At 58.4% G+C, this 57,173-nt stretch carries 49 protein-coding genes and 2 pseudogenes (2 of these 51 running past the window's edge); 29 read left to right on the top strand and 22 right to left on the bottom strand.

Annotated elements, in window-relative coordinates:
- Both hemW and PFU01S_RS01580 read left to right on the top strand, forming a co-directional pair.
- Positions 1-886: the 3' portion of a radical SAM family heme chaperone HemW gene (hemW, locus tag PFU01S_RS01585; RefSeq protein WP_027913495.1), read on the top strand. Its footprint begins 290 nt before the window's first position; 886 of the gene's 1,176 nt are visible here — the last part of the coding sequence; its start codon lies beyond the left edge, outside the window; the stop codon is at positions 884-886.
- 9 nt (positions 887-895) lie between these two features.
- Positions 896-1,222 (top strand): DUF3392 domain-containing protein, encoded by a 327-nt coding sequence (locus PFU01S_RS01580; protein ID WP_023532330.1) that lies wholly within the window; start codon positions 896-898, stop codon positions 1,220-1,222.
- A 128-nt stretch (positions 1,223-1,350) separates the two neighbouring features.
- Here PFU01S_RS01580 and trmB read toward each other — a convergent pair whose 3' ends face one another.
- The 4 genes from trmB to PFU01S_RS01560 all read right to left on the bottom strand — a co-directional run bounded on the left by trmB (position 1,351) and on the right by PFU01S_RS01560 (position 3,605).
- Positions 1,351-2,073, bottom strand: coding sequence for a tRNA (guanosine(46)-N7)-methyltransferase TrmB (gene trmB, locus PFU01S_RS01575; protein WP_028686691.1), 723 nt, complete (start codon positions 2,071-2,073; stop codon positions 1,351-1,353).
- Between the two features lie 9 nt (positions 2,074-2,082).
- Positions 2,083-2,877, bottom strand: coding sequence for a thiazole synthase (locus tag PFU01S_RS01570; protein ID WP_023532295.1), 795 nt, complete (start codon positions 2,875-2,877; stop codon positions 2,083-2,085).
- 53 nt (positions 2,878-2,930) lie between these two features.
- Positions 2,931-3,131 (bottom strand): sulfur carrier protein ThiS, encoded by a 201-nt coding sequence (thiS, locus tag PFU01S_RS01565; protein ID WP_033728350.1) that lies wholly within the window; start codon positions 3,129-3,131, stop codon positions 2,931-2,933.
- Positions 3,132-3,233: 102 nt separating this feature from the next.
- On the bottom strand, positions 3,234-3,605 hold the full coding sequence (locus tag PFU01S_RS01560) for a DUF423 domain-containing protein (protein ID WP_028686692.1): 372 nt from the start codon (positions 3,603-3,605) through the stop codon (positions 3,234-3,236).
- Between the two features lie 63 nt (positions 3,606-3,668).
- Here PFU01S_RS01560 and mtgA point away from each other — a divergent pair, with 63 nt between their 5' ends.
- A complete protein-coding gene (mtgA, locus tag PFU01S_RS01555) occupies positions 3,669-4,379 on the top strand; it encodes a monofunctional biosynthetic peptidoglycan transglycosylase (RefSeq protein WP_028686693.1) in 711 nt (236 codons plus the stop codon).
- Positions 4,380-4,460: 81 nt separating this feature from the next.
- On the opposite strand, the gene rpoH is transcribed toward mtgA, so the two are convergent.
- The 4 genes from rpoH to ftsY form a co-directional block, all read right to left on the bottom strand.
- Positions 4,461-5,315: an RNA polymerase sigma factor RpoH gene (gene rpoH / locus PFU01S_RS01550; protein WP_023532728.1), complete on the bottom strand. Its 855-nt coding sequence runs from the start codon at positions 5,313-5,315 to the stop codon at positions 4,461-4,463.
- Between the two features lie 112 nt (positions 5,316-5,427).
- Positions 5,428-6,456 carry a permease-like cell division protein FtsX gene (gene ftsX, locus PFU01S_RS01545; RefSeq protein ID WP_027913490.1) on the bottom strand — a complete coding sequence of 343 codons (1,029 nt, stop codon included), beginning with the start codon at positions 6,454-6,456 and terminating at the stop codon, positions 5,428-5,430.
- Complete coding sequence (gene ftsE / locus PFU01S_RS01540; protein WP_028686694.1) at positions 6,453-7,124, bottom strand: cell division ATP-binding protein FtsE; 672 nt, start codon at positions 7,122-7,124, stop codon at positions 6,453-6,455. The genes ftsX and ftsE overlap by 4 nt, the downstream gene beginning before the upstream one ends.
- Positions 7,125-7,126: 2 nt before the next feature.
- On the bottom strand, positions 7,127-8,626 hold the full coding sequence (gene ftsY, locus PFU01S_RS01535) for a signal recognition particle-docking protein FtsY (RefSeq protein WP_028686695.1): 1,500 nt from the start codon (positions 8,624-8,626) through the stop codon (positions 7,127-7,129).
- 230 nt (positions 8,627-8,856) lie between these two features.
- Here ftsY and PFU01S_RS01530 point away from each other — a divergent pair, with 230 nt between their 5' ends.
- The 6 genes from PFU01S_RS01530 to PFU01S_RS01505 all read left to right on the top strand — a co-directional run bounded on the left by PFU01S_RS01530 (position 8,857) and on the right by PFU01S_RS01505 (position 16,188).
- The gene (locus tag PFU01S_RS01530; protein WP_027913488.1) at positions 8,857-10,212 is read left to right on the top strand and encodes a M16 family metallopeptidase; all 1,356 of its coding nucleotides are present in this window, start codon (positions 8,857-8,859) and stop codon (positions 10,210-10,212) included.
- Positions 10,205-11,695, top strand: coding sequence for a M16 family metallopeptidase (locus tag PFU01S_RS01525; RefSeq protein WP_027913487.1), 1,491 nt, complete (start codon positions 10,205-10,207; stop codon positions 11,693-11,695). The genes PFU01S_RS01530 and PFU01S_RS01525 overlap by 8 nt, the downstream gene beginning before the upstream one ends.
- Positions 11,695-12,297, top strand: a complete 603-nt coding sequence (gene rsmD / locus PFU01S_RS01520) for a 16S rRNA (guanine(966)-N(2))-methyltransferase RsmD (protein WP_027913486.1) — start codon at positions 11,695-11,697, stop codon at positions 12,295-12,297. The genes PFU01S_RS01525 and rsmD overlap by 1 nt, the downstream gene beginning before the upstream one ends.
- A gap of 70 nt (positions 12,298-12,367) precedes the next feature.
- Positions 12,368-13,711: a M16 family metallopeptidase gene (locus PFU01S_RS01515; RefSeq protein WP_050437982.1), complete on the top strand. Its 1,344-nt coding sequence runs from the start codon at positions 12,368-12,370 to the stop codon at positions 13,709-13,711.
- Positions 13,708-15,108, top strand: coding sequence for a M16 family metallopeptidase (locus PFU01S_RS01510; protein WP_028686697.1), 1,401 nt, complete (start codon positions 13,708-13,710; stop codon positions 15,106-15,108). The genes PFU01S_RS01515 and PFU01S_RS01510 overlap by 4 nt, the downstream gene beginning before the upstream one ends.
- Positions 15,109-15,195: 87 nt before the next feature.
- Complete coding sequence (locus tag PFU01S_RS01505) at positions 15,196-16,188, top strand: hydrolase (protein ID WP_028686698.1); 993 nt, start codon at positions 15,196-15,198, stop codon at positions 16,186-16,188.
- Positions 16,189-16,196: 8 nt separating this feature from the next.
- Here the strand turns inward: PFU01S_RS01505 and PFU01S_RS01500 are convergent, their stop codons facing one another.
- Together PFU01S_RS01500 and PFU01S_RS01495 are read right to left on the bottom strand one after the other, a co-directional pair.
- The gene (locus PFU01S_RS01500) at positions 16,197-17,054 is read right to left on the bottom strand and encodes a sulfurtransferase (protein WP_028686699.1); all 858 of its coding nucleotides are present in this window, start codon (positions 17,052-17,054) and stop codon (positions 16,197-16,199) included.
- Positions 17,055-17,091: 37 nt separating this feature from the next.
- Positions 17,092-17,757, bottom strand: a complete 666-nt coding sequence (locus PFU01S_RS01495; protein ID WP_027913481.1) for a TetR/AcrR family transcriptional regulator — start codon at positions 17,755-17,757, stop codon at positions 17,092-17,094.
- A 199-nt stretch (positions 17,758-17,956) separates the two neighbouring features.
- Between PFU01S_RS01495 and coaD the strand changes: the two genes are divergently transcribed.
- Positions 17,957-18,436, top strand: a complete 480-nt coding sequence (gene coaD, locus PFU01S_RS01490; RefSeq protein WP_023532462.1) for a pantetheine-phosphate adenylyltransferase — start codon at positions 17,957-17,959, stop codon at positions 18,434-18,436.
- Between the two features lie 109 nt (positions 18,437-18,545).
- Positions 18,546-18,797: a YfhL family 4Fe-4S dicluster ferredoxin gene (locus PFU01S_RS01485; RefSeq protein WP_023532594.1), complete on the top strand. Its 252-nt coding sequence runs from the start codon at positions 18,546-18,548 to the stop codon at positions 18,795-18,797.
- 68 nt (positions 18,798-18,865) lie between these two features.
- On the opposite strand, the gene mutM is transcribed toward PFU01S_RS01485, so the two are convergent.
- Complete coding sequence (gene mutM, locus PFU01S_RS01480) at positions 18,866-19,678, bottom strand: bifunctional DNA-formamidopyrimidine glycosylase/DNA-(apurinic or apyrimidinic site) lyase (protein ID WP_028686700.1); 813 nt, start codon at positions 19,676-19,678, stop codon at positions 18,866-18,868.
- 3 nt (positions 19,679-19,681) lie between these two features.
- The gene (locus tag PFU01S_RS01475; RefSeq protein WP_173645904.1) at positions 19,682-20,500 is read right to left on the bottom strand and encodes an HDOD domain-containing protein; all 819 of its coding nucleotides are present in this window, start codon (positions 20,498-20,500) and stop codon (positions 19,682-19,684) included.
- 190 nt (positions 20,501-20,690) lie between these two features.
- Here PFU01S_RS01475 and PFU01S_RS01470 point away from each other — a divergent pair, with 190 nt between their 5' ends.
- The 3 genes from PFU01S_RS01470 (at position 20,691) to PFU01S_RS01460 (ending at position 24,118) form a co-directional block, all read left to right on the top strand.
- Positions 20,691-21,227 (top strand): type 1 glutamine amidotransferase domain-containing protein, encoded by a 537-nt coding sequence (locus PFU01S_RS01470; protein ID WP_027913479.1) that lies wholly within the window; start codon positions 20,691-20,693, stop codon positions 21,225-21,227.
- Between the two features lie 66 nt (positions 21,228-21,293).
- Positions 21,294-22,490 (top strand): class I SAM-dependent rRNA methyltransferase, encoded by a 1,197-nt coding sequence (locus tag PFU01S_RS01465; RefSeq protein WP_028686701.1) that lies wholly within the window; start codon positions 21,294-21,296, stop codon positions 22,488-22,490.
- 413 nt (positions 22,491-22,903) lie between these two features.
- Positions 22,904-24,118 carry an MFS transporter gene (locus tag PFU01S_RS01460; RefSeq protein WP_042138978.1) on the top strand — a complete coding sequence of 405 codons (1,215 nt, stop codon included), beginning with the start codon at positions 22,904-22,906 and terminating at the stop codon, positions 24,116-24,118.
- Between the two features lie 166 nt (positions 24,119-24,284).
- On the opposite strand, the gene PFU01S_RS01455 is transcribed toward PFU01S_RS01460, so the two are convergent.
- Positions 24,285-24,941, bottom strand: a complete 657-nt coding sequence (locus tag PFU01S_RS01455; RefSeq protein ID WP_081728175.1) for a magnesium transporter — start codon at positions 24,939-24,941, stop codon at positions 24,285-24,287.
- A 474-nt stretch (positions 24,942-25,415) separates the two neighbouring features.
- Between PFU01S_RS01455 and ilvD the strand changes: the two genes are divergently transcribed.
- Positions 25,416-27,257: a dihydroxy-acid dehydratase gene (gene ilvD / locus PFU01S_RS01450; protein WP_027913475.1), complete on the top strand. Its 1,842-nt coding sequence runs from the start codon at positions 25,416-25,418 to the stop codon at positions 27,255-27,257.
- A 416-nt stretch (positions 27,258-27,673) separates the two neighbouring features.
- Entirely contained in the window at positions 27,674-29,053 is a 1,380-nt protein-coding gene (locus tag PFU01S_RS01445; protein ID WP_028686702.1) for a cation:dicarboxylate symporter family transporter, read from the top strand.
- A gap of 246 nt (positions 29,054-29,299) precedes the next feature.
- On the opposite strand, the gene PFU01S_RS01440 is transcribed toward PFU01S_RS01445, so the two are convergent.
- Positions 29,300-30,355, bottom strand: coding sequence for an HAD family hydrolase (locus PFU01S_RS01440; RefSeq protein WP_028686703.1), 1,056 nt, complete (start codon positions 30,353-30,355; stop codon positions 29,300-29,302).
- A 241-nt stretch (positions 30,356-30,596) separates the two neighbouring features.
- On the opposite strand from PFU01S_RS01440, the gene PFU01S_RS01435 reads away from it, so the two are divergent.
- On the top strand, positions 30,597-31,988 hold the full coding sequence (locus PFU01S_RS01435) for an L-cystine transporter (RefSeq protein WP_023532302.1): 1,392 nt from the start codon (positions 30,597-30,599) through the stop codon (positions 31,986-31,988).
- Positions 31,989-32,053: 65 nt separating this feature from the next.
- On the opposite strand, the gene PFU01S_RS01430 is transcribed toward PFU01S_RS01435, so the two are convergent.
- Complete coding sequence (locus PFU01S_RS01430; RefSeq protein ID WP_028686704.1) at positions 32,054-32,569, bottom strand: dihydrofolate reductase; 516 nt, start codon at positions 32,567-32,569, stop codon at positions 32,054-32,056.
- A 54-nt stretch (positions 32,570-32,623) separates the two neighbouring features.
- Between PFU01S_RS01430 and PFU01S_RS01425 the strand changes: the two genes are divergently transcribed.
- Both PFU01S_RS01425 and PFU01S_RS01420 read left to right on the top strand, forming a co-directional pair.
- Positions 32,624-34,015, top strand: a complete 1,392-nt coding sequence (locus tag PFU01S_RS01425; protein WP_033736664.1) for a DUF2868 domain-containing protein — start codon at positions 32,624-32,626, stop codon at positions 34,013-34,015.
- On the top strand, positions 34,008-35,372 hold the full coding sequence (locus PFU01S_RS01420; RefSeq protein WP_028686706.1) for a GTPase/DUF3482 domain-containing protein: 1,365 nt from the start codon (positions 34,008-34,010) through the stop codon (positions 35,370-35,372). The genes PFU01S_RS01425 and PFU01S_RS01420 overlap by 8 nt, the downstream gene beginning before the upstream one ends.
- A gap of 21 nt (positions 35,373-35,393) precedes the next feature.
- Here the strand turns inward: PFU01S_RS01420 and PFU01S_RS01415 are convergent, their stop codons facing one another.
- Positions 35,394-37,652, bottom strand: coding sequence for a heavy metal translocating P-type ATPase (locus PFU01S_RS01415; RefSeq protein WP_028686707.1), 2,259 nt, complete (start codon positions 37,650-37,652; stop codon positions 35,394-35,396).
- Positions 37,653-37,732: 80 nt separating this feature from the next.
- Here PFU01S_RS01415 and cadR point away from each other — a divergent pair, with 80 nt between their 5' ends.
- On the top strand, positions 37,733-38,176 hold the full coding sequence (cadR, locus tag PFU01S_RS01410; RefSeq protein WP_027913469.1) for a Cd(II)/Pb(II)-responsive transcriptional regulator: 444 nt from the start codon (positions 37,733-37,735) through the stop codon (positions 38,174-38,176).
- 144 nt (positions 38,177-38,320) lie between these two features.
- Here cadR and PFU01S_RS01405 read toward each other — a convergent pair.
- Positions 38,321-38,638: pseudogene (locus PFU01S_RS01405) on the bottom strand (thymidylate synthase); the annotation flags it as partial.
- Between the two features lie 385 nt (positions 38,639-39,023).
- Between PFU01S_RS01405 and PFU01S_RS01400 the strand changes: the two are divergent.
- A complete protein-coding gene (locus tag PFU01S_RS01400) occupies positions 39,024-39,818 on the top strand; it encodes a Hachiman antiphage defense system protein HamA (protein ID WP_028686709.1) in 795 nt (264 codons plus the stop codon).
- Entirely contained in the window at positions 39,819-42,299 is a 2,481-nt protein-coding gene (locus PFU01S_RS01395; protein ID WP_028686710.1) for a DEAD/DEAH box helicase, read from the top strand.
- A gap of 75 nt (positions 42,300-42,374) precedes the next feature.
- On the opposite strand, the gene PFU01S_RS01390 is transcribed toward PFU01S_RS01395, so the two are convergent.
- Complete coding sequence (locus PFU01S_RS01390) at positions 42,375-43,286, bottom strand: CAAX amino protease (RefSeq protein ID WP_028686711.1); 912 nt, start codon at positions 43,284-43,286, stop codon at positions 42,375-42,377.
- Positions 43,287-44,216: 930 nt separating this feature from the next.
- Between PFU01S_RS01390 and PFU01S_RS01385 the strand changes: the two genes are divergently transcribed.
- Positions 44,217-45,197: an Abi family protein gene (locus PFU01S_RS01385; protein ID WP_161780408.1), complete on the top strand. Its 981-nt coding sequence runs from the start codon at positions 44,217-44,219 to the stop codon at positions 45,195-45,197.
- Between the two features lie 574 nt (positions 45,198-45,771).
- Here the strand turns inward: PFU01S_RS01385 and PFU01S_RS01380 are convergent.
- Positions 45,772-48,999: a hypothetical protein gene (locus PFU01S_RS01380; RefSeq protein ID WP_028686713.1), complete on the bottom strand. Its 3,228-nt coding sequence runs from the start codon at positions 48,997-48,999 to the stop codon at positions 45,772-45,774.
- Between the two features lie 184 nt (positions 49,000-49,183).
- Entirely contained in the window at positions 49,184-49,897 is a 714-nt protein-coding gene (locus PFU01S_RS01375) for a hypothetical protein (RefSeq protein ID WP_028686714.1), read from the bottom strand.
- A 314-nt stretch (positions 49,898-50,211) separates the two neighbouring features.
- Between PFU01S_RS01375 and PFU01S_RS21535 the strand changes: the two are divergent.
- Positions 50,212-50,478, top strand: a pseudogene (locus PFU01S_RS21535) (IS66 family transposase); the annotation flags it as partial.
- A 22-nt stretch (positions 50,479-50,500) separates the two neighbouring features.
- Here the strand turns inward: PFU01S_RS21535 and PFU01S_RS22030 are convergent.
- Complete coding sequence (locus PFU01S_RS22030; RefSeq protein ID WP_033736667.1) at positions 50,501-51,313, bottom strand: hypothetical protein; 813 nt, start codon at positions 51,311-51,313, stop codon at positions 50,501-50,503.
- A 440-nt stretch (positions 51,314-51,753) separates the two neighbouring features.
- Between PFU01S_RS22030 and PFU01S_RS01365 the strand changes: the two genes are divergently transcribed.
- The 3 genes from PFU01S_RS01365 to PFU01S_RS01350 all read left to right on the top strand — a co-directional run bounded on the left by PFU01S_RS01365 (position 51,754) and on the right by PFU01S_RS01350 (position 55,467).
- Entirely contained in the window at positions 51,754-52,500 is a 747-nt protein-coding gene (locus tag PFU01S_RS01365; protein ID WP_028686715.1) for a hypothetical protein, read from the top strand.
- 1,040 nt (positions 52,501-53,540) lie between these two features.
- Entirely contained in the window at positions 53,541-54,356 is an 816-nt protein-coding gene (locus PFU01S_RS01355) for a helix-turn-helix domain-containing protein (RefSeq protein ID WP_174435397.1), read from the top strand.
- Positions 54,357-54,423: 67 nt separating this feature from the next.
- Entirely contained in the window at positions 54,424-55,467 is a 1,044-nt protein-coding gene (locus tag PFU01S_RS01350) for a type II toxin-antitoxin system PemK/MazF family toxin (protein ID WP_050437983.1), read from the top strand.
- 175 nt (positions 55,468-55,642) lie between these two features.
- Here PFU01S_RS01350 and PFU01S_RS01345 read toward each other — a convergent pair whose 3' ends face one another.
- Positions 55,643-56,269, bottom strand: a complete 627-nt coding sequence (locus tag PFU01S_RS01345) for a hypothetical protein (RefSeq protein WP_028686717.1) — start codon at positions 56,267-56,269, stop codon at positions 55,643-55,645.
- A 457-nt stretch (positions 56,270-56,726) separates the two neighbouring features.
- Between PFU01S_RS01345 and PFU01S_RS01340 the strand changes: the two genes are divergently transcribed.
- Positions 56,727-57,026 (top strand): hypothetical protein, encoded by a 300-nt coding sequence (locus tag PFU01S_RS01340; protein WP_028686718.1) that lies wholly within the window; start codon positions 56,727-56,729, stop codon positions 57,024-57,026.
- Between the two features lies 1 nt (position 57,027).
- A protein-coding gene (locus PFU01S_RS01335; protein ID WP_028686719.1) for a hypothetical protein crosses the window boundary here: on the top strand, positions 57,028-57,173 show its 5' portion. The gene runs 1,354 nt beyond the window's last position; the window shows 146 of its 1,500 coding nt (coding positions 1-146); its start codon is at positions 57,028-57,030; the stop codon falls past the right edge of the window.

Genomic DNA, 57,173 nt, shown 5'->3' with positions numbered 1-57,173 from the left:
GCAACGCATCCCATTCGCTTCGGACATCGAGATCACCCTGGAAGCCAACCCGGGAACGTTCGAACAGGACAAGTTCAAGGCCTATCGCCAGACCGGCATCAACCGCCTGTCCATTGGCGTGCAGAGTTTCCAACCGGCCAAGCTGCAAGCACTGGGCCGCATCCACAACGGCGAGGAAGCGATCCGCGCCGCTGGCATGGCAAGGGCCGCAGGCTTCGACAACTTCAACATGGACCTGATGCACGGCTTGCCCGACCAAACGATGGACGACGCCCTGGGCGATCTGCGTCAGGCAATTGAGCTTGGGCCCACACACCTGTCCTGGTATCAGCTGACGGTAGAACCCAACACCGTATTCTGGAACCAGCCGCCCGAGCTGCCCGAGGACGATATCCTCTGGGACATTCAGGAGGCCGGCCAGGGCCTGATGGCGGCCAACGGGTTTGGCCAGTACGAGGTGTCTGCCTACGCCCAGCCCGAGCGCGCTGCTCGCCACAACCTCAACTACTGGCGCTTCGGGGACTTCATCGGTATCGGTGCCGGCGCCCATGGCAAGCTCACCTACGCCGACGGGCGCATCGTACGCACCTGGAAAACCCGGTTGCCCAAGGACTACCTGAACCTGGCCAAGCCGTTCAAGGCCGGCGAAAAACAGTTGCCCGATGACGAATTGCCCTTCGAGTTCCTGATGAACGCGCTGCGCCTGACCCAGGGTGTGGAAGCGCAGCTGTTCACCGAGCGCACGGGATTGCCGCTCGCACGGCTGGCCCAAGCCCGTCGCCTTGCAGAACAAAGAGGGCTTTTGCAGGTCGAACCGGATCGACTGGTGGCAACGCCCAGGGGCCAACTGTTCCTCAATGACTTGCTGCAGTATTTCTTGACCTAAGGATGACCCATGGATTTGGTACTCGACCTGCTCGCGACGATTTCCCGCTGGAGCCGAAGCAACTTGTCGGAAATTTCTCTGGCGTTGGTAGGCTGTCTGCTGGTGCTGTTCGGGACGGACATCAAGGCCTGGGCTGAACAGCGCCTGGGAGGGCTGACAGGGGCCCTGCGGGTACCGCTGATGGCATTGCTGGTGATGATCGGCAGCGGCGCGGCCTTGATCTACGCCACACCTTGGGTCCTGAAGGGGCTGAGCCAGTTCAACAACTACGCGTTGGCGCCTGTGCTGCTGGTGGTCTTGGCGCTGATCGGTGTGGTAGCGGATCGTCGCGGCTGAAGCTGTAGCAGTCCAGGCGCCTTATGCGCAACGCTTCAGCGTAAGGCCGCCTAGCGGCTCAGCAACCAAAAAAAACCGCCCTTTCGAGGCGGTTTTTTGTCTATCAGCACAGCGTACGGTTCATCGCCTCACGCGGTCTTTTCGAATTTCAGGTCCCACACACCATGGCCCAAGCGCTCGCCGCGGCGTTCGAACTTGGTGATCGGCCGCTCGCTTGGGCGCGGCACGTAGGTACCGTCCGCTGCCTGGTTACGATAGCCAGGGGCTGCATTCATCACTTCCAGCATGTACTCGGCATAGGGTTCCCAGTCCGTGGCCATGTGGAACACGCCGCCTGGCTTGAGCTTGCGCCGGACCAACTCGGCGAACTCCAGCTGGACGATGCGACGCTTGTGGTGACGCGCCTTGTGCCAAGGGTCGGGGAAGAACAGCATCAGGCGGTCGAGGCTGTCGTCGGCCACGCAACGATTCAACACTTCGATGGCATCGCAGTCATATACCCGCAGGTTGGTCAGCCCTTGGGTGAGCACGCCGTTGAGCAGTGCTCCTACGCCTGGGCGATGGACCTCGACACCGATGAAGTCCTGCTCAGGTGCAGCGGCCGCCATTTCCAACAGGGAGTGACCCATGCCGAAGCCGATTTCCAGCGTGCGCGGTGCCGAGCGGCCGAAGACCTGGTCATAGTCGACCGGGCTGTCCGCCAGCGGCAGGACGTACAGCGGCCCACCCTGGTCCAGGCCGCGCTGCTGGCCTTCGGTCATGCGCCCGGCACGCATCACGAAGCTCTTGATGCGGCGGTGCGGGCGGGCGTCGCCGTCGGCGGCGTTCGGCAGATCTTGTGAATCAGTCATCAGGGGCTCTTACTTGATCAGACCATCCAGCGGCGAAGAGGCGCTGGCATAGAGTTTCTTGGGCATGCGACCGGCCAGGTATGCCATGCGACCCGCCACGATGGCGTGCTTCATGGCCTCGGCCATCAGTACCGGTTGCTGGGCGTGGGCGATGGCCGAGTTCATCAGTACCGCCTCGCAGCCCATTTCCATGGCGATGGTGGCGTCGGAGGCAGTGCCTACGCCAGCATCCACCAGTACCGGTACCTTGGATTCTTCGAGGATGATCTGCAGGTTGTAAGGATTGCAGATGCCAAGCCCCGTACCGATCAGGCCAGCCAGGGGCATGACGGCGATACAGCCGGCTTCGGCCAGCTGGCGGGCGATGATCGGGTCGTCGCTGGTGTAGACCATCACGTCGAAGCCATCCTTGACGAGCACTTCGGCGGCCTTGAGGGTTTCGATCACGTTGGGGAACAGGGTTTTCTGGTCGGCCAGCACTTCCAGCTTGACCAGGTTGTGCCCATCGAGCAGCTCCCGGGCCAGACGGCAGGTGCGCACCGCCTCGACGGCGTCATAGCAGCCGGCAGTATTGGGCAGAATGGTGTAGCGGTCCGGCGGCAGTACGTCCAGCAGGTTCGGCTCGCCCGGGTTCTGACCAATGTTCGTGCGGCGCACCGCGACAGTCACGATCTCGGCACCCGAGGCCTCGATGGCCTGGCGGGTTTGCTCCATGTCACGGTACTTGCCGGTGCCTACCAGCAGGCGCGACTGGAAGGTGCGCCCGGCCAGGGTGAAGGGCTTGTCGCTGCGAACGTTGCTCATCGTTGTTCCTCGGGAAAAGGTTGCTGGGCCTGCGGTTGGGTTGCCGACAGCGGTCAGCCGCCACCGATGGCGTGCACCACTTCGACCTGGTCGCCATCGCTCAGCGCGGTGGTGTCATGCTGACTGCGCGGCACGATGTCCTGATTCAGCTCAACCGCCACGCGGCGGCCAGCCAGCTCAAGGCGTGCCAGTAGCCCAGCGACGCTTTCGCCAGCAGGCAATTCGTAGGGTTCACCGTTCAGTTGGATACGCATGCTCACGGCCACCATTGTTCTTTGGGGCCCGCATTCTAGCGCCGAAAGGCCGCGCAACCCAAGGCCACCGCACGCCATTAGTCGTTAATGTGGACTGGGCGGTCAGCCCAGTCGCCATGCGGCGAGCCCTAGGCAGACCCACCCTGCCAGGAAGCATAGGCCGCCGATGGGCGTGATCATGCCCAGCTTGCTGATGCCCGTCAGTGTCAGCAGGTACAGGCTGCCGGAGAACAGCACGATACCCAGCACGAACAGATAACCGGCCCAACCCACCAGCCGGCCAGGCAGATGGACCGCCAGCAATGCCACGCCAAACAGCGCCAGCGCGTGAACCAGTTGGTAGGTGACTCCGGTGTGGAAAATAGCCAGGTAGTCAGCGCTGAGTCGATTTTTCAGGCCGTGGGCTGCAAAGGCGCCCAGGGCCACGCCGGTAAAACCGAAAAAAGCGGCAAGCATCAGGAAGCTGCGAAGCATGGGACGACTCCTCGGATCGGGTCTGTATAATGGCCCTTCCCCAACGTCCGGCCAAGCCACCCTATGCTGCGAAACCTTCTCCGACGTCTTCTGCGCGCTCTGCTCTGGTTTGCCGCCGTGAGTATCGTGCTGGTCCTGGTGTTTCGCTGGGTACCTCCGCCCGGCACGGCGTTGATGTTCGAGCGTAAGGTGCAATCGTGGGTAAGCGGCGAACCGATTGACCTGCAGCGCGAATGGGTGAGTTGGGACCATATCTCCGATGACCTCAAGGTGGCTGTCATTGCCGGTGAAGACCAGAAATTCGCCAGCCACTGGGGCTTCGACATACCCGCCATCCAGGCAGCCCTGGCCTTCAACGAGCGTGGCGGTAACGTGCGCGGCGCCAGCACCCTGACCCAACAGGTGGCCAAGAACCTGTTCCTGTGGCCAGGGCGTAGCTGGCTGCGCAAGGGTCTGGAAGCATGGTTCACTGGCTTGATGGAACTGTTCTGGACCAAGCAGCGCATTCTCGAGGTCTACCTCAACAGTGCCGAGTGGGGACAAGGGGTATTCGGTGCCCAGGCAGCCGCTCGCTATCACTTTGGCGTGGAAGCCAGTCAACTCAGCCGGCAGCAAGCCGCACAACTGGCCGCCGTGCTGCCCAGCCCCCTCAAGTGGAATGCTGGCAAGCCAAGCACCTACGTAGCCAGCCGCGCGGGCTGGATTCGCCGCCAGATGAGCCAGCTGGGCGGGCCCAGCTACCTGATGCAACTGGACACATCACGCAGGCCATGAGCCTGTCACCGCATACAGAGCAGGCATGAAAAAGCCGCTATCCCCTTGCAGGGCAGCGGCTTTTTGTCGAACAGAGAACGATCAGGCAGCGATCAAGGCCTTGACCTTGTTCATCGCGTTCTTCTCCAGCTGGCGAATACGCTCGGCCGACACGCTGTATTTCTCGGCCAGCTCATGCAGGGTGGCTTTCTCTTCGGCCAACCAGCGCTGGTACAGAATATCCCGGCTACGGTCATCCAGGCCCTGCAGGGCTTCATGAAGGTTGCTGGTGGAGTTGTCGCTCCAGTCTGCATCTTCAAGTTGTACCGCCGGGTCGTAACGGTGGTCTTCCAGGTAATGCGCTGGCGACTGGAAGGCACTGTCGTCGTCGGCTTCGGCCGCCGGATCGAACGCCATGTCGTGACCGCTCAGACGGCTTTCCATCTCGCGTACTTCACGAGGCTCGACCCCCAGGCTTTCGGCAACCCGATGCACTTCGTCGTTGTTCAACCAGGCCAGACGCTTTTTCTGGCTGCGCAGGTTGAAGAACAGCTTGCGCTGGGCCTTGGTGGTCGCCACCTTGACGATGCGCCAGTTGCGCAGGATGAACTCGTGGATTTCGGCCTTGATCCAGTGCACGGCGAACGACACCAGGCGCACGCCCATTTCCGGGTTGAAGCGCTTGACGGCCTTCATCAGGCCGACGTTGCCTTCCTGGATCAGGTCGGCCTGGGCCAGCCCATAACCGGCATAGCTGCGGGCGATGTGCACGACGAACCGCAGGTGGGCCATTACCATTTGCCGAGCAGCTTCGAGGTCCTGCTCGTAATAGAGACGCTCAGCCAGATCCCGCTCCTGCTCGACAGTCAGCAGCGGGATGCTGTTGACCGTATGCACGTAGGACTCCAGGTTTGCACCGGGTACCAGGGCATACGCAGGTTGCAACGATGTGGTCATTAAAGAACCTCCGACTTACTGAACTCGCGCTTTTCAGGCGCTGCCTACATAGACCTGGGGCCCAGGTACAAGTTCCAACGGGCGCGCCCAGGCCAATGCTGGCAAATAAAAACTATCGCGGCGCCAGCTCGTTCAAGTGGCGGGCGACTGCAATCCATGCACCGATATACCCCAACAGCACCGCTCCGATCAAGAGCGAAAGACCATCGGAGGCCGGTACGCCACCCAAGGCAAAATCGCTGCCATACAGACCAGAAAGGCTCACCACGGCCTCGTTCAGCCACCCTAGGCCAAACGCCAGGATAGCCCAGGCCAACAGGCCCGCACCCAGGCCGTACAAGGCCCCCATGTACAGGAAAGGCCGGCGTACGTAGGCATCGGTGCCCCCCACCAGCTTGATCACCTCGATCTCGACACGGCGGTTCTCGATATGTAGACGAATTGTGTTACCAATTACTAAGAGCAGCGCGGAAATCAGCATGACGGCCAGCCCGAATACGAACCGGTCCCCAAGCTTGAGGATGGCCGCCAGTCGCTCGACCCATACCAGGTCCAGCTGCGCCACATCGACGCGCGGCAACTCGGACAGGCGCTGACGCAGCGCTTCCAGAGCCGGCTTGTCGACTTCGGTCGGGGTCACCACGACCACGCCGGGCAGTGGGTTGTCGGGCAACTCTCGCAGCGCCTCGCCGAGGCCCGATTGCTGCTGGAACTCCTGCAGTGCCTGCTCGCGACTCACATACTGCGCCTCTGCTACGCCCGGCATGCCCTTGATTTCATCGCGCAACGCCTCGCCGTCACGGCTGTTGGCATCGAGCTTGAGGTACAGGGAGATTTGCGCGGCGCGCTGCCAGGACCCGCCCAACTGCTCGACGTTCTTGAGCAGCAATGACAGCCCCATGGGCATGCTCAGCGCCACGGCCATCACCATGCAGGTGAAGAAGCTGCCAATGGGTTGCTTGCCCAGTCGCCGCAAGCTGTCCGCCAGGCTGGCGCGATGGCTTTCAAGCCAGGCGTGCATAAGGGTACGCAGGTCCGGGCCGTCATCGTCGGCGCCTGCACCACGCTTCTTGGCAGGCTGGGGGTCGGCAGGCTTGGGCGCGACGCGCTCGGAAACTTTTGGTGAACGTGTGGTGCTCATTGTCCGGCCTCCCCGTCGCCGATCAAACGGCCGCGCTGCAAGGTCAACATGCGGTGACGCATGCGCGCGATCAGGGCCAGGTCGTGGCTGGCGATCAAGACCGTTGTGCCCAGTCGGTTGATGTCTTCGAAAACACCCATGATCTCTGCGGCCAGGCGCGGGTCGAGGTTGCCGGTTGGCTCGTCGGCCAGCAGCAAGGCTGGCTGGTGCACGATGGCGCGGGCGATACCCACGCGCTGCTGTTGGCCGGTCGACAAGTCGGCAGGGTACAGCTCGCCTTTGTCGACCAGAGACACCCGCTCCAGCGCCGAGTCCACGCGCTTGGCGATCTCGACCTTGGACAAGCCCAGTATCTGCAGGGGCAAGGCAATGTTGTTGAAGACCGTGCGGTCGAACAGCAACTGGTGGTTCTGGAACACCACGCCTATCTGGCGGCGCAGGAACGGGATCTGCGAATTGCTGATCTGACCCAGGTCCTGCCCGGCCAGCATCAGTTTGCCGCTGGTGGGACGCTCCATGGCCAGCAGCAGGCGCAGCAGCGTACTTTTACCTGCACCCGAATGCCCGGTGACGAACAGGAATTCGCCCCGACGCGCCCGGAAACTCAGCTCGTGCAGCCCCACGTGGCCGTTGGGGTAGCGCTTGGCAACCTGTTCGAATCGAATCATGGTCAGTCTCGCTCGGCGAACAGGGCCTTGACGAACGGCTCGGCTTCAAAGGTGCGCAGGTCATCGATCCCCTCACCGACACCGATGAACCGGATAGGCAGCTTGAATTGCTTGGCCAGGGCGAAGATGACACCACCCTTGGCGGTACCGTCGAGCTTGGTGAGCGCAAGACCGGTCAGCTCCACGCTCTGGTGGAAATACTTGGCCTGGCTGATGGCGTTCTGGCCGGTACCGGCGTCGAGCACCAGCAGCACTTCGTGCGGCGCATCGGGATCGAGCTTGCCGATGACGCGGCGGACCTTCTTCAGCTCCTCCATCAGGTTGTCCTTGGTGTGCAGGCGCCCGGCAGTGTCGGCGATCAGCACATCCACGCCCCTGGCCTTGGCTGCCTGCACCGCGTCGAAGATCACCGAGGCGGAGTCGGCGCCAGTGTGCTGCGCGATCACCGGGATGCGGTTACGCTCACCCCACACCTGCAACTGCTCGACCGCTGCGGCCCGGAAGGTATCGCCTGCAGCCAGCATCACTTTCTTGCCTTCCATCTGCAGCTTCTTGGCCAGCTTGCCGATGGTGGTGGTCTTGCCGGCGCCATTGACGCCTACCACCAGGATCACATAAGGCTTGTTCTGCGCCGCCACGACCATCGGCTGCTCGACAGGCCTGAGCAACGCGGCCAGCTCTTCCTGCAAGGACTTGTACAGCGCGTCGGCGTCGGCCAGCTGCTTGCGGGCCACCTTCTGCGTCAGGTTCTGAACGATGGTGGACGTGGCCTCCACGCCGACGTCGGCGGTCAGCAGGCGGGTCTCGATCTCGTCGAGCAAATCGTCATCGATGACTTTCTTGCCCAGGAACAGGCTGGCCATGCCTTCGCCAATGCTGGCGCTGGTCTTGGACAACCCCTGCTTGAGGCGGGCGAAAAAGCCTGCTTTCACAGGCTCGGACTGAGCGGCTTCGACGGACGGGGCAGCCTCGGCCTCGATGTGCAAATCGACCTTGGCCGGCTCTGCAACGGGCTGGACTGCCGGCGCAGGCGCCGGGCGATCCGGAATCACTGGTGGCGCCTTGGCTTGCAGATCGGGCACCAGCGCCACGGGTTCTTCTGCAACCGGCAGCACCAGGTTGCTCACGGGGGCAGGAACTTCCACTTCAGGCACAGCAGCAGGCGTTGGTGCAGGTGCAGGTGCAGGCACGTGTGGTGCAGGGTCGGCGACCGGCGCGGGTGCCACGGGCACAGCGACCTCGGGCAAGGGCGCAGGCGTCACCTGAACTGGGGGTGTCGGCTCCGCAGTCGGCGCTACGGCCGGGGCAGCGTGCTCGGCCAGCGGTGCAGGCCCATCCGTTTGATCGGGTGTCGCTGGCGCGGGCGCTTGGACAGCAGGGAATTTTTCCGTCGGCACGTCCGCTTGCGCAGGTGGCTGCGGCTTCTTGCGGAACCAGCCGAACAGGCCTTTCTTCTCGCCAGCCTCGGCCGGCGCTTTTTTGTCGTCGTTGGAACCAAACATGGAAGACGGCTATCTCAGGGTAGCGATGGCCCGCTAGGGCGCATCAGGAATTCTTTCTACGCAGAACAGACTATCTAGAAGCCGGCTGGTTCATGCGCAACGTTTTGTCTTGATGTCCTGCAGGCCAGAACGGCGACAGGCATGGTCGCCAGGCAACCGGATCAGTATCCTAGCACCTCCTGGCCTGCCGACGCTAAACCCAGCGGGCCGCCGAACAGGTTAAACACCGTATGAATGCTCTAGCCCGCCGCGCCGCTGGCCTGTTGCTCGGCACGCTGTGCCTCCCGCTTGCGGCCTTCGCCGCCGATGTGCAACCCACTCACGAATTCATCCTGGATAACGGCCTCAAAGTGGTCGTGCGCGAAGACCATCGCGCCCCGGTGGTGGTCTCGCAGATCTGGTACAAGGTCGGCTCCAGCTACGAGACGCCTGGCCAGACCGGCCTTTCGCATGCGCTCGAGCACATGATGTTCAAGGGCAGTGCCAAGGTCGGCCCTGGCGAAGCCTCGCGCATCCTGCGGGATCTGGGCGCCGAAGAGAACGCGTTCACCAGCGACGACTACACCGCCTACTATCAGGTGCTGGCGCGCGATCGCTTGCCGGTCGCCTTCGAGCTGGAGGCCGATCGCCTGGCCAGCCTGCGTCTGCCGGCCGACGAGTTCAGCCGTGAAATCGAGGTCATCAAGGAAGAGCGCCGCCTGCGCACCGACGACCAGCCCAATGCCAAGGCGTTCGAGCTGTTTCGTGCCATGGCCTACCCGGCCAGCGGCTACCACACCCCAACCATCGGCTGGATGGCTGACCTGGAGCGCATGAAAGTCGAGGAGCTGCGCCACTGGTACACCTCGTGGTACGCACCCAACAACGCCACGCTCGTGGTGGTGGGCGATGTTACCGCCGACGAAGTCAAGGGCCTGGCCCAGAAGTACTTCGGCGCTATTCCTCGCCGGGACACACCTGCGGCCAAGCTGCCGCTGGAGCTGGCAGAGCCCGGCCAGCGACAGCTGACCCTGCACGTGCGCACCCAGCTGCCGAGCCTGATCTACGGCTTCAACGTACCTGGCCTGCCCACGGCCCAGGACCCTCGCACGGTGCATGCCTTGCGCCTGATCTCGGCCTTGCTCGATGGCGGCTACAGTGCGCGCATGCCCGCACGACTGGAGCGCGGGCAGGAGCTGGTGGCCGGGGCCTCGTCCAGCTACAACGCCTTCACGCGCGGCGACAGCCTGTTCCTGATTTCAGCCACGCCCAACGTGCAGAAACAAAAAACCCTGGCAGACGTGGAAAAGGGCATCTGGCAACTGCTGGATGAACTCAAGACCACACCGCCGACGGCAGAAGAGCTCGAGCGCGTGCGCGCCCAGGTCATCGCCGGGCTGGTGTATGACCGCGACTCGATCAGCAGCCAGGCAACCACCATCGGCCAGCTGGAAACCGTCGGCCTGTCCTGGAAGTTGATCGACAGCGAGCTGGACGAACTCAAGCGCGTTACCCCTCAGGACATCCAGCAAGCTGCCCGTACCTATTTCACCCGCGAACGCCTGAGCGTTGCCCATGTTCTGCCCGAGGAGTCCGCTCATGAGTGACCGTCGCTTGCATCGTCCCCACTGGCTGGCTACGGGTATCTGTACCTGGGCATTGACGGCTGCACTGGCCGTACCGGCACTGGCCGAGGACGCTGCCAAGGCTGGCAATGCACAAGCCCGGCAGGCCAACACATTACAGTCCCTGGCCGAGCTTGACGGCAAGGCGCCCACTACCCGCCAGCTGAACATCCAGCACTGGAACACGGCTGAAGGCGCGCGGGTGCTGTTCGTCGAGGCCCGCGAGCTCCCGATGTTCGACCTGCGCGTGACCTTCGCCGCCGGCAGCAGCCAGGACGGTGACACACCAGGCCTGGCGGCCCTGACCAACGCCATGCTCAACGAAGGCGTAAAGGGCAAGGATGTGACTGCCATCGCCCAAGGCTTCGAGGGCCTTGGGGCGGATTTCGGCAACGGCTCGTACCGCGACATGGCCGTCGCTTCGCTACGTAGCCTCAGTGCCAAGGACAAGCGCGAACCGGCCTTGAAGCTGTTTACCGAGGTCACAGGCAAGCCCACCTTCCCGGACGAGGCGCTCAAACGGCTCAAGAACCAGATGCTGGCCGGCTTCGAGTACGATAAGCAGAACCCCGGCAAGCTTGCAGGCAAGACGCTGTTCACCCACCTGTACGGCGAACACCCTTATGCGCATCCCAGCGATGGGACACCGCAAAGCATCACCGGCATTACCCTTGAGCAGTTGCGTGCGTTTCATGCCAAGGCTTACACACCGGGCAATGCCGTCATTGCACTGGTGGGCGACCTGAACCGCAGCGAAGCCGAGGCAATTGCCGCGCAGGTTTCAGCCGGCCTGCCCAAAGGCCCGGCCTTGCCTGCCCCAGCCCAGCCGACAGCGCCCAAGGCAGGCTTCACCCACATCGAGTTTCCGTCCCAACAGACACACCTGATGCTCGCAGAGCTGGGTATCGATCGCCAGGACAAGGATTGGCCAGCCTTGTCACTGGGCAATCAGATCCTCGGTGGCGGCGCGTTCGGCACGCGGCTGATGAGTGAGGTGCGTGAAAAGCGCGGTCTGACCTACGGTGTCTATTCGGCCTTCAGCCCGATGCAAGTGCGCGGCCCGTTCATGATCAACCTGCAAACCCGCGCCGAACTCAGCGAAGGGACATTGAAGCTGGTTCAGGGTATTCTGGCCGACTATCTGCGCAGCGGCCCTACCCAGCAGGAACTGGACGATGCCAAGCGCGAGCTGGCTGGAAGCTTCCCGCTTTCCAATGCGAGCAATGCCAGCATCGTCGGGCAACTGGGCGCCATCGGCTTCTACAACCTGCCATTGAGCTGGCTGGAAGACTTCATGCAGCAGTCCCAGGCCCTGACCGTCGAACAGGTCAAGGACGCCATGAACAAGCATTTGTCCGCCGACAAGCTGGTCATCGTCACAGTCGGTCCGAAGGTGCCGCAGAAGCCACTGCCAGCCCCTACTGATAAACCCTCCGGGCAACCGCTCGGGGTACCGGAGCACTAATGCCAAGATCCAACCCTCCCGCCCGCCAGCAACCGGGCCAGAGCAAGGGCCAGGGCCACCTGCGCATCATCGCGGGCCAATGGCGCAGCCGTCGTCTGGCCGTGCCCGATGGTGAGGGCTTGCGCCCTACACCTGACCGGGTACGCGAGACGGTTTTCAACTGGCTGGCCCCCTATATCGAGGGCGCGCACGTGCTCGACGCCTTCACCGGCAGCGGGGCGTTGGTACTGGAGGCCCTGTCTCGCGGGGCCGAGGATGCCGTGGCACTGGACAGCAATTCTGCCGCCATCGCCAACCTCAAGCACAACCTCGAGATCCTGCGCTGTCCACGGGGACAGATCCTTCAGACCGATGCCTTGCGCTATCTGCAAGGCCCTGCCAAAAAGCAATTCGACCTGGTATTCCTGGACCCACCTTTTCATCAGCAGTTGCTGGCAGACACCTGCAACCTGCTCGAACAGAACCAGTGGCTGAGCGAGCAAGCGTGGGTATATACCGAGAGCGAAGCGGCTCCGTCGACCTTGCAGCTACCTGCCAACTGGCGACTGCACCGGGAGAAGAAAACCGGACAGGTGCATTACGCACTGTGGCAACGGGGCTAACTATTTAGCGCAGCTGGCGCCCCACGTTGACTGATGCTGCTCGGGTCTCTAGCCATCCGAGCACCTCAGCATGACCGTATCGCTCTCCGCGCCTTCACTGGCCGATGATGTCTCGGCGGCGCTTGCCTCTCTTGCAGGCGCCAGCCCCTCCCCTGTGCAGCATTTCACGCTTGAAAACGGCCTGTCCGTCTACCTGAGACAGCAGAGCCGAAATGCCCTCGCCGCCGTCCAGCTCTGGTACAACGTCGGTACCCGTCACGAGCCAGCAGGGCAGACAAACCTCTCGCACTTGCTCGAACACGTCATCTTCGAAGGCAGCCGCAAGCTTGAGCCTGGGCAGTACGCGAAAGTCGTTGCCCGCCTTGCGGGACAGGCCAATGCCAGTACTCTCCTCGATGCCACCTCTTTCGACATGTTGTTGCCTGCATCGCGCCTGCCCGTTGCGCTCGAACTGTTGGCAGATGCCATGGACACGGCCACATTCGGGTTGCCCGAGTTGACACGAGGCGCCAAGGCGATCGCTGACGAACGACGCCTGAAAGTAGACGCCCAGCCCATCCAGCAAGCCTACGACCGTCACTTGGCCCTGGCTCACGGCAGCAGCCCGTATGCGACCCCAAGCTTCGGTTCGGCGATAGATCTACAGAACATCGACCTGCCAACGCTGCGGCAGTGGTACACCACCCGCTACCGGCCTAACAACGCCACGCTCGTCGTGGTGGGCAACGTGGAACTGGAAACGTTGAAACAGCAGGTCGAAACGTACTTCGCGCACCTGGAGCGCGGTCAGCTGCCAGACTCGCCTTTTCCCCGCTCAGACGCTCCAATGGCGGAACGCAGCCAGGCCGTTAGCTTGCCCGGCCTTAGCCATGGCCTGCTGATGTCCTTCAACGTCCCCAGTTGTGCCACAGCCAACGATGCACTCACGAGCAAAACCCTCGAGCTGATCTGTGAAGTGCTGGCCGAGGGCTCCAGCGCTTGGCTGTATGCCGAACTTGTCAGGGGACGGGGCCTGCTGACAGGCGTTGCCGCAACCTATGACCCCCTTGTACGTGGCGACACCGTAATCACCTTCTCAGCCTACGTGAACACACTGAATGCGACCCTCGAACAAGCTACTGAAGCGACTTATGAGCAGATAGCACGCTTGCAAACCGAAGCCTTGTCGGCTGAACAGTTGCAGCAGATAAAGCTGCGACTGCTCGCCCGCCAGCTTTTCTCTCTCGACAGCGCAACGGCCCAAGCTTCGCAAATCGGCGCCATGGCCGCGACAGGGCAACCAGCAAGCCTGATCGACGAACATGCGCGCCTGATATCGATCATCGACAGTGCTCAGGTGCAGCAGGTAGCGCGCACTTATCTGGGGCGTGAGCGGCTGACCACCACCTCTCTTCTACCAGGAGCGCAAGCATGAACGACGATCAGATACGCCAACCAGCACCTGTGCTGTGCCAAGGGCCTGCCATCGATACGGCGCGGCAAGCGATGGCAAGGCTGAGCTCGACCCAGCGTGTCGAACTCGACCAGCCTCCTGCACTCCTGGCCACGGCTGAGCGGTGGGAGACGGCGCAAGGCACGAAGGTCAGTTTCATGGCTACGCATGATCGCCCCATGATTGATCTGGTGCTGCGATTCCGGGCAGGTAGCGCACTTGATGGCGATCACCCAGGGCTGGCCGCGCTGACGCTCTACAGCCTTGATCAGGGCACGGCAACCCTGAGCGCGGCGCAATTTGCCGAGCAAATGGCTGCAAGGGGCGCCATCGTGGGACGCTCGTTGAGCGAAGAAAAAGCCACGATCACGCTAAGGTGCCTGAGCACACCCGGTTTGCTGCGAGCAGTTTCGCAAACGCTGGCGCAGATGCTGGCTCGCCCTGCGTTTCGCTCAGAGGACGTTACGAAGATACGTGATCGAATAGCGCTCTACCAAGGCCGGCAAAAACTCAATCCGCTGGCACGCCTGATCAATACAACCACCGGTCATGTCTTCAGCGGCCATCCGTACGCGTCGCACGCCGATGCTGGGATCATCGGCCCCTTGACCACTGACCAAGTGCGGGCTTTTCATGCAAAGGCCTACTCGGCCAATAACCTCGACATAGGGCTGGTCGGCGACCTTAGCCGGGACGACGCAGAGCAACTGGTCAATGACCTGACACGTGATTTGCCGCAGCAGTGGGCAGCGCAGCCGCCGTCCATGCTGGCTGAGCAGTCGCCGCTGTCACACCATATCACGCACCCTGGCAGTGCAACTCAGGCAATGCTGACAGTGGCCGTTCCTGTGCTACCCAGCGACCCGGTCTATGCTGCACTGGAGTTGCTGACCGAGATTCTGGGCGGCAACCACGAAGCGCGCTTGCCTCAGGAACTGCGCCATCTGCGAGGGCTGACCTACACGGTCACCACCAAACTCAGGCACTTGGATGCTGGAACACTGCTGCACATACACTGGGACGTCGCCCCCCAATACCGGGAAGCTTCACATGCACTGGTCGCAGGGATGCTGGACTGCCTGCACACACGTGGGCCAACTCAGGTCGAGTGCGACATGGCCGTCAATCAGATCGCTGCCCGGCTGCACCGCCAACTGGCCGACAGCGCACATCTGGCAGCGACATTGGCCACGCACAGCCATCAGGGCTTGCCCGCCGATTACCTGACCACCCATCTGGACAGGCTTGCTTCATTGACCCCTGCATACCTTCGTGAAGTGGCGCAGGTGTGGTGGCGAAAGGCACCTCAGGTATTCGTCACCCTCGGCCCCGACGCTGAGCAGTCCCCCTTGCCTGCGCCGGAGCCAGCCCAGCGATAGGCGAGCACGGGGTAAGGCGAGTCAGTGAAGGCTGATACAAGCGCTGTTTCATGGCACTCTAGCCGGGCACATCACGAGTTGCCCAGCATGCCAAGTTCCAGCGCCCTGTTTCATCCTGCCAAAGGCCTTTCCAACCCTCACCTGCAAACATTGTGGGGACCGCTGTGGCGCAAGACGCCGACGCTGCAACGCGAGCGCGAACGCATCTGGCTGGCGGACGGGGACTTCATCGACCTTGACTGGCATGGCCCGCACCAGCCCCATGCGCCGCTGGTGCTGGTGCTTCACGGGTTGACGGGGTCATCGGGCTCACCCTATGTCAAAGGCTTGCAACAGGCGCTGCACGCACTGGGCTGGGCGAGCGTCGCGGCGAACTGGCGGGGCTGCTCTGGGGAACCGAACCTGCTGCCCCGCAGCTACCATTCCGGCGCCAGTGAGGACCTGGCTGAGATCGTCAGTCACCTGTGTGCCAAAAGGCCGCTGGCGCCCCTGTACGCGGTGGGCTACTCCCTGGGAGGCAATGTCCTGCTCAAATACCTGGGCGAACAGGGTGACAACAGCCGGTTGCAGGCGGCAGTCGCCGTTTCCGTGCCTTTTCGCCTGGATCAGTGTGCCGATCGTATCGGCCTGGGGTTTTCGAAGGTGTACCAGGCGCATTTCATGCGCGAGATGCTGGCCTATGTGCAGGTCAAGCAGCGCCTGTTCAAAGACCATGGTCACCCAGAACGGCTGGCAATCCTGGAGCAGCTCGGTCCACTGCATGGCTTGCGCACGTTCTGGGATTTCGATGCCAAGGTCACTGCACCGCTGAACGGTTTTCAGGATGTGCACGACTATTATCGCCGCGCTTCAAGTGGCTTCTACCTGAGCCATAACCGTACCCGGACCCTGATCATCCAGGCCAGCGACGACCCCTTCGTCTCGCCTCTGAGCGTGCCGACGGCAGATGAGCTGGCCCCAGGGACCGAGCTTGAGCTGCACGCTCAGGGTGGCCATGTCGGGTTCGTCGACGGCAGCCTGCGAAAACCGGGCTATTACCTGGAGCGCCGAATTCCGCAATGGTTACGCGAAGGCCTGTAGTGGAGGGCCTACTGGTCGCCCGTTGCCACTGCATGCTCAGGGCGGGTGATCCACTCACTCCATGAGCCTGCATACAGTTTGCCGAGCGGGTAACCGGCCAATGCCAGCGCGAACAGGTTATGACACGCCGTTACCCCTGAACCGCAGTACGCAACCAGATGCTCAGGCGCGCGTCCCTGCAGCTGCTGCTCGAAACGTTGCCGGAGTTGCTCGGGCGGAAGAAACCGGCCGTCGCTGCCAAGGTTCTCGGTGAAGGCGGCGCAGCGTGCGCCAGGGATGTGTCCTGCCACTGGGTCGATGGGTTCCATGTCGCCACGAAAACGTGGCAATGCGCGCGCATCCAGCAGGGTCAGGTCTGAGCTGCCCAGGCGCTGAACCAGGCTTTCGGCATCGATCAGCATGGCCTCATCGGGCTGGCCGCTGAAGTTGCCTTCGCGCCGGGCCGGGGGATCCAGGCTCAATGGCAGGTGCGCGGCGTGCCAGGCGGTCAGGCCGCCGTCCAGGATTGCAACGCCACTGCGTTTGCCCAGCCAGGCCAGCAGCCACCAGCCTCGCGCCGCATAGGCACCGGTACCGTCGTCGTACAGCACCACGTCGCTCTCGTTATCTACGCCCCATTCGCGCAGGCGCGCTACCAGCTTTTCTGGATCAGGCAGCGGGTGTCGCCCTGTCACACCCTTGCTGACCGGGCCGCTGAAGTCTCGCTCAAGGTCGGCAAAGTGCGCCCCTTCGATGTGACCCAAGGCGTAACTGCGCTGACCGTAATCCACATCCTCAAGGGCGAAACGACAGTCGAGAATGACAAGGCCGGGTGAATCCAGCCGCTCGGCCAACTGCTGCGGGGTGATCAACTGCGCAAGTGACATGACAATCTCCTGATCGATGTAATCCCGGGCCCGGGCGCTAGTGCTCAAGCGCCTGAATGAACGGTACGTGAAACTCGCTGCACAAGGCCTGCACGGCATTGCGCGCAGGCTCGGTGACGAACCCCAGCTCAAGGGCCAGCACCTGATAGACGCCCCGCTTGAACGCTTCTTCACCCAGGTGCGTTGCATGCTCCCGGGTCGTGCTGAGAAAGCGCACCCACGAGGTGAGCACGATCCAGGCATTGATGGTCAGCGACTCCTGCTGCGCGGGGTTCATCGCCAGAATACCCGCCTCGACGAAGCCGCGGTAAATGGCCTTGCCCTGACGCATGCAGCGTGCGGAGAAGCGCCGATAACGGGCTGCCAGCTCAGCATCGCTGCCCAGCAGATGCTCCAGGTCCCGGTGCAGGAAACGGTAGTTCCACATGGCAGCCAGCAGCGCCTGCAAGTAGAACCGCTTGTCCTGCACCGCCAGCGGGCGCCCCTGCGGCGGACGCAGAAAACTGTCTACGTGCGTTTCGTACTGGCTGAACAAAACCGCGATGATCGCCTGCTTGTTGGGGAAATGGTAATAGAGATTGCCTGGCGAGATGCCCAGGTGCGCCGCGATATGGTTGGTGCTGACGCTGCGTTCGCCCGACTGATTGAACAGCTCAAGGCTGCTCTGAACGATTCTCTCGCGGGTCTTGATGGGCCGGGCCATGTCCAGCATCCTGTCTACGGAGCAGTGAAAACCGCCATGGTACGAGGTATTGCCAAGGCGATGCACCGTATCAAAGCGCCGTGCCCTCGCACCATTGGCTGGCCCAAAGTATAGTGCCTTGGCCGGCCGCATGACTTGGCCGGGCGCAGTCGCTGCGCTACCATCCGACTCCCCAACGCACTCCAGCCAGGATGACGCGATGAACCGAGTGTTGTACCCGGGTACTTTCGACCCCATTACCAAAGGCCATGGCGATCTGGTCGAGCGCGCCTCGCGGCTGTTCGACACCGTGATCATTGCAGTGGCCGCCAGCCCCAAGAAAAACCCTTTGTTCCCGCTGGAACAACGCGTGGAGCTGGCCCGTGAGGTCACCAGGCACCTGCCCAATGTCGAAGTCATCGGCTTTTCCTCGTTGCTGGCGCATTTTGCCAAGGAGCAAGGTGCCAATGTGTTCCTTCGGGGTTTGCGTGCAGTGTCGGACTTCGAATACGAGTTCCAGCTGGCGAACATGAACCGTCAACTGGCACCCGACGTCGAGAGCCTGTTTCTCACGCCGTCGGAGCGGTACTCGTTCATCTCGTCGACCCTGGTCCGCGAAATAGCCGCACTGGGGGGCGATATCAGCAAATTCGTGCACCCGGCCGTGGCCGATGCGCTGACTGAACGCTTCAAGAAGTAAAGCCGCTGTTCCAGATCGTCGCGCCTGCGTGCACTGCAGGCGCGAATGCGGCACAATTGTGCCCATTGCGTTGAACATGCCCGGGCGCTGAGCCCCGGCCGGAGCCCCCATGTCCCTGATCATCACCGACGATTGCATCAACTGCGACGTCTGCGAACCCGAGTGCCCCAACGAGGCCATCTCCCAAGGCGAAGAGATCTACGTGATCGACCCCAACCTGTGCACCCAGTGCGTGGGTCATTACGACGAGCCGCAGTGCCAGCAGGTCTGCCCGGTCGACTGCATCCCACTGGATGAGGCGCACCCGGAAAGCGAAGAGCAACTGATGGCCAAGTACCTCAAGATCACTGGCAAGGCCTGACGCTGCCGGCCGTCGGCATCCTCGCGCATCGGCCTCTCCATGGCGATCATCCCGAAGCGCGCACGGCCTCAGCGTTGGCAGCGCGGGCAGAACACACTGGCGCGTTGCCCAAGCTTCACATCCCGCAACTCGGTGCCACACACCTTGCAGGGCAAGCCGCCGCGCCCGTAGGCGAACAGTGTCTGCTGGAAGTACCCTGGCTGGCCATCACCGCCGATGAAATCGCGCAGCGTGGTGCCGCCCAGTTCGATGGCGGCCGCCAGCACGCGTTTGATCTCGATGGCCAGCTTCAGGTATCGCGCCCGCGAGATGCCACCGGCCGCTCGGCGCGGATCGATGCCGGCAGCGAACAGTGCTTCGGTCGCATAGATGTTGCCCACCCCAACGACCACGGCGTTGTCCATGATGAAGGGCTTGACCGCCATCGAACGGCCTCGGGACAGCTGGAACAGTCGCTCACCGTCAAACAGGTCGGTCAGCGGTTCGGGGCCGAGCCGCAGCAGCAATTGATGGTTGAGCGGGTCTTGGCTCCAGAGCATGGCGCCAAAGCGGCGCGGGTCGGTATAGCGCAGCATCAGACCGGATTCGAGCTCGATGTCCACGTGCTCATGCTTGCCAGCCGGCAAGCCCGCCTCCACCAGCCGTAGATTGCCCGACATGCCCAAGTGGCTGATCAGGGTGCCCACTTCGGCATTGATCAGCAGGTACTTGGCCCGGCGTTCGACCGTGACGATGCGCTGCCCGGAGAGCCGCACGTCCAGGTCTTCCGGGATCGGCCAGCGCAAGCGGCGGTCACGCACGACCACGCGGCTGACGCGCTGACCTTCGACGTGCGGTGCAATACCGCGCCGGGTGGTCTCTACCTCGGGTAACTCAGGCATGTATCAGTGCCCACCTAGTTCTCGGATGTTCTGTTTGAGGTTGTCGAAGTCATATTCCGACAAGCCTATGTAATCGAGCACCAGCGGCCCCACTACGTTCCATTCCTGATCCACCGACTGGTTGCCCAATACCCGGTAGGAGGCACAGATATGCTCGGCCATCTTGAGCACCGCCAACAGGTTTTTCATCTGGCTCTGGTTGTTGCGGGCGCTGTCATCGCGAAACACCGCCAGCGCGTTGTGGTGGTTGGCGATGGCCCCGGTCAGGTGTTCGGGCAAGCGCCAGGACTTGGCCGTGAAATAGCCGACGACGGCATGATTGGTGTTGAAGGCGCGGTTCTCCGTGTCCACGACGCGGGTCTGCTCGTCGGTTTTTGCATAGGCTTCTTCGAGCACATCCATGTACGTGGGGAAGCGCTTTAGCATCAGCGGAACGCCGCAGTCGTGGAACAAGCCGAGGGTATAGGCTTCGTCGGCAGGCTGAATACCCGTGCGCTTGGCCAGCGTCAGGCAGGTCATCGCCACATCCTGCGCGGTATCCCAGAACCGGTTGAGCGTGACGATGGTTTCATCGCTCATTTCGCCCTTGATCGACTGCGCGTTGATCAAGTTGATGATCGAACGACTACCCAGCAAGTTCACCGCACGCTGGATCGAGCCTATCTTGTTGGACAGGCCAAAGTGCGCCGAGTTGACCAGCTTGAGCAAGGCGCCCGACAACCCAGGGTCCTGTGCGATCAGTTTGGCGATGGTTTCCAGGTCCGGATCAGGCATGTACTGCTCGAACTGCAAATCGACCATGATCTGCGGCTGCGGCGGGATGGTGATGCCTTGCAAGGCTTGCTGGATCTGTTCGGCGGTGAGTTCTTGGGACATGCGTGCACACTCGTATGGGACTGCCAATTCTACCGCGATGCACCCCACAGAACTAACCGCTGGATCAGTGAACTTGAACTTTCACAAGCGCGGATGGGCCTGTTTATCATATTCATCGAGTAAAGGAGCAAGGCCCATGGGTACTGAATTGAACGGCAAGCGCGTGGCCATCCTGGTGACTGATGGCTTCGAACAGGTGGAATTGACAGGCCCGCGTGACGCCCTGCAGCAGGCAGGTGCGCAGGTGCACGTGCTGAGCGAAAAGCAAGGCACGGTGCGCGGCTGGAACCACGACGAGCCCGCGGACGAGTTCAAGGTCGACGGCACCTTCGACAGCGCCAGCGAGCTTTATGATGCCGTGGTCCTGCCAGGCGGCGTACAGAACTCGGACACCATTCGCCTGGTTGAAGGCGCCCAGAAAATCGTCAAAAGCCATGACGCAGCCGGCAAACCGATTGCCGTGATCTGCCACGGCGGCTGGCTGCTGATTTCGAGCGGCTTGACCCAGGGCAAGCGCATGACCAGCTTCAAGACCCTGAAGGATGACCTGCGCAACGCTGGCGCCGAGTGGGTCGACGAAGAAGTGGTGGTTGACGGGAACCTGATCAGCAGCCGGCAGCCCGATGACATCCCTGCCTTCAACAAGGCACTGATCCAGGCCCTGTCGTCCTGACCGCTGGCGCTCAGCAATAAGGCTGGGTAGGGGTTATACTCCCGCTCTTTTTTCCGGAGCGACGTCATGTCCCTGCCCAGTCTTCGCCTTAAAGCCAATGCCGACCGCCGCCTGCGCGCAGGCCACCTGTGGGTCTACAGCAACGAAGTGGACGTTGCCGCCACCCCGCTTCAAGGCTTGCAGGCCGGTCAGCAGGCCGTGCTCGAAGCCGCCAACGGCAAACCACTGGGCATCGTTGCCCTAAGCCCCAATAACCTGATCTGCGCCCGTCTGCTGTCACGCGACGTTAAACTGCCGCTGGACAAATCGCTGCTGGTGCACCGCCTGAACGTGGCCTTGTCCCTGCGCGAGCGCCTGTTCGACAAGCCGTGCTACCGACTTGTCTATGGCGATTCCGATTGGCTGCCGGGGCTGGTCGTCGATCGCTTCTTCGACATTCTGGTGGTGCAACTGGCATCGGCAACCATGGAAGCGCACAAGGATGAGGTCATCGCGGCGCTGGTCCAGGTGCTCAAGCCGAGCGGCATCCTGTTCAAGAACGATTCGGCAGCCCGCGATGCCGAAGGCCTGCAGCGCTATGTGGAAACCGTCTACGGTGAAGTCCCGGATTGGGTACCGCTGGAAGAAAACGGTGTCCGTTTCGAAGCCCCGGTCCGTGAAGGCCAGAAAACCGGCTGGTTCTATGACCACCGCATGAACCGTGCACGCCTGGCCCCCTATGTTCAGGGCAAGCGCGTACTCGACCTGTTCAGCTACATCGGCGGTTGGGGCGTGCAGGCAGGAGCCTTCGGCGCCAGCGAAGTGTTCTGCGTCGATGCCTCGGGCTTTGCCTTGGATGGCGTTGAACGCAACGCCCAGCTCAACGGTATCGGTGACAAGCTGACCTGCATCGAGGGCGACGTCTTCGAAGTCTTGCGCGAACTCAAGGCAGCCGAGGAACGCTTCGACGTGATCATTGCCGACCCGCCCGCCTTCATCAAGCGCAAGAAAGACCTGAAGAACGGCGAGGCTGCCTACCGCAGGCTCAACGAGCAGGCCATGCGCATGCTGAACAAGGACGGCATTCTGGTCAGTGCTTCCTGCTCGATGCACCTACCCGAAGACGACCTGCACAACATCCTGCTGACCAGTGCCCGTCACCTGGACCGCAACATGCAGTTGCTCGAGCGCGGTGGTCAGGGCCCTGACCATCCGGTGCACCCGGCGATTGGTGAAACCCGCTACATCAAGAGCATTACCTGCCGGTTGCTGCCTAACAGTTAACACTATGAACCTCTAAAAAAAAACCGGCGAAAGCCGGTTTTTTTTGGTGGACTGTTTCAAATGTATAATCCTAAGTAACTTTTCCCACAGCCACATCGGAAGTTTCTCAGCATGAACAAGATTGCACATGTTGACCTAACTGCTAGGCTCGAAAGTGTCGCAACCCCGCGACAAACAGGAGAAAACAACAATGAATGAACCTCAATTGGAATTTAAATAACTGAAAATCTCAATCACGTTGTAGTGCCAAAATAATGCGAGAGACCATGGCACAGCCTATGATCCGAGATTGCTAAAAGTGGCGAATAATCGCTTAATACTGGCTGGATCAGAAACAGTCATCGCCATAAGGAAGGCGGGAATATTAGACATCCCTAAATACAGAGATGCATTAGAAAAAGCAGGCCTTACACATGGGTGAAACTGAAAAAAACGCCATTCAACATTCACCCATAGCGTTAACAGGTTTTTTGTTACTGATCACTATGCTAGGGGTCTTTCCGATTGATGTCATCTTACCTTCGTTCCAACCGATAGCTAAACATCTAGATACGGGTCCTAACAATATCGCGCTATCAGTGGGTTATTTTGTACTGGCCATGGCCTTCTCGCAACTGGTCATCGGCCCACTGTCAGATAAACTTGGAAGGAAACGACTTCTAATTTGGGGACTGTGGGTGGCATCGATCGGTGCTTTAGGATGCCTACTGACCGAACGATACGCGCTGTTCGTCGCCTTCAGAGTAATCCAGGCTTTAGGGTGCGGCTGCTTTGTTCTCACACAACCGCTTGTACAAGATTTTTTTGATAATACGCGGAGAAACGCTGCCAGGATCGTCCAAATTACCGCAAGCGGATTGTTTATCTCCGTGTCACCGTTGATTGGCAGTTGGCTGCAAAGTCATTTTAGCTGGCAAAGCAGCTTTGTAGTATTTATCGCCTTGACGGGAATGACGTTATTTGCCGCCCAATCGCTACTTGAAAAAGACAGTACTGAATCGTCACACAGCCCCTCTATCGTGCAATCTTACGCCAAACTGATGCTGGATAAACTGTTTATTCGCTACTCCATTCTCGCCGCACTGGGCTTCGCCTGCCACTTCTCCTTCATTGTGGCCTCACCGTTATTGTTTATAAAAATCCTGCATTTCACGCCTTATCAGTTCTCAGTGGCATTCATATTTTATGGCATGGCTTATGTTATAGGGGGTGTGGCCGCAACGCTCATCAACCGTCGTGCAAGTTCGTTAGCACAGCTCTTTTTAGGTGTAGGCCTAATTGCTGTAGCTGGCGCCTTCATCTTCGTATGGCATTGGATCAAACAACCATCAGCCCCGTCCCTGCTGCTTCCGATGGTGCTCAGCACAGCCGGCACATGCCTGTGTCGCTGCGCCGCGACTACCTGCGCTTTGGAGTGCCGACCGAACGAAGCGGGCGCATCCTCCGCCTTACTGAGCGCGCTGGTTTTCGCCGTAGGCGCAATCGCCAGCGGCTTCGTAAGTCTCTTGCACGAAAACTTGCCTGTCGGGCTGGGTGCTGTTTTTCTACTTGTCGCTCTCACTTCTCTGTGCCTGATAGGCATGATCCGTAGATTAAGCGATGGAAGCGGGGCTCAGACCTCTTCATGAGCACGCTTAAAGGTAGCGCCTGGAAACTTTATTCCAAATGACAAGTAAGCGTGTTTTGCTTCAAGGCCCACGGCTACGCTTTAAATGGCGTGCCGCTCAACGCAACGCTGAACAGCGTTGGCGGTAAGCTGAGCGGCATCAAGCACGACCTAGTCGGTTGCCTTGTTCAAAGCCCAAGCACCTGGGTCGCGATCCCGAAGTACACCAATACGCCTGCTGCGTCGGCAATCGAGGTGATCAGCGGCCCGCTGGCCGTGGCAGGGTCCAGCTTGAGCCGGCTCAGCAGAAACGGCAGGCTCATGCCGATCAGGCTGCCGACCAGCACGATCACCACCATGCTGCTGGCCACGATCAAGGCGATCTGCGGGCCGCCCCGCAGCAGCCCAAGCGATGCCACGGCCACCGCCATGGTGCAGCCCAGCAGCAGCGCGACGCCAAATTCACGGCCCAGCATTCTTCCCCAGTCGCTCAGCGTGACCTCGCCTGTGGCCAGACCTCTGACCATGAGAGTAGCCGACTGCGAGCCGGCATTGCCGCCGCTGTCCACCAGCAGTGGCAGAAAGAATACCAGCGCGATGTGCGCGGCAATCGTTTCTTCGAAGGCCGCGATGCCGGCCCCTGAGAACAGGTTGCCGAACACCAGCAGCACCAGCCACAGCACACGCTTGCGGTACAGCAACCCGAGGGTCGCATGCCGCAGGTCACCGATGGTGTTGGTGAGGGAGGCGCCTTTGTGAAAGCTTTCGGTGGTTTGCCGCCGTTGCGTATCGAGCGCAGCGTCTACGGCACAAACAGCGGTGTTTTTATCGATAGGGTTTTGCATGAAGTTCTCCAGGCGCCGACCAGGCGCCTGCAGGCTTCAGCCTCGCAGACTCAAGCCCTAGGCAGCCCTGGCGGCGGCGCGCTCAGTGCCAGATTGCAGTTCATGGTGAACCGGTAACTGGGAAGGTCCATTGAGGGTCATCTCGTCAAGCCGCACATGCGGCGGCCGAATGATAATGGCAAGTCAGGTGCAGGTCAGCCTCACACGGATCGTTTCAGACGGTTCCTACAACTTCGGGTTTTGCCCAAAAACGCCACCTGGGCACATCGTCATGCCTTCCCGGCGCCAGCGGTGTAGAATCGGGCTATTCATCGCCAGTCATCCCCCGGCGGGTTTATGAGCTCCGGCCAAGCACGCGGCGATCCCGCGCGGTCTTCGGCCCCATCCGTGCCAGTGGCAACCGGCCTGCGGTACAGAGGACAAGAGAAGCTCACTCCCCTTTCTGTGACCTGATTAAGCCGCCAGGAGTGTTTCATGCCTGATTATCGTTCCAAGACTTCCACCCACGGCCGCAACATGGCAGGTGCACGCGCCCTGTGGCGTGCCACCGGCATGAAGGACGAAGACTTCAAGAAGCCGATCATCGCCATCGCCAACTCCTTCACCCAGTTCGTGCCGGGCCATGTGCACCTCAAGGACCTGGGCCAGCTGGTCGCTCGCGAGATCGAGCGCGCCGGTGGCGTGGCCAAGGAATTCAACACCATCGCGGTCGATGACGGCATCGCCATGGGCCACGACGGCATGCTGTACTCGCTGCCCAGCCGTGAAATCATCGCCGACGCGGTGGAGTACATGGTCAACGCGCATTGTGCCGATGCCATCGTCTGCATCTCCAACTGCGACAAGATCACCCCCGGCATGCTGATGGCCGCCTTGCGCCTGAACATTCCGGTGATCTTCGTCTCCGGCGGCCCGATGGAAGCTGGCAAGACCAAGCTGGCCAGCCATGGCCTGGACCTGGTCGATGCCATGGTCATCGCCGCCGACAGCACGGCCTCCGACGAAAAGGTCGCCGAATACGAGCGTAGCGCCTGTCCTACCTGCGGCTCGTGCTCGGGCATGTTCACCGCCAACTCGATGAACTGCCTGACCGAGGCGTTGGGCCTGGCCCTGCCGGGCAACGGCTCCACCCTGGCTACCCATTCGGACCGCGAGCAGTTGTTCCTGACCGCCGGCCGCACCATCGTCGAGCTGTGCAAACGTTACTACGGCGAGAACGACGCATCGGTCCTGCCGCGCAGCATCGCCAACTTCAAGGCGTTCGAGAACGCCATGATGCTGGACATCGCCATGGGTGGCTCGACCAATACCATCTTGCACCTGCTGGCGGCGGCGCAGGAAGGCGAAGTGGCGTTCGACCTGCGCGACATCGATCGCCTGTCGCGCAAGGTGCCGCAACTGTGCAAGGTGGCGCCCAACATCCAGAAGTACCACATGGAGGACGTGCACCGCGCTGGCGGTATCTTCAGCATCCTGGGTTCGCTGGCCCGTGGCGGCCTGCTGCACACCGACCTGCCTACCGTGCACAGCCGCAGCATGGAAGAAGCCATCGCCAAGTGGGACATCACCCAGACCGACGACGAAGCAGTCCACACCTTCTTCAAGGCGGGCCCGGCCGGCATCCCGACCCAGACCGCGTTCAGCCAGTCGACGCGTTGGGAAACCCTGGATGACGACCGCGAGAACGGCTGCATCCGCAGCTTCGAGCACGCGTATTCACAAGAGGGTGGCCTGGCCGTGCTGTACGGCAACATCGCCCTGGACGGCTGCGTGGTGAAAACCGCCGGTGTCGACGAATCGATCCACGTGTTCGAAGGCACGGCCAAGATCTTCGAAAGCCAGGATAGCGCCGTGCGTGGCATCCTCGCCGACGAAGTAAAAGCCGGCGACATCGTGATCATCCGCTACGAAGGCCCGAAAGGTGGCCCGGGCATGCAGGAAATGCTCTATCCCACGTCGTACCTCAAGTCCAAGGGCCTGGGCAAAGCGTGCGCCCTGCTCACCGACGGCCGCTTCTCGGGAGGCACCTCGGGCCTGTCCATTGGCCATGCCTCACCGGAAGCCGCCGCAGGCGGCGCCATCGGCCTGGTACGCGACGGCGACAAGGTCCTGATCGATATACCCAACCGCTCGATCAACCTGCTGGTCAGCGATGACGAGCTGGCCGAGCGCCGCGCCGAGCAGGACAAGAAGGGCTGGAAACCGGCTGAAGTACGCCCGCGCAAGGTGACGACAGCCTTGAAGGCCTACGCCCTGCTGGCGACCAGTGCCGACAAAGGTGCCGTGCGCAACAAGGCGATGCTCGAAGGGCTGTGATACTCGTCCAGCTGGACAAGAACCGGCGCCTTGAGCGCCGGTTTTTTATTGCCGAAACGGTGACTTGGCTCATACATCATCTTTGACATCGACTGGTCAGCGATCGTGTCCAGGGACGTTGGCGTTTAACCAAAAGCAGGGGTCGCCGGCAGTGGCGGTTTTGAATGCAAGATCGCGTAAGAATGTCCTGAAAGGAACGATAGAAATCAGTCCGACACCCTGTGGTCGCGAACCTCTGCAACGGCCTACACCCCCCAGAAGACGCAGGGTCTAGCGGAATTGACGAATTTCCCTTATTCCCTTTTCAAATATGTAAAGTCCATTTGGATATATAGAACGCCATTTTTTGACTGTTAGCCTTTTCATTTGAAATCGTATTGCACGGCGTTGAGTCCGCCGCCTTTTCCGGAGTTTCAATGAATCTGCCACTGCTGTTTAACCTGCTGGCGTTCCTGGCATTGTTGTTTGGGCTGGCCCAGACTCGTCATACCAATTGGAGCCTGCCCAAGAAAGTGCTCCTGGGCTTAGCCCTGGGGGTGGCCTTCGGCTTGGTCCTTCGCAGGATTTATGGCACGGAAAGCTCCGTGCTCAAGGCCACCAGCCCGTGGCTGAATCTGGTGGGCGACGGGTACGTCGAACTGTTGCAGATGATCACCCTGCCGCTGATATTCGTCTCAATCCTTCACGCCATTGCGCGTCTGCGCACTGCCCGCTCCCTGCCGCTTATCAGCGTCCTGAGCATCGGCACGCTGCTACTGACCACCGCCATCGCTGCCCTGATCGGTATCCTGCTGACCAACTTCGTCAGCTTTGCTATCGAAGCGTGGACGCCAAGCGCTCAGTTATTCGACCCGTTCCAATTCAACGACAAAAGCCAAGCATTCGAGAGCCCCGATCTGAACATCCCAGACACGCTGCTCTCGCTCATCCCCAGCAACCCGGTAGGCGAGCTGCCGGAGGCCAAGTCGTCCTCGATCATTGGCATGATCATCTTTGCCGTCTTTGTTGGCCTGGCCGCCCTACGGTTGGGCAATGAAGATGCAAAAAAGGGACGGCGTGCACTGTGGGCCATCGACACGCTGCAAGGCTGGTTGATACGCCTGGTGGCCGTGATCATTAACCTGGCGCCTTACGGCGTGCTGGCGCTGATGACAAAAGCAGTCGTCAACGCCAACCTGCAAGATCTCATTGGGCTGGGCAGCTATGTGTTCGTGACCTGTCTGGGCCTGATGCTGATGTTCCTGATACACGCCATAATACTGGCGGCAGTCGGCGTTAGCCCTCTGCATTTCTTCCGTAACGTGTGGCCGGTGCTGACTCTCGCTTTCAGCAGCAGTTCGAGTATGGCCAGTATCCCGCTGAACATCGACGTACAAACGCGCCACCTCAGAGTGCCGCACTCGATCGCCAGCTTGAGCGCATCATTCGGAGCCACCCTCGGTCAAAGCGGCTGCTCCGGGCTCTATCCTGCCATTTTGGCGGTACTGGTCGCGCCCTCTATCGGCATCGACACCTTGGATCCGCAGTGGATCGCCGCATTTATAGGTGTCGTCACGCTCACTTCGCTCACAGTTGGCGGCGGCGCACTGATGCCGATAGTCGTGTTGACGGTCATGGGCATGCCGGCGGTATTGGTGGTATTGCTGATTCCGGTAGAGCCACTGCTCGCCATGGGCCGTACGGCGTTGAGCGTGAACGGATCAATGACGGCAGGCGTAGTGACCAGCCAATTGCTCAAGGACACCGACAAGCCAATGCCGGCTGGTGATGAATCAGCAACACTGAGCCATACTTGAGTTCACGTGATGCCACGGCAGGGCGATCCTGGGCCCGAGCGCAAAGGCGTTCAGGCCCTTTCCTACATCTGGAAGTCATACACCTAGACATCTTCTTCGGCATGGGCTTGGCTAAAAGTATGCGTCCACTATTTGTGATCGACATTCAGGATGCCAGGCATTTCACTGCGCCAGCACTCGATCCGCATTCCATAAAAGCTTTTAACGGTGTTCACCGCCTGGCTCACGAGGAAACCGTTGCACGCATCACTGAATCTGTTCAGGCGTCACGATCACCCAGTTCTTGTCTGCCGTCACCGGCAACCCTTCCTTGGCCTGGGCAGCTGCCTGGCTGGCGATCATCCCCTCAAGCTGCTCCATGTACTTGGGCTTGCGGTTTATCCACAGGTGGATACCGCCCTTGCCGACATCCACGCCATGAAACTGCATGTAGCCATCGCTGGTCGGGGTATCGCCGCCCACCAGCACGGGCTTCTTCCATTCATCAATGTAGGTCAGGATCGCCGCTTGCTTGCCCGCCATCCACGTGGCTGGTGTCCACAGGTAAGGGGTCAGTTCAAGCCCTTCGTTAGCCTTGGCATCGTAGTGCCCAGCGCTGATCTGCTTGCGTGCCGTTGTCAATTGTCCCGTGGCGCGATCCTTGAGCAACAGGCTGACTCCAATCACGTTCTGCGGTTTCACGTTGTAGCCGTACTTGGGGTCGGAGGCGACCATGCGCACCAGCTCTTCGGAAGCGGCTGATACCACGTAGACCTCGATGCCGTTCTCCATCAACTTGTTGTACAGCTCGGCCTGGCCCTTGAAGACCTTGGGCGGCTGCACTTCGATGGCCTTGACCTGACCCCCTTCGTAATAGGTGCTGGGCACAGGCTTGCCAGACGCCATGAGTTCATCCACCTGTACTTTCAGTTCCTTGAGGGTGAAGCCGGAAAACACTTGCGCCACCCAGGGGTAGCAGACCATGTCGTCGATCTCGCACAGTCGGTAGTAGTAGCTGAACAGGCTCTCCTTGTGCTCGGCGCTGTCCTTGAAGGGTATGAGTTTCAGCGAAGGGTCCAGCTTGTCGCGGCTCAGCAGCCCTTTGTTCTCCATGAAGGGCAGCAAGGCCTCTTCCAGGTCATAGCGATAGCTGGTGTTGTCCATGTCGAACACCGCGTAGTTACCTTTGTGGGCATTGGCGGTGATCATGCGGTCGAGCTGTTTGGCGGCTTCAGCTGGCCAATGATCAAGCTCGGTAGCGAAGGTTTTCAGGCTCAACAGCAGGGATAGGCCAATGGCAGCGGTTTTGAGCGCAACGTTCATGTACGAATCTCCTGAGACGACTGACAGACGCTAGTCGAGTGAGACCCGTCGGTCACGCTCGATTGCGACCTTTATGCCCCCGTAAACGCCGTGTTCATTGCAATCCGCGACGTCTCGATATTCCATTTACGACTATACAAATTCCATTTGGGTATAAATTCCTTTGTTTTCAGGCTGTTAGCATTTCCACTCGCAATCGCACATAGAGGCGGCGACTCATCCTCTCGTTTCCGGAGCTTTAATGAACCTGCCACTGCTGCTTAACCTGCTGGCGTTCCTGGCCTTGTTGCTGGGGCTGGCGCAGACCCGTCATACCGATTGGAGCCTGGCCAAGAAAGTGCTGCTGGGCCTGGCACTGGGCGTGGGCTTCGGCCTGGTACTGCACACGATCTATGGCGCAGGGCACCCCGTGCTCAAGACCACCATCACCTGGCTGGACCTGGTCGGCAACGGCTACGTAGGCCTGTTGCAGATGATCGTCATGCCGCTGATTTTCGCCTCCATCCTCAGTGCTGTGGCGCGTCTTCACAATGCTTCTTCCCTGGGGCGTATCAGCGTCCTGAGCATCGGCACGCTGCTGCTGACCACGGCGATCGCTGCCCTGATCGGCATCCTGCTGACCAACCTCTTTGGCCTCAGTGCCGAAGGCTTGGTGGCAGGCGCCCAGGAGAGCGCACGCATGCAGGTGATCCACAGCGACTATGCAGGCAAGGTCGCCGACCTCAACATCCCGCAACTGCTGCTCTCGTTCATCCCCAGCAACCCGGTCGGCGACCTCGCGCGGGCCAAGCCGACATCGATCATCAGCGTGGTCATCTTTGCCGTTTTCGTCGGCCTGGCCGCCTTGCAGTTGATCAGGGACGACGCCGAGAAGGGTCAGCGTGCACTGTCGGCCATCGATACCTTGCAAGCCTGGGTAATGCGTCTGGTGCGCGTGGTCATGAAACTCACCCCTTACGGCGTGCTGGCGTTGATGACCAAGGTGGTGGCCAGCTCGAACATGGAAGACATCCTCAAGCTGGGCAGCTTCGTGGTCGTGTCCTACCTGGGCCTGGCGCTGATGTTCGTGGTTCACGCCCTCATCCTGGCGGCAATCGGGGTCAGCCCGCTGCGCTTCTTCCGCAAGGTGTGGCCGGTGCTGACCTTCGCCTTCACCAGCCGTTCGAGCGCTGCCAGTATCCCGCTGAACATCGAGGCCCAGACGCGCCGGCTGGGCGTGCCGCAGTCGATCGCCAGCTTCAGCGCCTCGTTCGGGACCACCATCGGCCAGAATGGCTGTGCCGGGCTCTATCCTGCCATGCTGGCAGTGATGGTCGCGCCAGCGGTTGGCATCGATACCTTCGACCCGCTGTGGATCGCCACCTTGGTGGCCATCGTCACGCTCAGTTCAGCCGGGGTGGCCGGGGTTGGCGGCGGCGCCACCTTCGCCGCGCTGATCGTGCTGCCGGCCATGGGCTTGCCGGTGGAGCTGGTGGCACTGCTGATTTCGGTAGAGCCGTTGATCGACATGGGCCGTACGGCGTTGAACGTGAACGGTTCGATGACGGCAGGCGTGGTAACCAGCCAGCTGCTCAAGGAAACCGACAAGCAGGTACTGGCCGATGATGAACACGCAGAATTGAGCCATACCTGAGTGCAGATGGGGCCGCACAGCGCGGCTCCCTTCCTGGCGCAACAGGCGTTCAGGCGTTCAGGCGTTCAGGCCTTGTCCCACACCTCGAAGTGATACCGCGGCTTGCCTTCCTCAGCCTGCGCCTGGCTGGACGTGAGCGTCCACTGCTTGCGATCGAAATCCGGGAACCAGGCATCGCCCAGCGGCGACAGCTCGACCCGTGTCACGTACAGGCGGCTGACGAGCCCTTGCTCGAGCGCCTGCCCGTAGAGCTGCGCCCCACCGATCAGCATCAGTTCGTCGACACCTTGCTCGCGCGCCCACTGATCGGCCCGCACCAGCGCCTCTTCCAGTGAAGCGAAAACCTCGGCACCGGCCAGTTCCAGCCCGGGCTGCCTGCTGACCACGATGTTCAACCGCCCAGGCAGCGGCCTTCCCAGCGAGTCCCAGGTCTTGCGGCCCATGATGATGGGCTTGCCCAAGGTGGTGGCCTTGAAGTACTTGAAGTCCCCCGGCAAATGCCAGGGCATGGAATTGTCGATGCCTATCACGCGGTTTTCGGCGCAGGCCACGATCAGGCTCAGGGGCAGTAATGTGTTCATGCCAGCGAGAATAGCACCGCACGGGTGAGTTATGCTGCTGCCACGACCTGTGCAATGGAAGACCCTGTGACTGCACCTTCTTTGCTGGACAAGCGCTGGCTCACCGAGGCGATACGCCTGCGCGAGGAACATGCCGGCCCCCTCGAGGATCAGGAAGCCAACCGCCGTGCTCGCCAGCAAGGCGGCAGCCTGGCCTTGCGCATCGAGACCCGTGCGCTGCTGTTGGCCGAACGCGACGGCATGACCGCCGCGTTGTGGCGCTGGAAGCAAGGGGCGCGCCTGGCGCTGTTGGCGATGCTGGTGATGGCGGTGCTCAGTGGCGGGGGCCTGGCGTTGGCCGCCCTGGGTGACGGGCAGCGGCCGGTGAATGTCTTCTGGGCGCTGGGCAGCCTGCTGGGGCTGAACCTGGTCATGCTGCTGGGCTGGCTGATCGGCTTGTTCCTGAGCGGTGAGCACGGCGCGCTGCTGGGGCGGCTTTGGCTGTGGTTGAGCGAACGCTTGGCCCGCGACGCCCGTGCCGCCCACCTGGCGCCGGCCTTGCTAGTGCTGCTGGGGCGCCAACGCCTGGGCCGTTGGTTGCTGGGTTTGCTGGTCCACAGCCTGTGGCTGGTGGCCATGCTGAGCGCGGTAGGTGTGCTGCTGACATTGCTGGCCACCCGGCGCTATGGCTTCGTCTGGGAAACCACGTTGTTGGCGGCCGAACCCTTCATCGCCATGACCCAGGCCCTGGGCGCCCTGCCCGCGCTGCTGGGCTTTGCGGTGCCTGACCCGGCCATGATCCGTGCCAGCGGCGACACCGCGCCGGCCCTGGCCATGACGCGCCAGGCATGGGCCAGCTGGCTGCTGGGCGTGGTGTTGGTCTATGGCGTGCTGCCGCGCCTGCTCTTGGCCGGCGTGTGCCTGTGGCGCTGGCGGCAAGGGCGCGAACATTTGGCGCTGGACACGAACTTGCCAGGCTACATGCCGCTGCGCGACAGGCTGATGCCCAACAGCGAGCGCCTGGGCGTCCAAGACGATGCACCCGACACACTGCCGCAGTTCAAGGCCGAGCCGTCACTCATCGAAAATGCCGGCGCACTGCTGGTTGGCGTCGAGCTGGACGATCAGCGCCCCTGGCCGCCGTCATTGCCCGCCAACGTCGCCGATGCCGGCGTACTGGACAGCCGGGAGTCGCGGCATCGTCTGCTCGAACAACTGGGGCGTTTTCCACCCGCACGCCTGGCCATTGCCCTTGACCCTGAGCGCTCGCCGGATCGCGGCAGCCTGGCCTTGCTCGCCGAGCTGGCGCGCAATGCCGGAAGTACGCGCATCTGGCTGTTGCCTGCCGCCGCTGATCAGCCTCGCGATGAGCGGCGCCTGAATGACTGGTGTGAAGCCCTGGATCGCCTGGGGCTTCCCTATGCCGACACCCTACCGCTGGCCTGGTTGGAGCACGCTCATGACTGAGCCCTTGAAGCTGGCCGTGGTAGGCCACACCAACGTGGGCAAGACCTCGCTGCTACGCACCCTCACGCGCGACGTCGGTTTCGGGGAGGTCTCGCATCGTCCCAGCACCACACGCCATGTGGAAGGCGCTCGCTTGTCCGTGGACGGGCAGCCTCTGCTGGAGCTCTACGACACACCGGGACTGGAAGACGCAATTGCCCTGCTCGACTACCTCGAACGCCTTGAGCGCCCTGGCGAGCGCCTGGATGGCCCGGCGCGGCTGGAGCGGTTTCTTCAGGGCAGCGAGGCCCGCCAGCGCTTCGAGCAGGAGGCCAAGGTGCTGCGCCAGCTGCTGGCCAGCGACGCCGGGCTCTATGTCATCGACGCCCGCGAGCCGGTGCTGGCCAAGTACCGTGACGAACTCGACGTGCTGGCAAGCTGCGGCAAGCCACTTCTACCGGTGCTTAACTTCGTTTCCAGCCATCCGCATCGCGAACCGCAGTGGCGTGAAGCACTCGCCCGGCTTGGGCTTCATGCATTGGTGAAATTCGACAGCGTGGCCCCGCCAGAAGATGGCGAGCGCCGCCTGTACGAGAGCCTGGCCCTGCTGCTGGAGGAGGCGCGCCCCAGCTTGCAGCGCCTGATCGATGATCAGCAGGCCCAACGGGTAGCTCGTCAGCAAGGCGGCAAGCGTCTGATCGCCGAATTGCTGCTGGACTGCGCCGCTTGTCGGCGCAGCGTGGAAGGTGAACCGTCTGCCCAGGCACAGGCCATCGAGGCGCTTCACCAGGCCGTGCGCCAGCGTGAACAGCGCTGCGTGGAGGCCCTGCTCAAGCTCTATGCGTTCCGGCGCGACGATGCGCACGCCAGTGACCTGCCGTTGCTGGACGGGCGCTGGGGAGACGATCTGTTCAATCCTGAGACCCTGAAGCAGCTTGGGGTGCGGGTAGGCGGCGGAGTGGCGGCAGGCGCGGCGGCCGGTGCCGGGGTGGACCTGCTGGCAGGTGGGCTGACCCTGGGGGTCGCAGCATTGGCCGGGGCCATCGCCGGCGGTGCCCTGCAGACGGCTCGCGGCTATGGCGCGCGCCTGATGGGCAAGCTCAAGGGCAAACGCGAGCTCACCGTCGACGATACCGTCCTGCGCTTGCTGGCCCTGCGTCAGCAACAACTGATGGTGGCACTGGACCACCGTGGGCACGCCGCTCAGGACAGTATTCGCCTGGGCCAGCTGGATGAAAAGACCTGGCGTCAGGGCAAGCTGCCCGAACCGCTGGTGCGGGCTCGCGCGCATCCACAATGGTCCACGCTCAATCCCGGTGCTAAACCGAACCAGGCCCAGCGCCAGGAGCAGCTCGAATCGCTGGTGCAGCAGCTCTAGGCCTGGCCTTTGAGTCGGCGGTCACTTGCGCAACAAGCGCAGGCCGTTGAACACCACCAGCAGGCTAACGCCCATGTCGGCGAATACGGCCATCCACATGGTGGCCAGCCCGGCGAACGTTATGCCCAGGAAGATCGCCTTGATCGCCAAGGCCAGCACGATGTTTTGCTTGAGGATCGCTGCGGTATGCCGCGACAGCCTGATGAACGCAGGGATCTTGCGCAAGTCGTCGTCCATCAGCGCCACATCGGCCGTTTCGATGGCGGTATCGGTGCCAGCCGCCGCCATGGCGAAGCCGATTTCGGCCCGGGCCAGCGCTGGTGCGTCGTTGATGCCGTCCCCGACCATGCCAACGCGATGACCTTGGTCGTACAGCGCCTGGATACTACTGAGCTTGTCGGCTGGCAGAAGGTTACCTTCGGCCCGATCAATGCCTACTGTACGCGCGATAGCCGCAGCGGTGTGCGGGTTGTCGCCGGTCAGCATGGCCGTCTGGATGCCCAGCGCATGAAGCTCGGCAATGGCTTGCCGGCTGCTTTCCTTGACGGTATCGGCCACTGCAAACAATGCCAGGGGGCCTGATGCGTTGAGCAGCAACACCACTGTCTTGCCCTGCTGTTCCAAGGCATCCAGCTGGGCCTCCAGTTCTGGTGAACACAATCCCAGCTCCTCGACCAGACGATGGTTGCCCAGATGCAACACCTCACCCTCAAGGTTGCCACGCACGCCACGGCCCGCCAGCGCGGTGAAATCCCGGACCTCAAGGTGGGGCAGGTCGTTGTCCTGGCCGAACTGGGCTATCGCTCGGGACACGGGGTGATCGGAGCGTGCACCCAGGCTCGATGCCAGGGCCTGCGCACGATGCTCGAACGCCGGTTGCAGGGCTTTGAAGTCTGTCTGGACCGGCTTGCCGTGGGTGATCGTGCCGGTCTTGTCCAGGGCCAGGAAGTCCAGGTGGCGCCCGCCCTCGAGGTACACCCCGCCCTTGATCAGGATGCCTTTGCGCGCTGCCGCCGCCAGGCCACTGACGATGGTGACGGGGGTCGAGATCACCAGTGCACAGGGGCATGCCACTACCAGCAGCACAAGCGCGCGATACACCCAGTCGAACCACGTGCCGTTCAGCAGGAGCGGCGGGATGATCGCCACGGCCAACGCCAGGGCCAGCACTGCCGGCGTATAGATCCGCGAAAACCGGTCGACGAAGCGCTGGGTTGGCGCCCGCGCCCCTTGCGCCTGCTCGACGGCCTTGATGATGCGCGCCAGCGTGGACTGACCAGCTACTGCGGTGGCTTGGATTTCCAGTGCGCCTGCCTGGTTGATGGTACCGGCGAAGACCTTGTCGCCCTGGACCTTCTCCACCGGCAGGCTTTCACCCGTGATCGGTGACTGATCGACGCTGGACTGCCCGCTGATCACTTGGCCATCGAGCCCGATCCGCTCGCCTGGCCGTACTCGCATCGTTGCGCCGACAGCGACTTCACGCACGTCCACTTCGCGCCACTGGCCATCGGCCTGTTGCACGGTTGCCATGTCCGGCGCCAGCTGCATGAGCCCGCCAATGGCATTGCGTGCACGGTCCAGCGAGCGGGCCTCGATCAGTTCGGCCACGGTAAAGAGCACCATCACCATGGCTGCTTCCGGCCATTGGCCGATCAGCAGCGCACCGGTGACCGCGATGCTCATCAGGGCATTGATGTTGAGGTTTCGGTTTTTTAGCGCGATCCAGCCTTTCTTGTAGGTACCCAGACCACAACCCAGGATCGCCGCCAGTGCCAGCGCGGCCACCACCCACTGCGGTGCGAGCTGGGCGAAGTGCACGACTTCGGCGCCCAGGGCTGCCAGACCGGACAGCGCAAGTGGCCACCAAGCCTGTCTGGGCGGCGGCGCTGGCGCGGCAGCGCTATCGGCATCCCCCACGAGCGGCTCGGCTTTCATCCCCAGGCTGTCGATGGCCCGTTCGATGTCGGACGTGCCATCGAGCGTGTGCCTGACCCCAAGAACGCGGCTGATGAGGTTGAACTCCAGGGCCTCGATGCCGGCCATCTTACCCAGCTTGTCCTGGATCAGCGTCTGCTCGGTCGGGCAATCCATGGCTTCGATCCGAAAACGGCTGAGCAGAGCCTGCTTGCTGGGCCGGGACGTCAACTGCACATGAGCAGGCGCCGCCTGCGTGCTGCAACAGGCATGACCCTGATCGCCATGGCCCACGCCGTCATGGGCATGGTCATGATTGTGCTCATGATGATGCGAGTGTTCGGGGCTGACAGACTTGTTCATGGGTCATCCTTATTGAGCCTGTTGCCAAGTGAACACCCTGTAGCCACTATAGGGTCAAGCGAATGCCTGGAGTTTCCAACATGAAGATCGGCGACCTTGCCAAGGCGACGGACTGCGCTGTCGAGACCATTCGTTATTACGAACGCGAGAAGCTTCTGCCAGAGCCTGCGCGCAGCGAGGGCAACTACCGGATGTATACGCAAGCGCATGTCGAGCGCCTGACATTCATCCGCAACTGCCGCACGCTGGACATGACGCTGGATGAAATCCGCAGCCTGCTGCAGCTGCGTGACAGCCCCCAGGCCTCGTGCGGCAGCGTGAATGCCTTGATCGACGAGCATATCGAGCACGTCCAGGCCCGGCTCGATGGATTGGTGGCGTTACAGGCGCAACTGATGGATTTGCGAAGACGGTGTAGCGAAGAAGGCGCGCAATGCGCGATTTTGCAGCAGCTGGAAACCAACGGCGCGGTGACGGTGCCGGATATCGAGCATTCACATGTTGGACGTAGCCATGGGCATTAGTGGGCGTGACCAGCCTGTCGGTCACCCTGCCAGAACAACTGTCTTGCGCCGCATCTGAAGGCTAGCGAATTTCGGGGCGGCCTTGCCGGGGCGCCGGCAAGACCGCTCCCGGGATCGTTCACCGGGGGTATGAAGGCGCCACCTTCAAACCGCCATCGGAGCCGTCATCGGGGCATGATGTTCATACCCTTCGAGCCAGAAATCACTCGGCTCGATCTGTTCAAGCCACTGCGGCTCGTACTTGCCCGTCTCGGCGAACGCCGGCACCCTATCTCTGATCACCAGCTTCGGCGCTTCCAGCGGCTCGCGCTTGAGCTGCTCGTTGAGCATGTCAAGATGGTTCTCGTACACATGGGCATCGCCGATGAAATAGGTGAACCAGCGCGGGGTATAGCCGGTCAGCCGACCGAACAGCGCCAGCAATGCCGCCCCTTCGGTGAGGTTGAATGGCGTACCCAAAAAATTCTTCCGACACTTTATATGCACATTTCACCGTAGATTCTAGCTTTAACACGGTATGTGCTTGTGTGCAAAACAAATATCGCACAGTACGACAAGAATAGCAAGACACATGTGCAGCAATCACATTTGGCTCAAGCCCAGTGTTTACGGGGCCTAACGGCCAACCAGCGTTTGTGGGAGCTACAGCCTCCTGCCCTATCCCTATCGCTATACTCGCGACGAAATGGCACAGTGCCTCTATGGCATTGATTGCCGTGAATTGCCTCTTTTATCGCGAGCGCAGACGCTCACCGAAGAGCTGATTCCTGGCTGCCAGATCCTCGAATCCTGTCGCCTCCGGCGATGGGGAAAGCAAAGGCTGCGGCCCCTTTGGAAAGATCGTGTTATGGATGGCGTAATCTTCAAGCAAGCCGGTCAGTACGCATTGTGCTGCGTTGAGAATTTCTCAGATGAGCTCAAGACCGCTCTTCGGGACAACCTAACGCGAATCTGCCACGGAGCCGATTTCGCCAGCCGTAGCATGCTCATGTTCAAGTATGCGGCCACCCTTAAATCCTTCTGGGATCGCTACTCGACTAAAGATGAGAAGACACGAATCGGGATGCTCGGAGAACTCCTGGCACACGTGATCATTCTCAAAAAGCTCGATAACTTCGATGTCGTATCCCCCTTCTTCAATATGGAAGAAAAAAGCATCCGGAAGGGCTTTGATCTCGTCCTTTACGAATCCGCATCTAACGAAGTTTGGATCACCGAGGTGAAGTCGGGTGGTGCAGGCACTAAAACTTCGTGCGCAGCCACCAGAGGGTTGCTTGCTAAGGCGCGAGATGACCTAAAGGGCCGGCTCGCCGAGGCTGAAACGAACCATTGGCACAACGCGATTAATGCCGCCCAAAAGTCAATCAACGACAGTAAAGACTATAAAGAATCAGTTCTTGAGATCCTAGGTGTCGAAGGTGACAACGCGTACCTGGACACTGCTGTGGCCTCAGACAATAACGTCGTCCTGGTATCTGCACTATTTAACGATGCGACCTGCAAAGTAGAAGAAACAACAGTCGAAGACTTTACAAACAAGCTGATAACCAACCCGATATTCAAAACCGTTTTGGTGCTATCGCTACAGAAAGGAACTCTTCTGAAGCTCGAAGATTTCCTCCGCACAGAGGCAGGATGCTAAATGCAAGAACTTACCATAAAGGAGCTGGCAAAGACTCGCTTCAAAGACATCTACATGGATCTTCTACGCGGACGCGACTTGTCCGACAGCGAAACCGTTAAACTTCTGGCCATCGCCGTACTGCTACTTAATCACAGCGCAGCTGAGATAAAGCGTCTAGGCTATCGAATTACCCTATTTTATGGAAATTTAACTGGTCGATACGAGCCTCTTTACGACGTAGCCGTAAATAGCGGGCTACTTCCAGTCTCTGCCGTTATAGGAAAAAAGCTTGAGCAAGATGAGCGGCTGAGTAAATCATTTATTCAGAATATCGTAAGCAGCTATGTGGATACCTTCCGCGATCAAGGCATGGTGCTCACAGAGCAGCAGGACATCCTAAGAACTTTCGTACAAGACGAGTATGAAAACTCTTCAGTTGTAGTAGCACCGACCTCTTACGGCAAATCAGAACTGATCATTAAGTCCGTTAGAGACAATCCTGAAAAACGTGTACTCATTCTTGTACCGTCAAAAGCCTTACTAGCCCAAACAAAGAAGCGGTTGATTTATGCTGATATCAAGGACATGGGCAAAGTCATAACACACCCCGAGATGTACTCTCCTGAGCGAGACTGCCGTGTTTTTGTACTGACCCAAGAACGACTGAATCGATTGCTTAACGAGCATAGTTATTTAAATTTCGACATGGTGTTCGTGGACGAGGCGCACAACCTTCTCCAAGGCGATAGTCGCAACGAACTATTGGCCACCATGCTATGTATATTGGGCGCTCGAAACCCCTTCACGTCTTTCAAGTTCCTTACGCCATTCCTATGCAACGAGCTTAACGTCCGCGTTCGGTACTTGGACATGACACCTAAGGGATTCAGGATCAATGAGTACATTAAATCTGAACGCTTCCTTGTTAGAGACTTCAGAACCGGAAAAGATGATGGGAAGCTTAAACTTTATGATCATTTCCTTAACCACTGGATTGACATAGATCGCAAACACGAGAATTGTTTTGACCTTATTAAAAATGAATCTTTAGCCAAGAACATTATCTACGGAAACACCAAGAAACGGATCGAGCAGTTTGCGCTAGAACTAGCCGAGGGCTTGCCAAATATTGAGTGCCCGCTGGTTCAAACAGCTTGCGACGAACTCGAGGAAACGTTCGACAAACGCTATCGGCTAATCGCCTGCTTACGAAAGGGTGTGATGTACCATCACGGATCAATCCCAGATACCATCCGTCTTTATCTTGAAAATCTGTTCAATAAGTCCAAGGCAATGAAATACTTGGTATGCAACTCAACGTTGCTTGAAGGAGTAAACTTACCAATTGAACGATTGTTTATATTTGACTATTCCAAAGGAAGAGGAAATCTGACGTCATCACAGTTCAAAAATTTGATTGGACGGGTAAACAGATTTAGTGAGGTATTTGACCCCAAGGCAGGCTCTGCACTGCAAAAACTTGAATCCAGCATTTACCTTTTGGGGGTTGATGAGTACACCCATAAGAGAGCGAACCTCAAGACGTTCTACGAAAATTCCGTAAACGTCGCGCAGGAAGACGAAGACACGGTCAACAATGTTCTCCTCCAAGCAGCAGATATAAGTGATGACAAGGCCGCCCTTCGCCACAAGGACGCCGTATCTAGGCTTGAAAACCTTCAGCCAGGCGTTGTCACTGGCGAAGAATGCAAATATGTAAAGACAGAGGTTGGCCGCTTAATGATCGCCAACAGCGTCAGCGAAATCGACGTATTTGCCTCAGAAGAAGAAGTGGACGAAGCCATTAGCCTATCACTCGAGGCGAATGGGCCAATCAATACCGCCGACCGGCTCTTAACCGACATCAAGACTTGCTTCATCGAAAAGTTTCATGCTGGAACAAAAAATAGCGACATGCTGCGCCTAAAAAACCAGGCAGCGTTGGACTTCTACGCAATGTTCCTAGATTGGAAACTAAAAAAACGCACTACAAAACAAATCATCAGACACACGTTAAAATACTGGGAAGATCTCCCCCAAACGAAAGGCACCGACTATGTATTCGTGTCAAGCTGGGGCGACACCAAGTACAGAAATAGCCATAGCGCTCACTATGTGAGAATTTCTCGAAAAAACGAGGTGGAACGAGTCAATCTCGCAATTGTAAGGCTCAAAGACGAAGATGACTTTTTTGACAACAAAATCTTCAGATTCCTTGAGATCCTCAATGGAGTTGGCGCCGTCGAGCCTAGTTTCTACAAGCGAGTGAAGTACGGTACCGACGATGAATCAAAAATTAAATTGATTCGCGAGGGCTATAGTCGCGGATTATCCGAACTGTTGCTTGATCGATATCCTCGGTATGTGCGCATGAATGCGAATGGTGAGATCGAGGTCAGCTCCCATGTAATCGGGCTGATGAGACGGAACGAAGAAAGTGACCTGCTGATTTTTGAAGCCCAGATGAACTTGAAACCTGTGCCAGAGCAGTCGGCGTAGCCCCACAGAGAGCTGAAGGATGATGCCCGCTCGCCTAGTTGATACTGGGAGGGCGGGCAACCAGCAGAGCAGCTATCAGTCAGCCTGGAGGGTATAGACCGTCTTCCGCTTTCCATACACTGCAATCTTCAGCACCTCGTTCCCGGCACTTGCAGCCTCTGCAACCTTGATGAGCTTGACCATGCTGTTAACCGTGCTCGTTTTGGACTGGTACTTGAACCGTTCGATTTCGGCTACGGAGCAGGCACGGTAGGCCGTTCGGATCACCCCGGATTTCTCTAGGAGGTCGATCTTTTCTGGCGAAATCCATGAGATCAGCTCAGTGATTTTGCTAATTTTCTCGTGCAGGTGGGCCACTGCTTGGTGCTCATCATTGACGTTGAAACGCTTCCAAGCGGGTTCGTGGTGGAACACTCGATTTCGGAACTTCCTTACCAGTGCAACCTGATCCTTGCATCCGGCAAGCATGGCGCTCGCCTGAGTCGTTGGCCACTGGCCCTTGAAAACCCGCCCCAGATTCTTCGGCCAGATAAGGTTGTTACCCATGTATTCGTTGTCCAAAACGAATTCCCATGTGGAGAATTCCGTTTTGGATACGACTTCTTGGTGGTCTGGCTGCCCGCTGACCTGCCGGCTTTTGCGCTCGTACCAGGCGGTATTGAAGGCTGACCCGAAATTTTGGGTCAGTTTCGCAACCGCATCGGGCACCTGGCCTCCGGGGGTAAAGCTCTTGTACTTAAGCGTTTTTGCCTTCCACCAAAATTTCCCAAGATCAGCCGTCAGGACGGTGTCAATCGAGTTCCGCAACGTGACCTCCGCCGCGCTGAGCAGAGGGTAGAGAACGCCACAAACGTGCGAGTTCCACAGGTAGGCCCCCACTAGCTCAGCGTCATTGCTGGTCGAAAATACCTTGCTGTAGCTGGCGATCCGGTGAGAGCTGATGAGGTGGTCGATCAGCTGGGGTCTATACTGGACGGTGTGCGGCATGCTCGGCTTCCTACTGGCCAGGTGCCTGTATAAAGGGGGTTGACATCAGTGTCAACCGCTCGTACGATTGAAAAACGGTTGGCATTGAGCTCCAATGAGCGAAAGCTTACGACTCCTTGCAAAGACCACGAAACACCCGCCCCGGCCTCGAGCCGGGGTTTTCGTTTCTGGAACACACGTACCCGTTCTATCCCCTGCATCCAAGCGGCCATCACATATCGTCTGCTCCTTGTCGGCATAAAGGCTCAAGTGGCCTACTTACTCTAAACGGCCAGCCGGTCTCTTCGAGCCCGCAGCAGCGACGTTCTCAAACCGCCTGCCGACACCGACCGCACAGCCTCCGATCGCCGTGCACCTTCCTAAAACCCCTCCAAACGTTCCTGATTTCCCGATGTCGAGAAGCTCGAACATTAGTTTGATCCCCACGCTTGCACGGTAAGTTGGATAAAGTAAATACCCTCATCAAGTTGACTTTTATATTGACAGATAGTCTACTTACAAAGATGATCGGGTTACACTGAATTTCGCTCTATAGGAGGCCGGGCAAAGCCCGACCTCCTATAGAGCATTTTTTCACAAACTTTTTCGTTTCAGCGACCAAACCTCTACGTGGCTTCTGAGTGCTCTCGGCATCGATCAATGCGTCGACTCAAGATAGCCATAGACGACAGAGCCAGTCATGCAATGACCCGAGAAGCAATTACTTCCCGAAAGACATAGGCAACTGCCTTGATTGGCTGGCCTAACTAGGGGCTTGTACGTTAGACCTTGTCGAAACGCAACGTCCTTCTTTGGCAGGTACATGTGTACTTGGCCTTCATGCCGATGGCGAACTCGACCCATTACCGAGTAACCTCAAGGGTCAACCGCCGGCCCTTAAAGCAACGCACGCCGACTAAGCTCGCGCTGAAGATCGCAGTGGAAGCAACCATGTACAACCCGACGCCGCTCAACCTACTCAGCTCGCTGGACTCCATTTCAGCTGCCCGACTGTCCTCCTACCGGCGTTTTTTCAATCCGGCGTCCGACACAGAGCTGTACGGCCTCTATTGCTGGAACGAAGTTATATCCACGAATTTCATGCGATTAACAGGCATCGTCGAAGTGGCGTTAAGAAATCGCTTCCACCTCGCTCTGAGCCAGTACGCGATGGCCCAGCATCCATCCAGGATCATCGGCAGCGCTGATGCCAACAACTGGTACGAGGTGCTTGCATTAAGCGGGAAAAGCTCGGAGAAGGTTCAGGCCGTCACTCATGACAGGTACTGGAACAAGGCTCAAAAACGATACATCTACACCCCGAAACTCCATCCGGTCAGTCCTAATCAAGTGATCGCGAACATGACGTTCGGCTTCTGGGCACCACTGCTGGATCTCGGCCTGTCTTGGAACACAATCATCCCGACTATCTTTCCTTACCATCGATACGCGAGTAACGCCGGACACTGGAACAACAAGACGAACGTAGGCACCGTCTACGCGCGCCTTGAGACCCTCAGATCCCTGCGCAACCGCGTCGCACATTTCGAGCCGCTGTGGAAAATCCCGGACATCAAAGAAGAAAAGAAAGAAGTAAAGGGGGTAACGGTCAATGTAGAGTACCCGGCTCCCGCTACTGAAGCTGAAGTGCTTGCCCGGCTGAACATGCTCTATCGCCGTATCACCCAGACGCTCCATTGGCTGTCGAAAGACAGAGCTAGTGACCATGAACAGTCAGAGTTTCATCAAAAGTCTTTGTACCTGATGACGCAGGAAGCTTTGGACGGCTTCAAGTGCGGGTACGCCCACTCAGACGTCAAGCTCAGCAGCATGACAAAATCCTGGGGCATGAAACTGGTACTCAAGAGTGGCAAACCGATCCAGATCTCCCACCAGCAGAAAGTGATTGGAAATTTCTATCCCACTCACTGATGCCTCACGTCCATGTGGCCGCCCTTTATACTCACCGCACCCGATCAGCCGTCATGCTCGAATCCAGGGTGCTTGAACGAGAATGGGGCGGCAGGGAGTAAAGCACTGCGAGCGGCGGCTCTGAAGCAAAAAGAGGGGAGCTTCACGCGTAGCAGCGCTGACGCAGCGGCAGAACTGGATTTTCTCGGTATCTTGAAAAGGAAAAGGCCACCCTTTAGGGGTGGCCTTCTCACGTACTTCATTGCCCTTGGATCTTCAGTGGTGCTCTTAACCTGCTGACGATTAAGCCCAAGCGCCTACACATTCATGGTACACAACGTGGAGGCCGGGTGTCTATCCCTAGTAAGGGCTTTTGGAAGGGCACCCTCCAAAAAATGCACCGGCAGTCGCCCAGGCGCAGCCCTGACCTAACTGAGCAAACGTGCCTCGGCTAGGTTGCTGCCATCGCCATCGTTGCGTAATGAATCGAGGCTGGAACACAGCCATGTACCTCCAAGCATTGCCGCCAAGTCACCCTTTCCCGGACAGCCAGGGGGAGGACATGACCGGGGCAACCCTTGTAGCTGACGCATCTCTACCTGGCTTCAAACGAACGAAGCTTCGCCAGCGCACGATTGATTGGAGGATTTTCCATGCCTGCCGGAATGTAGATATCGTCATCAGGTTTGATAGCCGAAATCTCTTGGGCGCTTTCATCGATTTCCCATGCATACATGACAACTACACCAGAAGTTATCAAATGGCTAACGAGCTTGCCCTTGGTATTCACAGTAGCGATATGACACTTCTTATGTACTTCGTAATCTTTCAAAAACCTGTCGATATTTTCAGAAGAGTTTGGCGTCATTGTAAGTAGCTTAGACAACCCCGCTTGAACTTTCGAAGGCCTATCTTCAGATCGATCGAGATCACTTGTAACCGCCACGCGATAATGCGGAGGATTCTGCCTATCAATGCCCTGTATCAATGCGATGCGCAACGTATGGTTGGAGTTTTTGTCTCCGATAGTTTTTGCGATGTTCTCAAATATTCTATGCCCAACAGCGGCATTTTCGAAGCCGAAGATCAGCACCGGGATTTCGCCTTCGCATGTCTGAAAACCTAACCCTCTCCAGCCAGCTTGACTCCACAGGCCCTCCTGAATGAGAGAGACTACTTTAATTTCTCTATGCTTCATTGTCGAAAACTGAAATGGATGTTTTGGACGTCCCTCAGACTCATCAGATTTAGAGGGCCAGTCCATAGGCTCTACATTATGATGCTCATGCCAAGTTATGCGCCGAGTTGGCTTGTATATTTCATAGGCAGCATCCTGATGAGACTCGATGCTTGGAACAGCTTTACGCCCCATGAAGTAACTGTCCAATCCAATATTACAATTGAAGACAACTGCTCGCTCCAAGGCCTTGTCGTCTCGAAGCATCGCTTCAATTTTTGACCAGCTTATTTGAGGGCAAATAATGGACACAAAGTGAAGACAGAATTCACTGTAAAATTGCCTGATCGCATCTCGTTGTTCATCGGTCAAACTGGCAATGCTAAACGGCGAACAGAGGATCTCAGCAGAGGTGACCTGCGCAGCGGTGTCAAAGCTGTGCTTAAGTATGAAGCCATCCTCATCTTCCAATAAGATGTCGATATCTACGGCGGGCACTGTAGCCGTCGCATGATCTGCCATCATGGGTGCGCAGAAACTCTCCAGTACAGCCAGCAATTGCTGCGCTAATTCAATGCATGGCGATTTGACCGGAAAAGACACAGACACCTTACAGCCCAAGATATAGGAGCTTATAGTAGTCCAGCGATCCAGATAGAGGTCGAGTGGGGCCACGGGAGCGCCCATATCAATGCTGCGCCACATGTTCATAAGGTGAAGATCAATTGCCTCACCCTCAGGCCCCGCCTTATCTTCATGGCCTAAGGATATTAATAGCGCATCTGCACTGAGCCCTAGGTCGAGCTGGTTCAGTTTATCCGGTAGCCAGGCTATTTTTTCAACGTCTGAAAAATTGGCATTGAGAAGTAGCTGACCAATCAAAACCTCGTAATTCATTTTCTGATTTTCTGTCCACAGCTTTTCATCCACCGTTTGAGAGACTAGTTGAGCCAAGTGGTACCAAGTCAAGGACTGACTCACGCGACCTAGTTGACCTTCAATCCACATGAGTCGTTGGTAAATAGCCGCTTGCTTATAACTGCTTCGCTGCTCCTTCAGGGCGTCAGAAGTGACCACATAAGCCGCCATCAGCGCGGCCCCTCGCGCAGCCCAGAGCAGGCCCTGCTTCTCGTATGCATGGGACAACATATAAAGGGCAGCGAAGACTTCCATCTTACTTTCACTGTTATACAGCCCATACAGAGACAAACCGAAGCACTTGATCGCCCTATAGTAGTCCTTTTTGTCGCTACTCAGCGCTCCCCGCCTCAGGTACATTTCAGCCTTCATCCGGCTATTTTCCCGTGCACCGGCATCATCAATGAGCTTATCCATGAGATCTTCATAGGCCTTGAGATCTCCAAAAGCCACGTCGAGTGCTTCGAGTAAATTGACGAGACGAGCCATAGGGTAGCCAATCAGCTTGTGAGCACTATCAGCGATTTCGCTCAACGACCGGAAGATTTTATTGGCTTGCTCCTCATTTTCCGCAGCCAGCAGATCTAGAAGCGCCAGAGAGGTCTTGGCTTGCAACGCGCCGCTTATCATGTCCGCGTTGTTGGCAAGTGAGTTCAGCTTCTCTCGAATGGTGGCCTCAATTAAGTCCACATCAAGGGTGCACTTATCGTCTCGATAACTGGTGACCACCAGATTGAACAACGTTACGACTTTTTCCCACACCTCAACGTTGTCGGTGCCTTGCGCCACTGCGAGCGTTTTCTCAAAGGTTTCCTCAAAGAGCTCGGCATTCTCAAGCCACCAGTACGCGGCCCATGCCAGCTGGTAGAGGGCGTCGAAATGCTGTCTCTGGGTACCAAACTTTTTTGCTGTACGCACAGCGATATTGAATTGATGCTCCACAGCAACGGCATCACGTTCCAGCTCTTTGTAAATGATGGCCCGCTTGGTGTAGAGGTCGACCTGAGAGAGCGTCAGACGGCCCGGATCTGCAATCTGTTCGATCTGACGTTCGATCTCTGTGAGCTGAATTTGCTTGTCAGCGTCGAACGGGCCGGTCTGTATCTTGCTCTCAATGCTGCCTGTAAGACCTAGGTGATCGATGGCAAGGTGCTGATTCTTTGGCTGCAGTGTTCTATCAAGCAGCCAGGTACGATCGAGGATTGTGACCTTGACGCCATACTTTTCGGAAAGCTCGTCCTGAAACGACGCTCTGGAGCTGTTCTTGATGAAACGACTGGTGACACAGAAAATTCGCACGTAGCCACGCCCTGTCGACATGATGCTCTCGACGTCCTTTCTACATTTCGTCTTCCAGTCTTTTTGAGTGCTGACCCCAAAGGCCCATCGTTCGGACTCGGGGGCTTCATTCAACCCCCAGAAAAAGGCGATTTGGCTCGCTACAGGATATGTCTCGGTATCGGTCTTACCGTCCCCACCCGCAGTCGGGCCGGTCTGGGCAACCAGGTTGGGGCAGATTTCTCGCTCGCAAAGCTTCCGTACGAATATCTCGAACTCAAGCTCTTGGCTTCGATTGTTCAGGGTCTCGAAGTGGTACTCCAGCATGGAGCGATCGATTGTCGACTCCTGTAGCTTTACAGAGTCCGAGAACTGCTCAGGACGTCTTGCTCGCAGAAAGTCTTGAGGCTTGGGAGCAGTTATTTTGGTGGCCGATTGTTCCTTGTCCATCATCCACTCCTGAAATGACTATTGGCATCACCCTGCTACGACCAACGCTCTGGCCGTATGTCAACGCAGCCCCCGCGTCATCGTGATGGTGTGCGGTACACAATGCTTGTGAACGTCCGCGAGTACTCAGTGAGCGAACGGTCGTTACACCACCCCAGGCTCCGAGGCTGATGTGTGCTCGAATCTAGGGTGCCGGCTTCTCGGCCTGCCAAAAATTGCAGCTGAAATTGTTCAAGCCCCCACCGTAGGGACTAGGCCTTACGGCGAACACCTCAGGCACAGCATCACCGTCGCCACCATCGCGGAAGAACTCCCTCATAGAGAAGAGCGCCTGAGCCTTCAAGCGCTCCCATTCTCGATGCCGACTATCTTCGAGATCCCTCGCCACCTGGGCCGCGCTGGGTTTGCGCTTGGGCAGCGGAAAGGCGTAATTGGGCTGAGGAGAGAAATCGTAGACGAAAGTCACGTACCCGTGCTTCCAGTCCGCAGATGGCGAGGCCCGCCAGCGGAACGACACAGGCACCGATAGCCGCTTGCTGAGATGAAAAGGCGCCCTGATCTGATCATCAATAAAGAACAGCTCCCCCTCTTGGCGCTCTGTTTCGAGCCGGCCCTTCATCTGCTGTAACGCATGAACGAGGTCACTGCCAGCGTGAAGCGCAGCTTGCCGAGTCCGTTCGCGCTTGGCATGAGCCTTGGCTTTGCCGTACTCAGCAATCGCTTGTTGGAATGCATGAAGCTTGGTGCCCACATAGGGGCCACAATCACTTAGTCCAAGGCCAAGAATCGGCCCTATTCGTTCTTCATCTAGGCACTTACGCACTGCTGCTCGAAGCACTGTCTCATCAACATTGCTGATGGCCGCTTGCTGATAACTGGGCAAGTTAATGTACGTCATGACCAAACCTATCCTTGTGAAATTGGCAGTGTTCCCCACTCCAACGCTGGGATGCCGGCAGGATGCCACCATATAGCATGGCCGCCGGGCGGCGGAAGCCCCTCTTGAAAGGGACACCAGTACCGAAATAGGCATCCAGCCGCTCGATGACGTCATACACCTTGAACCATTTGCACTGTTCAAGCGGCTGGACGTTCTCATCATGGATATTGGGCGTAAGCGTCCGGCGAACTCACCTTCCGAACTCCAGCTTTAAGGGCGATGGTGTCCGCGTATTTTTAAGCGGACGCGATCACCCTTATCGCCAGGATTTCCATGCTCCAACGAAGCCCTTATCCCAAACCGTTCAAAGCCCAGCGCCGGGCGAGAAGAAAACCCACCGAGCCTACGTCTGGGCCTACAGCAGCACACCGTTCTCAGCGCTCAAAGCCGTGGTGTATGACTTCAGTCCAAGCCGTGCTGGCGAACACGCACGTAACTTTTTGGGCGACTGGAACGGGAAGCTGGTTTGCGACGACTTCGCCGGCTACAAAGCTGGTTTTGACCACCGACCTGTACAACCTGGCAACGCAACACACGCCGAACCTACACGCTTGCAACCCCTCATGGCTTCCGCCAACGCCACCGCAGTCGATCGTCCTGATCCAGAACCCACATGCCCGACCAGATCGCCAACCAGAACTGAGCCGTTACTAGCCACGGGATGCTCATGACCCAACCAATGGCCTTGGCACCTACGCGCACCCAAGAGGCAGCGTATTTGGGCCCGCCATCTGCGACGGGGACGTACAGACCCGAACAGGAAAAAGTGCCAAACCAACGCCAGTAGATTTCTAGCTCCTGCTTGGCAAACTTCACCGCATCCAAATTCCAATGCATATCCCAGCGCTCAGACCACTGGGAGTTGAACGTCGACGTCTGTGTCAAGGTCTGGGTCATACCATCCGCGATGAGGATATTGCGCCCATCACTCAATTCGATGCTGCCGTAACGAAAGCGATAGGTATCCAAAGAAAACCGCACCCTGTCATCCGTCACGTCGACAAGCTCGCACACTGGCTGGTTGTTCAACTTGAATACGGCGGGTGTCTCATCTACATCCACTGCGATGATCCGATCTTGGTACTTGACCCCCATACCTCGACCTTCGAACACACATTCAAAACGGTTGACGATGCCTTGCTTCGCTCTCAGAGCAATTTTGGACACCTGAGGATGCGGATCAGTGGACTCCGCTAGGTAAACGCTGCACTCCAGATGTTCTCCAAGCGGCTCCCAAAATGAGCCAAGGCCATGCCTACTCGTCCAGCGGCGATGTGAATGGAGATACGTTTTGTAAAACAGCGCCTTCTCGACTTTTCTCCAACACCATCCAGCCGCGAAAGCCAAGATTCCCCAAGGAACTGACAGGTTCATTCACTCTTCCTTTTATCTAAACCTTGCGTAGCAGAGGCCGCATGCGGCCTTGAACGCCTTGAATGACATGGTGCCAACCACTATACCGGTAGGTATGGGGGCCAAGGAGCGGGAATACAATCAGGGTGATATTGGCAGCTTGACCTGACGTTGCCCATCAACGCGTCCTGGGTGCACAAACCGGTCGATAACAACTCAGCTGATGTTCAAACATCTGACAGGACGCTGACGGCCTGCTAGGCGCAGACCTACGAACCCGATGCATTCAGCGGATCAACCAATGCCCTAACCAGTGAACGACTTCTCGGCTTCGGAGGTAGTTGACTCAGCACTCATGAAATCGCCCGCGCAGCCGATGGGATTACTGCGCAAGGAACCATCCCCGAAAACACGGTGGCCCACCTGCGTGAACAGTGGAGAATCCCTCAAAGGAATAGATTATGGCAGCGTTTAAAGTTTTCGAAACGGCATCCTCACTGGTTATTGCGTACGAAACACTCGGCTTAGAACACCGAAGACTATGGAGCCTCGAGGGCTATCGTGCTCAGAGCAAGAATGAAGACCCAGTTGACTGGGTCAACTATAATAATGCGTTTGCAATCCTCATCCTCAATGCGTCAATCATCGAGGGTACGCTTCGCAGCATTCTCACCCACAAGCTTCGTCACGATGTAAGCGAAGCAGTCGCTCAAGGCATTGCGGCTGGCCAGACCGCCCCAAATAAAATGGAGCAATTGTTAGCGAAATTTCAAGCCGAAGTAGAAATGAGTGGAGGATGGGAAGCGTTGAAGCGACACATTGAACTGTACCTCGATGTGTCCGTCGACAAGGCCGTCAAGCCGGAGACTAAAGAAGCTATCACGGTGCTGTTCGCACTGAGAAACGTCCTATCTCACGGAACAGCCATCATTCAGCCCTCAGTGAAAATGTCGGACGAAATGAAAGATGTTTATCCGTGGAATTGGCAGTCTAAACTCCATGGGGTAGCTATGTACCTAGAGCGAACTTTTGGCAAAGGTGGGGTGTTTGAAAATCTGGCAGATCACGAAATGCCAGGGCACTTCTGGAAAGTCACACAAGATTACTTTACCCAGCTGGAGCCTATTTTTACCCCGTTGCCAGATGCCGTAAAAAAGACGATCAAAATGATCAAGGATCTCAGTTTTGGCTACCGAATGCACACATGATTCCGCAGCCTAGTGTCGATATCAATAGGTGATAGCGGCAAGGCATATCCGCATTACGGTCATCAAAAGTACGTTACGATCGTTGAGATTGAACGAACGAGACAATAGCCTTTATCCGACCATAAACGCTGTCAAAGCTGTAGTGCGTGAGGGGCAGGAAGTGCTCGGAGGCGCTCCTTCGACCTGATCGAAATCGCGGCTACCGATTACTGGTGGTGATGCCTGCGGGATTGCACGCCTCGCCCCCAGCCTATAGCCGCTGCGCGGATTGCGATGCTTTGAACGCTCCCTGCCCGCATACAACTGGCACGGGGTGGCCTGGGCACGGCGTTTAGAAGAGCACCCGCTGATCAACCGCCGGCATGCCTCAGATCCACATCACTCCTCGTCAGGGGGGAAAGCCCGTCGCTCGACCGGCTTGAGCTTTCGCTTCGGTTTGGCCCCCTTCTTCAGCTTCGCGGCCCTCGGCTGCACTAGCACCACTGTGAACCTCTTCACCCCTCGATCTTTGAGGAAGCCCGCCGCCAGGGTCAGATTTTTGAAGACCCTTGGACTACCGCGCTGGGTGAAAAGCGTGTGTTGCAGATCTGAATGCTCAATCTGGAGCGTGAAGCCGGTCGCCTGAGCTACGAACCGAACTTGACACCCCGAGACACCTAGGTGGTCTTGAAGCTGCCCTTCGAGAATCGAAAAATCACCACCGGCCATATCATTCCCATGCTTTCGACTTCAAATATTCACTATCAATAATCAAAACATCAGTTTTGATTATTTGCAAGTATTGCCAAAAATACTAATAATTTTCCCAAAAAACTCTTTCAAGCCCAATAAATACAAGGCTTCTAGGTTTGTGCCAAACTCCGCCTATATCTAGATACATCCGGCCGTGCTCGATTAAATTTCGGCTCATCGAAGGAAACGGAGCTTATTTCCATGACTGAATTGATCCTCCTGGTCGACAAAGCGATCACGACCGCCCCACTAAACCTCTCCCTGTGCATCGCACTGGTGTTGAGCCTGGCGTTGATGAGGAACCACTAATGAGCGAATCGGAGAAACCCAAGCCTCGCTGGGCCAAGATGCCCAATCGGTGGGCGATGTCCGGGGGCTTGAAGAAATTTGGCGAGGTGGATGACCAGGGCAAGGTCGACACGGTCGCGATAAATGCCTCGCTGGCGGCGCTGAAGGTGTACCTCGCTATCTGCACACGGGCGGACTATGCCAGCGGGACAGTGAAGACGACCTACCCTGAGCTCTGCGCTTTGGTAGGTCATTCGCGGAACTTAGTGGCACGCTCGCTGCGGCTACTCGAGGAAGGGGGGCATATCCGCCGCGATACAACTCAGCCACGCGGTGGATCGCGGATGTACGTTGAGCGCTGGACGGAAGATAAAGGCTTCGCGAAGATCCCAAAGAGCTGGCTGTACCAGGGTCGGGGGTCGAAAGATGATCGGGCGAGCAATCCGCCCGAGAAAACCCTGATCAAGCTCAAAGCTTTCACCTTCGGCAAACGCCTTTCGTTGCAGGCATTGAAGATCTATGTGCTGCTGCTGGCCATGCGCAACCGTGACTATCCGAACGGGGACGGCTTAACCGTCATCACCTATGACAAGATCTCCGAGTACACGGGCGTGAAGCGCCATTCCGTAAGCCTGGCCATCAATCTACTGATGGAGATGAACATGATTTCGTTCCGCTCGGGCGATCCGAACACCGACGACTCTCTGGACTTTGACCGGACGAACCGCTACCTGATTAAAGGCCTAGAACTACGGTATCGAGAGCAGGCTGCGTCCAAAACCGCCCGCACCTCGGAGCAGCCTGATCCGGCGCAACCATCGCCGGTAGCTGCGTAGAGCCGGGGGGCATCCAGTTATGGCATATTGGCACCCTTTGAACCAACCGCTGGCACCAGGGAAAGGCATGGACACAATCGTCATCCGGTACTTTGAGCAGATCAAAGACCTCGCTACAGGGACAGTGAACGTGTCTCCCCTGGGCAAAGAAACCTATGAGTCGATCTCTGAGGCTCTGATGCCTGGAGACGGCGAACATAAAATCTTCTGCATCAAGAAATTCACTGGTGTTGCCAACTACCGATGGTACGTCGAAGGGGTTGCGCAGCTGACTGCTCCAGGCGTGGTTCCCGCTGAGTTTTCGGTCACGCTAAGCGAGATCTTCAATACCGTACCTGAGGAGTATCTTCAGCAAACGCTTAAGAAGACAGGCTACAAACTGAACAACGTTCTTCAGTTCGGGACGTTGGTCGAAGTCGACTATGGCTTCATCCAGACCATTGGGCGTGAGGATGGCGAGCTTCGGACGAACAAGCGCTACTGCGATACGCTCCAGAAGGGAGAGATGCACAAGCGCCGGCTCGCCATTGTCGTACGTGCTAACCGAGGTGTCTGCCAGGTTGTCCCGCTAACATCTCGCACTCAAGGCAGCTCGGATAAAACGAGCTTCCAACTTACGCGGGCGACCTTGGATCAGCTGACGTTCTGGGGATCCAGCGGGAAAGACAGCTGGGCAATTTCCCAAATGATCGAATCGGTATCAGTCAGCCGCATCCTGCCTCCGGCCACCGTGTACCAGGTTCGTGGGCAGACCCGTAGAGGCCGTAACACTCACTACGCGCTGCGTCTGACGGAGCCGGAAAAAGCACTGCTGAGAAATTCACTCCTTCATAGCATCGGCGTCACAGACTACCAGCAGACCAAAACCAAGCTGAGCGAAACACGTGATCAGCTTCAGCAGCTCACCAATGTCGCCACAGATCTGGAAGCCGCCCATGCTCGGATTGCCGCCCTAGAGGCGGAGCGACGCGAGCTGGAGCTTTACAAAGAGGTCGCCCAGGATTGGGGGAAAGGCATGGGAGATGGCCAGCTGGAAGCGCGGATCGTTGAGTTGAAAGAGCTTTACGAGGACATGGCTGCAGAAGATTCGCCTGAGAAATTGATCGCCTAATCGGAAGCCGAACAGCCAATTTGTTTGACATAGTGATTCGCTGGCGATAAAATTTTCATCACTGGCGGGGAATGCTGGAGCAGTACCGGAACCTCGCGACGGCCTTAGGGCATATACTGCAGAAGAAAACGTTTCACAGAAAACCGCCTATTTGGCGGTTTTTTGCTTTCTGGGTTTACCCACGTTTTTTGATCAAATCCAGCAGCAGCTGACCTTCCGGCATCGGAGACATCGTTCTGAGGAGCACGACGTTCTTCTGAACCGTCTTCTTGATCTCCGCCGCCGAGATCGGTTTTTCCAGGCGCTCAAACCCTTCAAGCTCTTGATAATGGCATTCGTCGATATGGCCATCGTGCATGCGCTTTTTGGTAACGCCTGTGCCCTTGCCGTAAGCAACGATACCCTTGCCGTTCTCGTACAGGAAGACGACGTCACCTTGGTTGATGCGGTCAATGTTGAGCTTCCAGGGCGCATAAAATGCAGCCGCACAGCCCTCGCTTAGCATGCGCTCATGATCCTCGACGCTATGGCGCTTGTTCGTGTTCAGGATGTGAAAGCTTGAAACCGGTAGGGACTCAATTTCTGCTGCAGCTTCCACTTCGTCATCGAGCTTCAGCGCGACCTTGGCTAGCTCAACGCCTTTTTCAAGAAGCTTGAGCATAGTCTCCTGACGGCTCATATCGAGATGGTCAGCCAGCCCTTCAATGAAGGAATAGAGCTCTTTGGGCATCCGAATAGACGCGGAAGCTAGGTCGCTCTTGGTCTTAGCAACGTTCTCGATCAAGGAAATGATGTCGCTCATAGGGCACTCCTTTTCAGATGGAAAAAAGCATCCCATGGAATAGACCCAGAAGCAATCAATGCTTTTTAAAAAAAGCATATAGAGAATCACACGCTTAGCCGCCGCATCCCGGATGAAGGCAAGATGGTTTGGACGAAATCGACGATCTGCCGGCCATAGCGGTCATCAGGCAGGCCGTTGGTGATTGAGGGCTGGATACCTGTTCGCCGAACGAGGCCACCCAAGAACGATATTCTATCGGAGCCTGTAGCCCCTTCGGGGAACGCGACGCTTTCTAGGCTAGACATCGCCCATGGCGCATTCGACCGACCAAAGCGAGATTTTCGCCGGCCTCAAAGCACAAGCTTAGGAGCACCAAAAGAAGCCTTCCACCAGGATTCTTAAGATTCGATCCTCTGCAGGACTCATCAGGAAGCTTATCTTCGAAGCACCCAATGTATCCCGAGCGGAGCCTACCATGAGCAAGAACGTCGTCTTCACACCAGGTCGTCAGATGTACCATTTCACGCAGCTTCGCCAGGAGGTAGGCGACCTGCAGGTCATCGGCCTGATGGCTCAACGACTGATCAACACCACTCAGCTATCCATACCGATGGCTGTTCGCACCGCGACTGACCAGTTCGAGATGCTTGATCAGCTTCAGCAAGGCAGCCCCGTATTTTCGCAAATGCGGGCGGATGCCGGATTTGGCCGCATAGCCGTAGACACTACCCCAACCCCGGCGGCGATTCAACGCATCGAAAACAAGGATGAGTGATATGAGCGAGAAACACGTTGCCTCAACCGACCCTGCACTCTATGACCCCACAATCTCAATCGACGTCATTGAGCCAATGAGAAAGTTCGACAAGGAAAGCTTCGCTAACTACATCTACAAAGAGTTCCAAGCGTCTGAGAAAATATA

This window comes from Pseudomonas fulva NBRC 16637 = DSM 17717, assembly GCF_000730565.1.
Classification (GTDB): Bacteria; Pseudomonadota; Gammaproteobacteria; order Pseudomonadales; family Pseudomonadaceae; genus Aquipseudomonas; species Aquipseudomonas fulva.
Note: the sequence above shows the minus strand (reverse complement) of the source record. Positions and strands in the feature narration are given on the sequence as shown.

Bases quoted from the DNA above. Each gene is read 5' to 3' on its own strand.
- PFU01S_RS01455 (WP_081728175.1), bottom strand. From the start codon at position 24,941: ATGCAAAACCCTATCGATAAAAACACCGCTGTTTGTGCCGTAGACGCT.
- PFU01S_RS01400 (WP_028686709.1), top strand. From the start codon at position 39,024: ATGGATGGCGTAATCTTCAAGCAAGCCGGTCAGTACGCATTGTGCTGC.
- ftsY (WP_028686695.1), bottom strand. From the start codon at position 8,626: ATGTTTGGTTCCAACGACGACAAAAAAGCGCCGGCCGAGGCTGGCGAG.
- PFU01S_RS01525 (WP_027913487.1), top strand. From the start codon at position 10,205: ATGAGTGACCGTCGCTTGCATCGTCCCCACTGGCTGGCTACGGGTATC.
- PFU01S_RS01355 (WP_174435397.1), top strand. From the start codon at position 53,541: ATGAGCGAATCGGAGAAACCCAAGCCTCGCTGGGCCAAGATGCCCAAT.
- mtgA (WP_028686693.1), top strand. From the start codon at position 3,669: ATGCTGCGAAACCTTCTCCGACGTCTTCTGCGCGCTCTGCTCTGGTTT.
- PFU01S_RS01465 (WP_028686701.1), top strand. From the start codon at position 21,294: ATGTCCCTGCCCAGTCTTCGCCTTAAAGCCAATGCCGACCGCCGCCTG.
- PFU01S_RS01415 (WP_028686707.1), bottom strand. From the start codon at position 37,652: ATGAACAAGTCTGTCAGCCCCGAACACTCGCATCATCATGAGCACAAT.
- PFU01S_RS01560 (WP_028686692.1), bottom strand. From the start codon at position 3,605: ATGCTTCGCAGCTTCCTGATGCTTGCCGCTTTTTTCGGTTTTACCGGC.
- PFU01S_RS01500 (WP_028686699.1), bottom strand. From the start codon at position 17,054: ATGTCACTTGCGCAGTTGATCACCCCGCAGCAGTTGGCCGAGCGGCTG.
- thiS (WP_033728350.1), bottom strand. From the start codon at position 3,131: ATGCGTATCCAACTGAACGGTGAACCCTACGAATTGCCTGCTGGCGAA.
- PFU01S_RS01340 (WP_028686718.1), top strand. From the start codon at position 56,727: ATGAGCAAGAACGTCGTCTTCACACCAGGTCGTCAGATGTACCATTTC.
- PFU01S_RS01460 (WP_042138978.1), top strand. From the start codon at position 22,904: ATGGGTGAAACTGAAAAAAACGCCATTCAACATTCACCCATAGCGTTA.
- rpoH (WP_023532728.1), bottom strand. From the start codon at position 5,315: ATGACCACATCGTTGCAACCTGCGTATGCCCTGGTACCCGGTGCAAAC.
- coaD (WP_023532462.1), top strand. From the start codon at position 17,957: ATGAACCGAGTGTTGTACCCGGGTACTTTCGACCCCATTACCAAAGGC.
- PFU01S_RS01505 (WP_028686698.1), top strand. From the start codon at position 15,196: ATGCCAAGTTCCAGCGCCCTGTTTCATCCTGCCAAAGGCCTTTCCAAC.
- mutM (WP_028686700.1), bottom strand. From the start codon at position 19,678: ATGCCTGAGTTACCCGAGGTAGAGACCACCCGGCGCGGTATTGCACCG.
- PFU01S_RS01420 (WP_028686706.1), top strand. From the start codon at position 34,008: ATGACTGAGCCCTTGAAGCTGGCCGTGGTAGGCCACACCAACGTGGGC.
- ftsE (WP_028686694.1), bottom strand. From the start codon at position 7,124: ATGATTCGATTCGAACAGGTTGCCAAGCGCTACCCCAACGGCCACGTG.
- PFU01S_RS01435 (WP_023532302.1), top strand. From the start codon at position 30,597: ATGAACCTGCCACTGCTGCTTAACCTGCTGGCGTTCCTGGCCTTGTTG.
- PFU01S_RS01385 (WP_161780408.1), top strand. From the start codon at position 44,217: ATGTACAACCCGACGCCGCTCAACCTACTCAGCTCGCTGGACTCCATT.
- ftsX (WP_027913490.1), bottom strand. From the start codon at position 6,456: ATGAGCACCACACGTTCACCAAAAGTTTCCGAGCGCGTCGCGCCCAAG.
- PFU01S_RS01495 (WP_027913481.1), bottom strand. From the start codon at position 17,757: ATGGCCCGGCCCATCAAGACCCGCGAGAGAATCGTTCAGAGCAGCCTT.
- rsmD (WP_027913486.1), top strand. From the start codon at position 11,695: ATGCCAAGATCCAACCCTCCCGCCCGCCAGCAACCGGGCCAGAGCAAG.
- PFU01S_RS01440 (WP_028686703.1), bottom strand. From the start codon at position 30,355: ATGAACGTTGCGCTCAAAACCGCTGCCATTGGCCTATCCCTGCTGTTG.
- trmB (WP_028686691.1), bottom strand. From the start codon at position 2,073: ATGACTGATTCACAAGATCTGCCGAACGCCGCCGACGGCGACGCCCGC.
- PFU01S_RS22030 (WP_033736667.1), bottom strand. From the start codon at position 51,313: ATGAACCTGTCAGTTCCTTGGGGAATCTTGGCTTTCGCGGCTGGATGG.
- cadR (WP_027913469.1), top strand. From the start codon at position 37,733: ATGAAGATCGGCGACCTTGCCAAGGCGACGGACTGCGCTGTCGAGACC.
- PFU01S_RS01425 (WP_033736664.1), top strand. From the start codon at position 32,624: ATGGAAGACCCTGTGACTGCACCTTCTTTGCTGGACAAGCGCTGGCTC.
- PFU01S_RS01515 (WP_050437982.1), top strand. From the start codon at position 12,368: ATGACCGTATCGCTCTCCGCGCCTTCACTGGCCGATGATGTCTCGGCG.
- PFU01S_RS01390 (WP_028686711.1), bottom strand. From the start codon at position 43,286: ATGCCGCACACCGTCCAGTATAGACCCCAGCTGATCGACCACCTCATC.
- PFU01S_RS01485 (WP_023532594.1), top strand. From the start codon at position 18,546: ATGTCCCTGATCATCACCGACGATTGCATCAACTGCGACGTCTGCGAA.
- PFU01S_RS01530 (WP_027913488.1), top strand. From the start codon at position 8,857: ATGAATGCTCTAGCCCGCCGCGCCGCTGGCCTGTTGCTCGGCACGCTG.
- PFU01S_RS01570 (WP_023532295.1), bottom strand. From the start codon at position 2,877: ATGAGCAACGTTCGCAGCGACAAGCCCTTCACCCTGGCCGGGCGCACC.
- PFU01S_RS01350 (WP_050437983.1), top strand. From the start codon at position 54,424: ATGGACACAATCGTCATCCGGTACTTTGAGCAGATCAAAGACCTCGCT.
- PFU01S_RS01395 (WP_028686710.1), top strand. From the start codon at position 39,819: ATGCAAGAACTTACCATAAAGGAGCTGGCAAAGACTCGCTTCAAAGAC.
- PFU01S_RS01430 (WP_028686704.1), bottom strand. From the start codon at position 32,569: ATGAACACATTACTGCCCCTGAGCCTGATCGTGGCCTGCGCCGAAAAC.
- PFU01S_RS01510 (WP_028686697.1), top strand. From the start codon at position 13,708: ATGAACGACGATCAGATACGCCAACCAGCACCTGTGCTGTGCCAAGGG.
- PFU01S_RS01445 (WP_028686702.1), top strand. From the start codon at position 27,674: ATGAATCTGCCACTGCTGTTTAACCTGCTGGCGTTCCTGGCATTGTTG.
- PFU01S_RS01345 (WP_028686717.1), bottom strand. From the start codon at position 56,269: ATGAGCGACATCATTTCCTTGATCGAGAACGTTGCTAAGACCAAGAGC.
- PFU01S_RS01580 (WP_023532330.1), top strand. From the start codon at position 896: ATGGATTTGGTACTCGACCTGCTCGCGACGATTTCCCGCTGGAGCCGA.
- PFU01S_RS01375 (WP_028686714.1), bottom strand. From the start codon at position 49,897: ATGACGTACATTAACTTGCCCAGTTATCAGCAAGCGGCCATCAGCAAT.
- ilvD (WP_027913475.1), top strand. From the start codon at position 25,416: ATGCCTGATTATCGTTCCAAGACTTCCACCCACGGCCGCAACATGGCA.
- PFU01S_RS01470 (WP_027913479.1), top strand. From the start codon at position 20,691: ATGGGTACTGAATTGAACGGCAAGCGCGTGGCCATCCTGGTGACTGAT.
- PFU01S_RS01380 (WP_028686713.1), bottom strand. From the start codon at position 48,999: ATGGACAAGGAACAATCGGCCACCAAAATAACTGCTCCCAAGCCTCAA.
- PFU01S_RS01365 (WP_028686715.1), top strand. From the start codon at position 51,754: ATGGCAGCGTTTAAAGTTTTCGAAACGGCATCCTCACTGGTTATTGCG.